This is a genomic window from Pseudomonas sp. MPDS (assembly GCF_013283895.1).
Taxonomy (GTDB): domain Bacteria; phylum Pseudomonadota; class Gammaproteobacteria; order Pseudomonadales; family Pseudomonadaceae; genus Aquipseudomonas; species Aquipseudomonas rhizophila.
Map to the genome: position 1 here is coordinate 3,298,341 of NZ_CP054128.1, position 57,671 is coordinate 3,356,011.

45 protein-coding genes (2 of these 45 cut by a window edge) are annotated in these 57,671 nt (G+C 59.7%); 18 read left to right on the forward strand and 27 right to left on the reverse strand.

Translation table 11 applies throughout. The features are described 5' to 3' along the window. The 4 genes from HQ912_RS14515 to HQ912_RS14530 form a co-directional block, all read left to right on the forward strand. Nucleotides 1-140 carry the 3' end of a hypothetical protein gene (locus tag HQ912_RS14515; protein WP_047229118.1) on the forward strand. The gene continues 202 nt to the left of window position 1, outside the view, so the window shows 140 of its 342 coding nt (coding positions 203-342); its start codon lies off the left edge, out of view; it ends in the stop codon at nt 138-140. A gap of 47 nt (nt 141-187) precedes the next feature. Next, nucleotides 188-1,336 carry a PQQ-dependent sugar dehydrogenase gene (locus HQ912_RS14520; RefSeq protein ID WP_047229117.1) on the forward strand — a complete coding sequence of 383 codons (1,149 nt, stop codon included), beginning with the start codon at nt 188-190 and terminating at the stop codon, nt 1,334-1,336. A 198-nt stretch (nt 1,337-1,534) separates the two neighbouring features. Next, nucleotides 1,535-2,542 carry a threonine ammonia-lyase, biosynthetic gene (ilvA, locus tag HQ912_RS14525; protein WP_080962918.1) on the forward strand — a complete coding sequence of 336 codons (1,008 nt, stop codon included), beginning with the start codon at nt 1,535-1,537 and terminating at the stop codon, nt 2,540-2,542. 381 nt (nt 2,543-2,923) lie between these two features. Next, the gene (locus HQ912_RS14530) at nt 2,924-3,202 is read left to right on the forward strand and encodes a DUF1652 domain-containing protein (protein ID WP_047229116.1); all 279 of its coding nucleotides are present in this window, start codon (nt 2,924-2,926) and stop codon (nt 3,200-3,202) included. 79 nt (nt 3,203-3,281) lie between these two features. On the opposite strand, the gene HQ912_RS14535 is transcribed toward HQ912_RS14530, so the two are convergent. The 10 genes from HQ912_RS14535 to HQ912_RS14580 all read right to left on the reverse strand — a co-directional run bounded on the left by HQ912_RS14535 (nt 3,282) and on the right by HQ912_RS14580 (nt 14,845). After that, on the reverse strand, nt 3,282-4,220 hold the full coding sequence (locus HQ912_RS14535) for a carbohydrate kinase family protein (RefSeq protein WP_047229115.1): 939 nt from the start codon (nt 4,218-4,220) through the stop codon (nt 3,282-3,284). Nucleotides 4,221-4,232: 12 nt separating this feature from the next. Beyond that, a complete protein-coding gene (gene xylB / locus HQ912_RS14540; RefSeq protein WP_160892365.1) occupies nt 4,233-5,720 on the reverse strand; it encodes a xylulokinase in 1,488 nt (495 codons plus the stop codon). Between the two features lie 206 nt (nt 5,721-5,926). Beyond that, nucleotides 5,927-7,408, reverse strand: a complete 1,482-nt coding sequence (locus HQ912_RS14545) for a mannitol dehydrogenase family protein (protein ID WP_173406938.1) — start codon at nt 7,406-7,408, stop codon at nt 5,927-5,929. Nucleotides 7,409-7,423: 15 nt separating this feature from the next. Further along, on the reverse strand, nt 7,424-8,527 hold the full coding sequence (locus HQ912_RS14550; RefSeq protein WP_173406939.1) for an ABC transporter ATP-binding protein: 1,104 nt from the start codon (nt 8,525-8,527) through the stop codon (nt 7,424-7,426). A 39-nt stretch (nt 8,528-8,566) separates the two neighbouring features. After that, a complete protein-coding gene (locus tag HQ912_RS14555; protein ID WP_173406940.1) occupies nt 8,567-9,397 on the reverse strand; it encodes a carbohydrate ABC transporter permease in 831 nt (276 codons plus the stop codon). A gap of 10 nt (nt 9,398-9,407) precedes the next feature. Beyond that, complete coding sequence (locus tag HQ912_RS14560) at nt 9,408-10,340, reverse strand: carbohydrate ABC transporter permease (protein ID WP_047229110.1); 933 nt, start codon at nt 10,338-10,340, stop codon at nt 9,408-9,410. 140 nt (nt 10,341-10,480) lie between these two features. Further along, nucleotides 10,481-11,791 carry an ABC transporter substrate-binding protein gene (locus HQ912_RS14565; RefSeq protein ID WP_047229109.1) on the reverse strand — a complete coding sequence of 437 codons (1,311 nt, stop codon included), beginning with the start codon at nt 11,789-11,791 and terminating at the stop codon, nt 10,481-10,483. A gap of 325 nt (nt 11,792-12,116) precedes the next feature. Beyond that, nucleotides 12,117-13,022, reverse strand: coding sequence for an AraC family transcriptional regulator (locus HQ912_RS14570; RefSeq protein WP_047229108.1), 906 nt, complete (start codon nt 13,020-13,022; stop codon nt 12,117-12,119). A gap of 57 nt (nt 13,023-13,079) precedes the next feature. Continuing rightward, a complete protein-coding gene (locus tag HQ912_RS14575) occupies nt 13,080-14,393 on the reverse strand; it encodes a glycosyltransferase (protein ID WP_173406941.1) in 1,314 nt (437 codons plus the stop codon). Nucleotides 14,394-14,473: 80 nt separating this feature from the next. Beyond that, complete coding sequence (locus tag HQ912_RS14580; RefSeq protein ID WP_047229106.1) at nt 14,474-14,845, reverse strand: response regulator; 372 nt, start codon at nt 14,843-14,845, stop codon at nt 14,474-14,476. A 247-nt stretch (nt 14,846-15,092) separates the two neighbouring features. Here HQ912_RS14580 and HQ912_RS14585 point away from each other — a divergent pair, with 247 nt between their 5' ends. The 5 genes from HQ912_RS14585 to HQ912_RS14605 are packed head-to-tail and all read left to right on the forward strand — an operon-like array spanning nt 15,093 to nt 21,633. Beyond that, nucleotides 15,093-18,578, forward strand: a complete 3,486-nt coding sequence (locus HQ912_RS14585; protein WP_173406942.1) for a response regulator — start codon at nt 15,093-15,095, stop codon at nt 18,576-18,578. Next, nucleotides 18,578-19,393, forward strand: coding sequence for a CheR family methyltransferase (locus HQ912_RS14590; protein WP_047229105.1), 816 nt, complete (start codon nt 18,578-18,580; stop codon nt 19,391-19,393). Before HQ912_RS14585 ends, HQ912_RS14590 begins: the two co-directional genes overlap by 1 nt. Continuing rightward, nucleotides 19,390-19,977 carry a chemotaxis protein CheB gene (locus HQ912_RS14595; protein WP_047229104.1) on the forward strand — a complete coding sequence of 196 codons (588 nt, stop codon included), beginning with the start codon at nt 19,390-19,392 and terminating at the stop codon, nt 19,975-19,977. The genes HQ912_RS14590 and HQ912_RS14595 overlap by 4 nt, the downstream gene beginning before the upstream one ends. 5 nt (nt 19,978-19,982) lie before the next feature. Continuing rightward, entirely contained in the window at nt 19,983-21,263 is a 1,281-nt protein-coding gene (locus tag HQ912_RS14600; RefSeq protein ID WP_047229103.1) for a hybrid sensor histidine kinase/response regulator, read from the forward strand. Beyond that, nucleotides 21,256-21,633 carry a response regulator gene (locus HQ912_RS14605; RefSeq protein WP_047229102.1) on the forward strand — a complete coding sequence of 126 codons (378 nt, stop codon included), beginning with the start codon at nt 21,256-21,258 and terminating at the stop codon, nt 21,631-21,633. The genes HQ912_RS14600 and HQ912_RS14605 overlap by 8 nt, the downstream gene beginning before the upstream one ends. A gap of 103 nt (nt 21,634-21,736) precedes the next feature. On the opposite strand, the gene HQ912_RS14610 is transcribed toward HQ912_RS14605, so the two are convergent. The 8 genes from HQ912_RS14610 to HQ912_RS14645 form a co-directional block, all read right to left on the reverse strand. Continuing rightward, the gene (locus tag HQ912_RS14610; RefSeq protein ID WP_047229101.1) at nt 21,737-23,407 is read right to left on the reverse strand and encodes an ATP-binding protein; all 1,671 of its coding nucleotides are present in this window, start codon (nt 23,405-23,407) and stop codon (nt 21,737-21,739) included. After that, entirely contained in the window at nt 23,404-24,906 is a 1,503-nt protein-coding gene (locus HQ912_RS14615) for an ATPase domain-containing protein (RefSeq protein WP_160892396.1), read from the reverse strand. Before HQ912_RS14615 ends, HQ912_RS14610 begins: the two co-directional genes overlap by 4 nt. 153 nt (nt 24,907-25,059) lie before the next feature. Next, the gene (locus tag HQ912_RS14620; protein WP_173406943.1) at nt 25,060-26,115 is read right to left on the reverse strand and encodes a HEAT repeat domain-containing protein; all 1,056 of its coding nucleotides are present in this window, start codon (nt 26,113-26,115) and stop codon (nt 25,060-25,062) included. A 286-nt stretch (nt 26,116-26,401) separates the two neighbouring features. Continuing rightward, nucleotides 26,402-27,823, reverse strand: a complete 1,422-nt coding sequence (locus HQ912_RS14625) for an efflux transporter outer membrane subunit (RefSeq protein ID WP_047229098.1) — start codon at nt 27,821-27,823, stop codon at nt 26,402-26,404. Beyond that, nucleotides 27,820-30,999, reverse strand: a complete 3,180-nt coding sequence (locus HQ912_RS14630) for an efflux RND transporter permease subunit (RefSeq protein WP_047229097.1) — start codon at nt 30,997-30,999, stop codon at nt 27,820-27,822. The genes HQ912_RS14625 and HQ912_RS14630 overlap by 4 nt, the downstream gene beginning before the upstream one ends. 15 nt (nt 31,000-31,014) lie before the next feature. Then, a complete protein-coding gene (gene mexE / locus HQ912_RS14635; RefSeq protein ID WP_076384609.1) occupies nt 31,015-32,268 on the reverse strand; it encodes a multidrug efflux RND transporter periplasmic adaptor subunit MexE in 1,254 nt (417 codons plus the stop codon). Nucleotides 32,269-32,476: 208 nt separating this feature from the next. After that, nucleotides 32,477-33,241, reverse strand: coding sequence for a substrate-binding periplasmic protein (locus HQ912_RS14640; protein ID WP_107323274.1), 765 nt, complete (start codon nt 33,239-33,241; stop codon nt 32,477-32,479). Nucleotides 33,242-33,405: 164 nt separating this feature from the next. Continuing rightward, nucleotides 33,406-34,281, reverse strand: a complete 876-nt coding sequence (locus HQ912_RS14645) for a LysR family transcriptional regulator (RefSeq protein ID WP_047229095.1) — start codon at nt 34,279-34,281, stop codon at nt 33,406-33,408. 102 nt (nt 34,282-34,383) lie between these two features. On the opposite strand from HQ912_RS14645, the gene HQ912_RS14650 reads away from it, so the two are divergent. The 5 genes from HQ912_RS14650 (at nt 34,384) to HQ912_RS14670 (ending at nt 43,011) form a co-directional block, all read left to right on the forward strand. Next, entirely contained in the window at nt 34,384-34,809 is a 426-nt protein-coding gene (locus tag HQ912_RS14650; protein WP_076384613.1) for a VOC family protein, read from the forward strand. A 232-nt stretch (nt 34,810-35,041) separates the two neighbouring features. Then, entirely contained in the window at nt 35,042-36,757 is a 1,716-nt protein-coding gene (locus HQ912_RS14655) for a type I secretion system permease/ATPase (RefSeq protein WP_047229093.1), read from the forward strand. Between the two features lie 18 nt (nt 36,758-36,775). After that, complete coding sequence (locus HQ912_RS14660; protein ID WP_076384617.1) at nt 36,776-38,095, forward strand: HlyD family type I secretion periplasmic adaptor subunit; 1,320 nt, start codon at nt 36,776-36,778, stop codon at nt 38,093-38,095. Between the two features lies 1 nt (nt 38,096). Beyond that, complete coding sequence (locus HQ912_RS14665) at nt 38,097-39,425, forward strand: TolC family outer membrane protein (protein WP_047229091.1); 1,329 nt, start codon at nt 38,097-38,099, stop codon at nt 39,423-39,425. Nucleotides 39,426-39,534: 109 nt separating this feature from the next. Continuing rightward, the gene (locus HQ912_RS14670) at nt 39,535-43,011 is read left to right on the forward strand and encodes a M10 family metallopeptidase C-terminal domain-containing protein (RefSeq protein ID WP_107322462.1); all 3,477 of its coding nucleotides are present in this window, start codon (nt 39,535-39,537) and stop codon (nt 43,009-43,011) included. A 57-nt stretch (nt 43,012-43,068) separates the two neighbouring features. On the opposite strand, the gene HQ912_RS14675 is transcribed toward HQ912_RS14670, so the two are convergent. From HQ912_RS14675 to HQ912_RS14700, 6 genes are all read right to left on the reverse strand, one after another. After that, nucleotides 43,069-44,061, reverse strand: a complete 993-nt coding sequence (locus HQ912_RS14675; RefSeq protein WP_047226423.1) for a LacI family DNA-binding transcriptional regulator — start codon at nt 44,059-44,061, stop codon at nt 43,069-43,071. 75 nt (nt 44,062-44,136) lie between these two features. Further along, nucleotides 44,137-45,639, reverse strand: coding sequence for a glycoside hydrolase family 32 protein (locus tag HQ912_RS14680; protein WP_173406944.1), 1,503 nt, complete (start codon nt 45,637-45,639; stop codon nt 44,137-44,139). After that, nucleotides 45,636-46,781 (reverse strand): ABC transporter ATP-binding protein, encoded by a 1,146-nt coding sequence (locus HQ912_RS14685; RefSeq protein ID WP_173406945.1) that lies wholly within the window; start codon nt 46,779-46,781, stop codon nt 45,636-45,638. Before HQ912_RS14685 ends, HQ912_RS14680 begins: the two co-directional genes overlap by 4 nt. Before the next feature lie 27 nt (nt 46,782-46,808). Beyond that, nucleotides 46,809-47,651: a carbohydrate ABC transporter permease gene (locus HQ912_RS14690; protein WP_047226425.1), complete on the reverse strand. Its 843-nt coding sequence runs from the start codon at nt 47,649-47,651 to the stop codon at nt 46,809-46,811. Further along, complete coding sequence (locus tag HQ912_RS14695; RefSeq protein ID WP_139050078.1) at nt 47,648-48,610, reverse strand: carbohydrate ABC transporter permease; 963 nt, start codon at nt 48,608-48,610, stop codon at nt 47,648-47,650. Before HQ912_RS14695 ends, HQ912_RS14690 begins: the two co-directional genes overlap by 4 nt. Nucleotides 48,611-48,632: 22 nt before the next feature. Beyond that, nucleotides 48,633-49,907, reverse strand: a complete 1,275-nt coding sequence (locus HQ912_RS14700; protein WP_047226427.1) for an ABC transporter substrate-binding protein — start codon at nt 49,905-49,907, stop codon at nt 48,633-48,635. Between the two features lie 167 nt (nt 49,908-50,074). Here HQ912_RS14700 and HQ912_RS14705 point away from each other — a divergent pair, with 167 nt between their 5' ends. Next, nucleotides 50,075-51,637 carry a carbohydrate porin gene (locus HQ912_RS14705; RefSeq protein WP_139050080.1) on the forward strand — a complete coding sequence of 521 codons (1,563 nt, stop codon included), beginning with the start codon at nt 50,075-50,077 and terminating at the stop codon, nt 51,635-51,637. Nucleotides 51,638-51,854: 217 nt separating this feature from the next. Beyond that, nucleotides 51,855-52,841, forward strand: coding sequence for an MDR family oxidoreductase (locus HQ912_RS14710; RefSeq protein WP_047226429.1), 987 nt, complete (start codon nt 51,855-51,857; stop codon nt 52,839-52,841). A gap of 110 nt (nt 52,842-52,951) precedes the next feature. Here the strand turns inward: HQ912_RS14710 and HQ912_RS14715 are convergent, their stop codons facing one another. Further along, on the reverse strand, nt 52,952-53,662 hold the full coding sequence (locus HQ912_RS14715; RefSeq protein WP_173406946.1) for a hypothetical protein: 711 nt from the start codon (nt 53,660-53,662) through the stop codon (nt 52,952-52,954). A gap of 58 nt (nt 53,663-53,720) precedes the next feature. Continuing rightward, nucleotides 53,721-54,905: an aldo/keto reductase gene (locus tag HQ912_RS14720; RefSeq protein ID WP_047226430.1), complete on the reverse strand. Its 1,185-nt coding sequence runs from the start codon at nt 54,903-54,905 to the stop codon at nt 53,721-53,723. 188 nt (nt 54,906-55,093) lie between these two features. Here HQ912_RS14720 and HQ912_RS14725 point away from each other — a divergent pair, with 188 nt between their 5' ends. Beyond that, a complete protein-coding gene (locus HQ912_RS14725) occupies nt 55,094-56,074 on the forward strand; it encodes an AraC family transcriptional regulator (RefSeq protein WP_160892792.1) in 981 nt (326 codons plus the stop codon). 63 nt (nt 56,075-56,137) lie between these two features. Here the strand turns inward: HQ912_RS14725 and HQ912_RS14730 are convergent, their stop codons facing one another. After that, nucleotides 56,138-56,527, reverse strand: a complete 390-nt coding sequence (locus HQ912_RS14730) for a winged helix-turn-helix transcriptional regulator (protein WP_047226432.1) — start codon at nt 56,525-56,527, stop codon at nt 56,138-56,140. Between the two features lie 102 nt (nt 56,528-56,629). Between HQ912_RS14730 and HQ912_RS14735 the strand changes: the two genes are divergently transcribed. Continuing rightward, nucleotides 56,630-57,671, forward strand: partial view of an NADH:flavin oxidoreductase gene (locus HQ912_RS14735; protein ID WP_173406947.1) — the 5' portion only. It continues 77 nt past the right edge of the window; 1,042 of the gene's 1,119 nt are visible here — the first part of the coding sequence; it begins with the start codon at nt 56,630-56,632; its stop codon lies off the right edge, out of view.

Sequence of the window (57,671 nt, forward strand, 5' to 3'; positions counted from 1 at the left end):
TTCCCGTTCCCCGGCCACCCACGCTGGAAAATGGCGGTATCGGCAACGGGTATCCCCGTTCCGGTCAGCCTGCCGGCTCGCCACGGCCTACCATCAAGCCCAATCCACCGCCGAGGGACACCTCAAACGACATTCGCTGAGTACCGAGCCCTGGCAGTCTTTATTCACACCACAGAAGGAAGTGTGCATGTTGCGTAAAACACTCCTGGCCGCATTCTGCGCCAGCGCTGTACTGACTCTCGCCACGCCGGCGTCTGCTGCGCAAACCCGGCAGCTCAAGAGCGAGGAGGGCACGGTGGAGGTGACCACCGTGGTCAAGGGGCTCGAACACCCCTGGTCCGTGGCTTTCCTGCCTGACCAACAGGGCATGTTGGTGACAGAGCGAGCGGGCAACCTGCGTCGGGTCAGCCCGGATGGCCAGCTCTCGGCACCATTGAACGGCGTACCTGAGGTCTGGGCCAGAGGCCAGGGCGGTTTGCTGGACGTCGTGCTGTCGCCGGACTTCAAGCAGGACCGTACGGTCTACCTGTCTTACGCCGAAGCCGGCGATGACGGCAAGGCAGGCGCCGCCGTGGGCCGTGGGCAATTGTCCGAAGACCTGCAGAGTCTGAAGAACTTCAATGTGATTTTCCGCCAGCAGCCCAAGCTTTCCACCGGGAACCACTTTGGGTCGCGCCTGGTGTTCGACCGGGACGGTTATCTGTTCATCACCCTGGGGGAAAACAACGAGCGGCCCACGGCCCAGGACCTGGACAAGCTCCAGGGCAAGATCGTGCGCATCTACCCCGACGGCAAGGTGCCGGACGATAACCCGTTTGTCGGTCAGGCAAACGTACGCCCCGAGATCTGGTCCTACGGCGTTCGCAACCCTCAAGGGGCGGCGCTCAATCCCTGGAACGGTACGTTGTGGGAGAACGAGCACGGTCCCAGGGGCGGCGATGAGCTGAATATCATCGAACGCAGCAAGAATTACGGCTGGCCGCTGGCGACTCACGGCATCAACTACTCTGGGGCGCCGATCCCGGAAGCCGGCGGCAAGACCGCCGAAGGCACGCTTGGCCCTTTTCATGTATGGGAAGTGTCACCCGGGCTGAGCGGCATGGCGTTCTATGACAGTGACCGCTTCAAGGCCTGGCAACACAGCGTGTTCATCGGTGCGCTGGTGTCCCGGAATCTGATCCGCCTGGAACTGGAGGGTGACAAGGTCGTGCACGAAGAACGCCTGCTGGGTGAGCTTGGCGAGCGCATCCGCGACGTGCGCCAGGGGCCGGATGGTTTCCTGTACGTGCTGACAGATGATGACGATGGGACGCTCTATAAAGTCGGGCTCAAGTGATTCGCAACAGTGCCCATTGACTTGCCAGCCAGCGGCAGGCTAATTTCCAGGCATGACCAGCACCGTATTGCGTAGCCAGCCAAGCATTATTACCGCCATTCCTTATTTGGCGGGCTAGCTGACGACTGCACCCAACCCGCCTCCGAGGCGGGTTTTTTCTTTCTGTCTCCGGAGTTTTGTCCAAACCAGGAGACCGCCATGCCTACCACCCGCCCCGAGCAAGCCCTGCTAGAACATTACGTCAAGAAGATCCTGGCCGCGCCGGTGTACGAACTGGCCGTGCGCACGCCGTTGCAAGCGGCCACCGGACTGTCCGAAGCCTTGGGCAACCGGATCCTGCTCAAGCGTGAAGACCTGCAGCCGACTTTTTCTTTCAAGATCCGTGGCGCCTACAACAAACTGGTGCAACTGACCGCCGAGCAACGGGCTCGCGGTGTCATCACCGCTTCGGCGGGCAATCATGCCCAGGGCGTGGCGCTGGCCGCGCGGGAGCTGGGCATATCGGCCAGCATCGTCATGCCACTCACCACACCGCAGCTCAAGGTGCTGGGCGTGCGCAACCGGGGCGCCGAAGCAGTGCTGCACGGGGAGAGCTTTCCCTTTGCCTTGGAATACGCACTGGAGCTGGCCCGACAGACCGGACGAGAGTTCGTTTCGCCCTTCGATGATCCGGACGTGATCGCCGGGCAGGGCACCGTCGCCATGGAAATCCTGCGTCAGCACCCAGGCAGCCTGGACGCGATTTTTGTCCCGGTCGGTGGCGGGGGGCTGATTGCCGGGGTCGCGGCCTACGTCAAGTACCTGCGCCCGGAGGTTCGCATCGTCGGGGTGGAGTCACAACATTCCGCCTGTCTCCAGGCGGCGCTGGCAGTCGGTGAACGGGTCAGTCTGGCAAGCGTGGGAACCTTTGCCGATGGTGTGGCTGTCGCGCAAATAGGGGCCTACGGCTTCGACATCTGCCGTTTCTGCGTTGATGACGTGATCACCGTCACTGACGACCAATTGTGCGCAGCCATCCGAGACATCTATGACGATACCCGGTCGATAACCGAGCCCTCGGGCGCCTTGGCGGTCGCCGGCATCAAGCAGTACGTCGCCCAAACCGGCGCGCGAGGCCAAACACTGGTGGCAATCGATTCCGGCGCGAATATCAACTTCGATAGCCTGCGCCATGTGGCAGAGCGGGCTGGCGCCGAAGTCATTTGACGTTTTTTACGCGACGTCACACTTTTTTCGAAGCAGCCGACGGGTGCCCACTCACCCCTGCGCAATAGGGTCTAATCTAGCTTGCGACAGGATCACTGGCGATTGCAGTTTGCATGAGGAAAATCCCGCTTCCTTGCAATTTGCACGCGCGCTCTCACAGTCCTGGACGCTAAGTAGTTGATTTGGATCAATCGGGATTTTCTTTAAAGCAGGCATATTTTTTGCGGGATGATTAGGGAGTCGCTGCACGGGCTCATTAATTAGAAAACGCCAAGAACGAACGAACGGCACGGCATTCGTAGTCCCAGTCCGCAGGGAAGAACGGACGAAAATACCGCCGTCGTGAACATAAATTGGCCGCCTCAACAGGAGAGAGTCGCCATGTTTTTATCTGCCCTCGAAATGCGAAACATCATTGAAAGCAGCTTGCTGCCCAAGCGCTCGCAATGCACGTTGTCACCTGATTTGTCGATGACAATCAAGATCTATGACGATCATGAAACCGATCGTGTGGCATTGATCAAAACCGATATCGATGCCAATAAACTCAATGGCTGCCGGGCAATCAACGACCTGATCGCCGAGTTGCGCTCCGAACTCGACCAAAATCACCACACCGGTAATCACTTCCATCAGCAACACCGCATGACCGGGCGCTGATCACGGCCTTGTCTTCCCAGGAATCACCTCCGGGTTCGGTCATTGTCCGAACCCGGTGCCGTGCTTTTTCCCAAACAGCTCAATCCAATTGTTGCCGGTAAGGCAGATCCGGTCCGGTCCGGCCGCATGTCAGCGCAGCTGCGCGCATGGCAAAAGCGAGCATCTCGCTCACCTGCTCACGGGTCAGGGTATGCAGGCCTTCCACCGAATCCAGTTGGTGCTCGGTCAGCCAGGTAATCAACGCCGCCTGGAAAGTGTCTCCTGCGCCCACGGTATCGGCGATCTGCACCGAACATGCCGGCATTGACCAGGAACCGTGCTGGCGGCTGAATACCGTCGCGCCTTGACTGCCACGGGTAAGGAACACCAATTGGCAACGGTGCTCCATCCAACGCTCGATGATGGTCTGTGGCGGTTGGTCGGGATAAAGAAGACTCAGGTCTTCGTCGCTGACTTTGATCAAATCGGCATATTCGACCAGCGTTGCGATTCGCGAGCGCCACAGTTCGATGTCCGGTTGCGGGTTGAGTCGCACGTTCGGATCCAGGCTGACCAGGCGTTTACCGCTCTCGCGTCGCACCAAGGCCAGTAGGGTGTCGGCAATCGGCTGCACCACAAGAGAGAAGGAGCCGACATGCAGCCCCCGTACGTGCTCACCGAGCACCGGTAGGTGGTCCAGGCCTAGTTGCCGGTCCGCGCATCCTTCACCGCGAAAGCTATAGTGGGGCGAACCGTTGGCACCGACCGCCACCATTGCCAGGGTCGTAGGCGCGTCGAAGTCCAGTGCGTACTCGGTGCTGACACCTTCGGCAGCCAGGACCTGATGCAAGCGTCGGCCCAGGTAGTCCGTGGACAGCCCGCCAAACAGTGCCGATTCCACGCCCAGGCGTCGCAACCCGACTGCCACGTTGAACGGCGAGCCGCCCGCGATGGCTTTGAAGTTGACCTGCGACGCCGGACCGCCCATCTCGTTTTCGCTGAAAAAATCAAACAGTGCTTCACCACATACCAAATACATAGTTCTTTTATCTCAAAGGGTTGCGATACGTTCTTGATAGTTGGCATAAGCTTTTTGCGATGCTGCGACCTGCTCGGTAATGGGCCGGGTTTCGCTGGCTGGGTCGAGCTTGACACAGCGCTCGCACAGATCGGCCAGGCTTTGCTGTGAGCCTGAATGGCACCACGCCGCCTGAATCGCCGCACCCAGGGCGGCCGCTTCGCTCTGTTCAGTGCAAATGACCGTGGTATCCATGATGTCGGCGACGATCTGCCGCCAAACCGGGCTTTTCGAGCCCCCACCGATCAAGCGGATGCTCTGGGCCTCGAGCCCGTTGGCGCGCAGCAGGTCCAGGCCATAGCGCAAACCGAAGGTGGTGCCTTCGACCACCGCCCGGCACAGATTGGCCCGGGTCAGGTTGGTGGTGGTCAGACCGAAAAGGCTGCCGGTGGCATGGGGCAGGGCGGGAACCCGCTCGCCGTTGAGAAACGGCAGCATGCACACGCCTTCGGCGCCTATCGGGGCCCTTGCCACCAAGGCGTTGAAGGCGTCGATGTCCAGCTCCAGCAGCTCGCGCATGGCCCCGGTGGCGTTGGTCAGGTTCATGGTGCAGATCAGCGGCAGCCAGCCGCCGCTGGATGAGCAGAAGGTTGCCACCGACGGCTGCGGACTGACCGCAGGTTCGGCGGCATAGGCGTAGACCGTGCCGGAGGAGCCCAGGCTCATGGTGATCACGCCGGGCTGGATGTTGCCGGTGCCGATAGCGCCCATCATGTTGTCGCCACCCCCGCTGGCCACCAGCGCGTCAGGGTTGATGCCCAGGTGCGCGGCAACGGCCGGCAGGATCCGCCCGACCGGCTGATGGGCCTCGATCAGCTCCGGTAAAGCCGATTGCAGCCGGCCGCTGGGATCGATGTGCTCCAGCAACCGCGCGTCCCATTGACGGGTGCGTACGTTGAAATAGCCGGTGCCCGAGGCGTCGCCGTATTCGCTGCAATGGCGGCCGGTGAGCCAGTGATTGAGAAAGTCGTGGGGCAGCAGGATGCTGGCGATGCGTTCGAAAACCTGGGGATGCTGCTCCCGCGTCCAGAGCAGTTTGGAAACCGTGTAGCCCGGCGCGATCACCACGCCGAGGCGTGTGAGACTGCCGTCTTCACCCCCCAGGTAGGCCAAAAGCCGATCGTTTTCCGGCGTCGTCTCGGTGTCGCACCACAGCTTGGCCGGGCGCAAGACCTGGCCCTGGTCGTCAAGCAGCACCAAGCCGTGTTGCTGGCCGGACACGCCGATGCCGAGGATCGCCTGGCCATCGACCCCGGCGGCGGCCAGGGCTTGGTGAGTCGCCTGGGTGAACGCATCGAGCCATTGCTGGGTGTCTTGTTCACGGCGACCGTTGGCCCCGCTGATCATGCTGTGGGCAGCGGCACCCTGGCCGAGCACCTGGCCGCTGAGCGTATCCAGGATCAGTGCCTTGGTGCCTTGGGTGCCGCAGTCGATGCCCAGGAACAGTTGTTGGTTTGCCATAAAAATCCTTGGGTGAGTCAGATCGATATCTGCAAGAAGTCATCGGCCGGTAAACACAACCCCCGTGGCGAGGGAGCTTGCTCCCGCTGGGGCGCGAAGCGGCCCCATCAACCTGACAACTGGGTGTCTCAGGCCGATCCAAGGGGCTGCTGCGCAGCCCAGCGGGAGCAAGCTCCCTCGCCACAGAAGCGGATTGCGTGCGCAGTTTAGTCCGCGTCAGCCAACACTCGCTCAAGCGTCCGCGTGACCCCGTGTTCGCGCAAGCTGTTGCAGCACCACTCGAAGGCTGCCACGAACTCGGGCGAGTGGGGAATGGCCGTACCGAAAATCTCTTCGACCTCCAGCAGGCGCTGGGTCACCAACGCATCGTCGGCCACCAGCGCCTGGCAGAACGCCGCCCGCGGGTCCGGGATCGAATACGTCACGCCGTTCTCATCCACGCCCTTCAGGTACACGGCCCAGGCCGCCACCACCAGCGCCGCGCGACGGGTTTGGCCGCCGTCGGCAATCAAGCGGTTGATCGTCGGCACGGTGAATTTGGGAAACTTCGACGAGCCGTCCGAACACACCCGCTCCAACTGGTCGGCAATTGCCTGGTTGGAAAAACGCTCCACCAGCGTGTTCTTGTAGTCGGTCAGGTCGATCCCTGGCACGGGTGCCAGTTGCGGGGTCACGTCCAGGTCCATGTAGGCACGCATGTAACGCACGAACAGCGGGTCGTTCATGGTTTCGTGGACGAAGCGATAACCCTTGAGAAAACCCAGGTAGGTCAGCGCCAGGTGACTGCCGTTGAGCAATTTGATTTTCATTTCTTCATAGGGCGAGACGTCATCGGTGAACTGCACGCCGACCTTTTCCCAGGCCGGGCGACCGTTGACGAATTTGTCTTCCAGGACCCACTGCACGAAAGGCTCGCAGACCACCGGCCAGGCATCGTCGACCCCATGCTCGTCATGCAGTTGCAGCCGGTGGGCGACGCTGGTCATGGGCGTGATGCGGTCAACCATGGCGTTGGGGAAGCTCACGTGGCGATCGATCCATTGGCCCAGCTCGGCGTCGCGCAACGCGGCGAATGCCAGCAGCGCCTTGCGGGTCACGGCACCGTTGTGCGGCAGGTTATCGCAGGACATCAGGGTGAACGCCGGGGTGCCGGCGGCCCGGCGCTTGGCCAAGGCTGCGCAAAGGAAACCGAAGACGGTTTTCGGCTCGTCAGGATGGGCCAGATCGTGCTGGACCTGCGGCAGGTGGGCCATGAACTCGCCGTTACTGTCGTCGATGCAATAGCCGCCCTCGGTAATGGTCAGCGAGACGATGCGGATTTGCGGGTCGGCCAGTTTGTCGATCAGGGCCTGGGCGCCGTCTTCGGCCAGCAGCATGTCATTGATGGCTCCGATCACCCGGATTTCGGTGTCGTCGGTGTCCCCCAGCTCGTACAGGGTAAACAGGTAGTCCTGGCTGGCCAGGTCATCCCGGACGCGGCGATCTTCGGCCCGCAAGCCCACGCCGCAGATGGCCCAGTCCAGGTCGGTGCCGGTGTTCATCAGCGCATCGGTGTAGTAAGCCTGGTGCGCGCGGTGGAAGCCGCCGACGCCGATGTGGGCGATGCCCTGGCTGATCTCGCTCAAGGAATAAGCGGGCAGGGCGACCTCAGGGCTGAGGTTGTGCAGGTTCTGTCGATTGAGTTTCATCACAAATCTCGGTAATCAGGCGGCGATGCGCAGCGCACGGGTGACCGCCACGCCCTCGGCATCGAATAAGTGGCAGTGTTCAGCGTCCAGGTGCAGGTTCAGTTGCTCACCGAAACGGCTCGCCAGGTCGCCGCGCACCCGCATGGTCAAGGCTTCACCGGAGGCGGTGACGACGTGACAGAAGGTGTCGCTGCCCAGACGTTCGCTGACATCGGCGGTGACTTGCAGCGTGCAATCGCCCGGTTGTGCCAGGTTCAAATGCTCCGGGCGAATCCCCAGGGTCACCGCGCCGCCGACGCTCAGGCTGGCCCCACTCATGGGCAGGCTGATCCGGGTGCCGGCGTCCAGCAGGACCTCACAACCCTGGTTATCCAGCCGTGTGACTTTGCCTTTGAGAAAGCCCATTTTTGGCGTACCGAGGAATCCGGCGACAAACAGGTTGGCCGGCTGGTGATACAGCTCCAGCGGCGAGCCGATCTGTTCGACGCGCCCGCTGTTGAGCACCACCACCTTGTCGGCCAGAGTCATGGCTTCGACCTGATCGTGGGTGACGTAGATCATCGTTGCCTGCAGTTCCTTGTGCAGTCGCGCCAGTTCCAGGCGCATCTGCACCCGCAGGGCGGCGTCGAGGTTGGACAAGGGTTCATCGAACAGGAAGATTTTCGGGTTGCGCACGATGGCCCGGCCAATCGCCACACGCTGGCGCTGGCCGCCGGACAACTGCTTGGGCTTGCGTTCAAGCATCGGCCCCAGTTCGAGGATGCGCGCCGCTTCGTTGACCTTTTTCTCGACCTCGGCCTTGGGCACGCCGGCCAGGTCCAGGGCGAAGGACATGTTCTTGCGCACGCTCATGTGCGGGTACAGCGCGTAGGTCTGGAACACCATCGCCAGGTCGCGCTTGGCCGGACTGACTTCGGTGATGTCCCGGCCGTCCAGTTCGATGGTGCCGTCGCTGACTTCTTCCAGGCCGGCGATCAACCGCAGCAGCGTGGACTTGCCACAACCCGACGGGCCGACAAAGACCACGAACTCACGGTCGTTCACCTCAAGGTCTATGCCCTTGATGATGGAGAAACCTTCGAAGCCTTTTTGCAGATTCTTGATTTTCAGGTTGGCCATGATGATGGGCCTCCACTTCTGATAATGGTGTAAGGCGCGTTATTTCACGGCGCCGAAGGACAAACCGCGTACCAGCTGTTTCTGGCTGATCCAGCCGAAAATCAGGATCGGTGCGCAGGCCAGGGTCGAGACGGCCGACAACTTGGCCCAGAACAAGCCTTCGGGGCTGGAGTAGGACGCGATCAGGGCCGTCAGCGGCGCGGCTTTGGACGAGGTGAGGTTCAGCGACCAGAACGCCTCGTTCCAGCACAGGATCAGCGACAGCAGTACGGTGGAGGCCAGGCCACCCTTGGCGATGGGCAACAGGACGCGAACCATTTCCTGCCACAGCGTGGCGCCATCCAGACGCGCGGCTTCAAGGATGTCGCGGGGAATGTCCTTGAAGTAGGTGTAAATCATCCAGACCACGATCGGCAGGTTGATCAGCGTGTAGATGATGATCAACGCAGTCCGCGTGTCCAGCAGGCCAAAGCTCTTGGCCAGCAGGTAGATCGGCATCAGCACGCCCACCGGTGGCAACATTTTGGTGGAGAGCATCCACAGCAACGTGCCCTTGGTGCGCTGGGTTTCATAGAACGCCATGGAGTAGGCTGCCGGCACCGCAATCAGCAGGCAAAGGGCGGTGGCGCTGAAGGAAATCACCACCGAGTTCCAGGCGAAGCTGAAGTAGTTGCTGCGCTCGTTGATGTGCAGGTAGTTCTCCAGCGTCGGCGCGAAGATGAACTGCGGCGGCGTGGCGAACGCGTCGATTTCGGTCTTGAAGCTGGTCAGCACCATCCAGAAGATCGGGAAGAAGATCAGGATCGCGATGGCCCAGGCCAGCGTCCCCAGCAGCAGGCTTTGCAGGCGACGGGATTGTTGAAGTGTCATGGCTGCGGCCTCAGTTCTTGTCGGTGAGGTTTTTGCCGATCATCCGGACCAGGATGATGGCGGCGATATTGGCAATCACCACGGCAATCAAGCCGCCGGCCGAAGCCATGCCGACGTCGAACTGCACCAGCGCCTGGTTGTAGATCAGGTAGGCGAGGTTGGTCGAGGCGTAGCCGGGGCCGCCGTTGGTCGTGGTGAAAATCTCGGCGAACACCGACAGCAGGAAAATGGTTTCAATCATCAGCACCACCGCAATCGGGCGCGCCAGATGGGGCAGGGTCAGATGCCAGAAAATCGCGATGGGCCCCGCGCCATCCAGGCGGGCGGCTTCTTTCTGTTCCTGATCGAGGGACTGCATGGCCGTCATCAGGATCAGGATCGCGAAGGGCAACCATTGCCAGGACACAATGATGATGATCGACAGCAGCGGGTAATGGGCCAGCCAGTCCACCGGCTGCGCGCCGAACAGTTTCCACACCGAGGCGAGAATTCCCGAGACCGGGTGGAAAATCAGGTTCTTCCAGATCAGCGCGCCCACCGTGGGCATGATGAAGAACGGTGAAATCAGCAATACCCGCACGATGCCCCGGCCGAAAAACTCGCTGGCCTCCAGCAGCGCACTGATCAACACCCCGAACACGATGCTGATCAGCAACACGCTGCCCACCAGCAGCAGAGTGTTGGTCGCCCCGGGGACGAAGCCCGAATCGGTCAGGAAGTAAGTGAAATTCTCCAGCCCGACAAATTCGTTCTCGCCGGGGTAAAGCAGGTTGTAGCGGATCAGCGAGAAGTAGACGGTCATGCCCAGTGGCACGATCATCCACAGCAGCAGCAACCCCACCGAGGGGCTGACCAGAAACCAGCCTGGATTGGCCAAGCGGCTTTTGCGAACCGGTGGGGCAATCTCGCTGTGTGCTTTGGCGGTTGTCGTTGAACTATTCATGGCATTGAACCGATTTGTGCGGGCCTACAAAAATCCATTGTGGGAGCGAGCCTGCTCGCGATAGCGCAGGGTCAGGCAACATAGATGTTGAATGTGCCGGCCTTATCGCGAGCAGGCTCGCTCCCACATTGACGTCGGGGTTACTTGGGATAACCTGCGCGTTTCATCTCGCGTTCCGTGGTGGACTGCGCTGCGGTCAACGCCTGGTCCACGGTCTGCTGGCCGGTCAACGCGCCCGAAAAGAACTTGCCGACCTGGGTGCCGATGGCCTGGAACTCAGGAATGGTCACCAACTGGATACCGATATAGGGCACAGGCTTGAGAGTGGGGGCTTTCGGGTCAGCGACTTTCAACGACTCCAGGGTCACCTTGGCAAACGGCGCGGCCTTCATGTAGTCGTCGCTATAGGTCGAGGTACGTGTGCCTGGCGGTACGTTGGCAACGCCATCGGTCTTGGCGACCAATTGGCTGTATTCCTTGGACGTCGCCCACATGGTAAAGACCTTGGCCGCTTCCTTGGCTTTGGAACTGGCGGGGATGGCCAGCGACCAGGAGTACATCCACGAGGTGCCTTTGTCAGTCGTTTCATGGGGGGCGAAGGTGAATCCGACGTGATCGGCCACCTTGCTTTGGGTCTTATCGGTGACGAACGAACCGGCGACGCTGGCATCGACCCAGATTGCACATTTGCCGCTGTTGAACAGCGCCAGGTTCTCGTTGAAACCGTTGCTGGAAGCGCCCGGCGGGCCGGATTTCTTCATGTTGTCGACGTAGAAGTTCAGGGCATTCTTCCACTCGGGGCCATTGAACTGCGGCTGCCACTTCTCATCGAACCAGCGCGCGCCAAAACCGTTGGCCAGGGTCGTGATCAGCGCCATGTTTTCGCCCCAACCAGCCTTGCCTCGCAGACACAGGCCATATTGCTCCTTGGTCTTGTCAGTGAGTTTTTCCGCGAACTCACCGATCTGGGTCCAGGTCGGGTGTTCGGGCATGGTCAGCCCGGCGTCCTTGAACAGGTCGGTGCGGTAGTAGGTGATCGAGCTTTCGGCATAGAACGGCAGGGCGTAGAGCGTGCCCTTGACCGATAGGCCTTCACGCACGGACGGAAAAATATCATCCAGGGCATAACTGGCCGGCAAATCCTTCATCGGCTCCAGCCAACCCTTGGCCCCCCAGAGTGCGGCTTCGTACATGCCGATGGTCAGCACGTCGAACTGCCCGCCCTGGGTGGCGATGTCGGTGGTCAAGCGCTGGCGCAGGACGTTTTCTTCGAGCACCACCCAATTGAGCTTGATGTCCGGGTGCTCAGCCTCGAAGGTCTTCGAGAGCTTTTGCATGCGGATCATGTCGCTGTTGTTGACGGTGGCAATGGTGAGGGTCTGTGCGCCGAAACTGACGCTGCTGAGGGTCATGCAGGTGGAGACAAGCAGAGCTTTTACCGAAGGTTTCATCGCGCACTCCTTTTCCGCGCCCAAGGGCTGCGGAAGGACAGTTATTGTTTTTGTGTCTTCCGGATGAAGGGAAGAATGTGCGCTGATTACAGCCCTCAATCGCCGGCGAGACAAATCATCCGTCGCACTTGCGCTGATACTTTTTTGCACTGGATGGGATTTGGTCTCAGAAGGGGTTAGCTGTGGCGAGGGGATTTATCCCCGCTGTGTGGGAGCAAGGCTTGCCCGCGATGAGGATGACGCGGTCTTCCGGAGAACCGAGGCGCCTGCATCGCGAGCAAGCTTTGCTCCCACATAATCCCGCCACAGGGATAATCCGGGATTGTCAGCCCTGGTTCTGTTCGGTCAACCGCTGCACCGCCAGCCGCCGGTAATGGGAAGGGGTCATGCCCTTGAGCTGCTGAAAGCGCCGGTTGAAGTTGGATATGTTGTTGAAGCCCGATTCAAAACACACGTCCGTCACCGGTTTGTCGCCGTCGGCCAACAACTCGCAGGACTTGCTGATACGCAGGCGATTGACGAACTCGATGAAACAGCGGCCGGTGGCTTGTTTGAAGACGCGGCTGAAGTACGTCGGTTTCATGCCCAGATGGTCGGCCACTTCTTCCAGGGACAGTTCCCGTGCGTAATGGGCAAAGATGTAATCCACCGCGCGGTTGGTACGGTCAACGCTGTGCTCGTCCGCCGGTTGCGCCGCAGTGGCCCCGGAAAGCAACTGATAGTCATCGGTTGCGGCCAGCAGCTCCATCAGGATGAAAAAATGCCCCAGGCGGCTCATGCCTTGGGAATCGGCGATGCGCTGCATCAGGATCATGGCCTGGCGGATAGTGCGCTTGCAGCGAAATTCGATGCCGTACTGGGCGCGCTCCAGCAACGGCGCGACGGTCTTGAGCTCGGCAAACACCTGATGGCCGCTCTCGAACAGCTCGTCGGTAAAATTCACCAGCATGTCACGCTTGGGCACCACTTCGTCCTCGGCGACCTGGCTGATCCAGTTGTGGGGCAGGTTGGGGCCGGTGAGAAACAGCGATTGCGGGTAAAAGTTGCCGATATAGTCACCGATGAATACCTTGCCGGAACTGGCGACGATCAGGTGCAACTCGTATTCCTTATGGAAATGCCAGCGCACCAGCGGGCACGGGAAACCGTGCTGGCGATAGATGATGGACAGCCCGTTATGGTCGTCCATCAGCTCATAGGAAGGGTCGGTGACTCTTGCAGTTCGGGTCATGGCCTGGCGCTTTTATTGTTATTGCCGCTGGATAATGCCCCCTTCGCCGCACGGGTGCTACCCCGTAACGCTTCCCGCCTGACTGTTGCGGTTCTTCTCCTCAATCCACTGGGACATGTATTGAGTGCTCTTGTGCTGGTGATGACGCAACATGCTGCCGGTGAAGTTATCCCGGCGCCGTTGCTCAAGGTCGGCGCGACAGGCTTCGAGGCAATCAATCAGCGCCTGGGCGTGGACCTGTCGGCGGTAACGGTCCGCCAGCAGCGCCAGGCCGTTATCCCGGGCGCGGCTCCAAAGGCTCTGCTCGCGGTACAACTGCACAGCGGCGTGGGCGATATCTTCGGCGCTTTGGGCAATCGCTCCGGGCCAGGGCATTTCACCGTGCATGGCTTCTGCGCCGATGGGTGTGGTGACATTGGGTGTGCCGCACAGCATGGCATCGATCAGCTTGCCCTTGATGCCGGCACCGAAACGCAACGGAGCCAGACAGACACGCGCCGCCGACATGACCTGTAGCGCGTCTTCGGCCCAGTTCATGATGTGAAACCCTTGGGCCGCGTTGTGCAGCGCCGCAGCCTTGGGCGGGGTATAGGCGCCATACAGGTGCAGCTGTGCATCAGGCAGTTGTTGGCGGATCAATGGCCAGATGGCGTTTTTCATCCAGAGCACGGCGTCCCAGTTCGGCGCGTGGCGGAAATTGCCGATGCTGAGGAAATGCGCCCGGTCTTCGAACGGCACGCGTGCTTCGCGCGGCAGGTCCAGCATCAGTGGGCACCAATGCAAGAGGTTGCGGGGCAGTTTGAAGTGCTCTACCAGCAACTCGATCTCGACTTCGGACACCATCAGGCTCAGGTCGCACCGGTACAGGGCGGCGATTTCCCGCTTGGCCAGGTCGGTGCCGGCCATCAACTCGAACGCTTGAGGCAGGTCCTGCGCAAACAGATCGCTGAAATCCTGGGAAACGTCATCCTTCTTCAACCGATCCTTGAGCCGCTGATGCCGGGCGTGGCGCAGGCTTTGCAAGTCGGACGTCTCCAGCACCCGAAGGGCGCCGGGGCAGTGTTTCTCGACCCGCCAGCCGAACTGTTCTTCCATCATGAACTGGTCGAACAACACGATATCCGGGGCCAGTTCAGCGATGAATGTATCGAAACTGCTGCTGTTGAGCTCGATCGGCACTTCGCCGATCCCCAGCGCGATCAGGTCGGCACGGTTCTCGCCAGGGCCCGCGGGACTGCTGAAGGTGATGTCCCAGCCTTGCCCAAGGAAGGCTTCGAGGATCTGCATGACGTGCCCGCTGGCAGCCGATGAACGCGGCTCGGGCCAGACATAGCCGATAACCAGGACCTTGGTGGCGGTGGGTTGACGCATGAGCGGGTGCTTCCTTGGAACGAATCGACGTGGGCGCTATCAGCGCGGGGCGCCGATAGTGACCAACAATTGCGTCAGGCTCAAGAAAGAATGCCGTTGACCTTGTCGCGCAACTGATCGATGGAAAAAGGCTTGCCAATCACCGCCATGCCTTCAGGCACATCGATGCTTTCGGCGTAACCGCTGGCAAACAGAATGGGTAACTGAGGCCGAGCCGATCGGGCCTGCTTGGCCAGCTCGCGACCGTCCATCACCGGCAGGCCGACATCGGTCATCATCAGGGCGATGGGCTGCGCATCGTTACGCAGATACGCCAAGGCCTGTTCGCAGCCGTCCGCTTCCAGTACCTGGTATTCCAGCTCTTCCAGCACGTCGACAATCAACATACGTACGATGTCGTCGTCTTCGACTACCAGAATGGTCGGCTGGGTATCAGGAGCGGGGTTGTGCATGGTAGACATTCTCAGGGGATTGGGTTGGGGAGGTGTGCCAAAAAACGGCCTTATGCATGAGTAAGTAGCGAGGGGGCACAAGTTCCCTGGGTTGTACAAGAAAGGATCTATAGTACAAGAGCTGACAAGGATCGTCGCTTCCTCAGGCTTTTCGTGGAGTTTGCGCCTTTGCCCCGTCAGAATGTGGATCCAACCGGTATTTTTCGGCAAACTCCACGGTTTTCAACTGTCCACCAAGGCTTATTCCATGACTCCTTCGTCTTCGGTTGACGAGCAAAGTTTTCGCAAGCTCCTGAGCCGCAATATCAGCCTGCCACTGGGCATGGGCGCCCTCAGCGCGGTGTTTTTCATTGTGCTGATCACCTATCTGCTGTCGGTGATCCAATGGGTCGGGCATACCGATCGGGTGATCAATAATGCCAATGAAGCGCTCAAGCTGAGCGTGGATCTGGAAACCGGCATGCGCGGCTACCTCCTGACGGGCGACGAGCATTTCCTCGACCCCTATGAAGTGGCCAAACCGCGCATTGCCGTCGCCCTGGAGACATTGTTGGAATTGACAGCCGACAACCCGATCCAGACCGACCGCCTGCATAAAGTGCAAGCGCTCCAGGTGGAGTGGGCCAACTACGCGCAAAGCATGATCGACCTGCAACGCAGCAGTGGCGATTACCGGGGAGCGGTGAAGGCCGGGCGTGGCAAGCGCTTGACCGATGAAATACGCAAGACCTACGAGGATATCGTCGAATCCGAGCAGCAGCTGCGTGCCGAACGCAACGACCAGGTGCGCACCACCACCCTCTGGAGCATCGCTCTGTACCTGTTGTTCGTGGCCGCCGTCAGCGGCTTGCTGGCCTATGTCGGGCGCCGGGATCTGTTGGGGCTGTCCAACAATTACAGCGCCAGCCTGAAGGTCCAGCAGCAGAGTGCTTTGCATCTGGAAAAACAGGCCTGGCTGCGCAATGGCCAGACGCTACTGGCCGAGCAGGTTCTGGGGCAACTGACGTTGAACCTGCTGGGACGCAACATCCTGCAGTTCTGTGCCCAATACATGGGCGCTGTAGTGGCCGCACTGTATGCGCGGGAAGAAAGCGGCCTGCTCAGGCGCGTCGCCACCTACGGCATGTCCCGAGAGGATGAAGAGCAAAAGCAACAGGTGATCGTTGTCGGCGAAGGCATCGCTGGCCAGGCGGTCCAACAGGCGCGACTCATCCGCCTGGATGACGTGCCCGACGACTACCTGAAAGTCAGTTCGGGGTTGGGCCAGGGTTTGCCCAACAGCGTACTGGTCATGCCCACCAGTGACGATGACCGGATCAACGGCGTTGTCGAACTGGGCTTCCTGCGACCTGTGACCGATCGCGATATCGAACTGCTGGAACTGGTGGCCGGCAATATTGGCACCTCCATCGAAGCGGCCCGTTACCGGCAGCGTTTGCAGGAAGTCCTCGCCGAAACCCAGCAACTGAACGAAGAGCTGCAAGTTCAGCAGGAAGAACTCCGGACCGCCAACGAAGAGCTGGAAGAGCAGTCACGCATCCTCAAGGAGTCCCAGGCGCATCTGGAAGCCCAACAACAGGAACTGGAGCAGACCAACGAGCAACTGGCTGAACAACGCGACGCCATGGACCAGAAGAACAGCGAGCTGAACCTGGCGCAGATCCAGTTGCAGGAACGCGCCGAAGAGTTGCAGCGTTCGAGCAAATACAAGTCCGAGTTCCTGGCGAACATGTCCCATGAACTGCGTACACCGCTCAACAGCTCACTGATCCTGTCCAAACTGCTGGCGGAGAATCCGCAGCAGAACCTCAACGAGGAACAGGTGAAATTTGCCGAGTCGATCTATTCCGCCGGTAACGATCTGCTGAACCTGATCAATGACATTCTCGACATTTCCAAGGTCGAGGCCGGGAAACTGGAAGTGCGTCCGGAGAACACCGGCGTGACGCGCCTGGTGGAAGGCTTGCGTGACATGTTCATGCCCCTGGCGACGGAAAAAGGCCTGAGCTTCGAGGTGCAACTGCTGCCCGACGCCCCGGCCATGCTGTATACCGACCGCCAGCGTCTGGAGCAGGTACTTAAGAACCTGCTGTCCAACGCCATCAAGTTCACCGAGAAAGGCACGGTATGCCTGACGGTGGCCGGTCAGGCCGGGGCGGGCATCGCGTTCATGGTGCGGGACTCAGGAATCGGCATCGCCGCCGATCAGCAACAAAGCATCTTTGAAGCCTTCCGCCAGGCCGATGGCACTACGAATCGCCGGTACGGCGGGACCGGTTTGGGCCTGTCGATTTCCCGTGACCTGGCCACCTTGCTCGGCGGCTCGATTTCTGTCTCCAGCGAACCGGGGCAGGGCAGTGTGTTTACGCTGGTATTGCCAGAACGCTATGTCGAGTCGGGTGAGCCGCTGGTAGAACCGGGGATGTTCACTGCGACCACCACAATGGCGCCACCCGCGCCCCCTGAACCCGTCAGCGCACCGCTGATCGCCCAGGTCGATGTGCCCGTCGCCCCCTTCGCCGATGACCGCGACAAGGCACCGTTCAACACCCGCTGCATTCTGGTGATCGAAGACGAGCCCAGCTTTGCCCGGATCCTGTTCGACCTGGCCCACGAACTCGGTTACCAATGCCTGGTGGCCCAAGGTGCCGATGAAGGCTTCGACCTGGCTTCGCAATTGAGCCCCGATGCAATCCTGCTGGACATGCGCCTGCCGGATCACTCCGGGCTGACGGTATTGCAGCGGCTCAAGGAGCAACCTGGAACCCGGCACATCCCGGTACATGTGATTTCCGTCGAGGATCGCGTAGAAGCCGCGATGCACATGGGCGCCGTCGGCTATGCGGTCAAACCGACTTCTCGCGAAGAACTCAAGGAGGTATTCGCCCGCCTGGAAGCCAAGCTGACCCAGAAGGTCAAGCGGGTGCTGCTGGTGGAGGACGATGATTTGCAACGCGACAGCATCACCCGGCTGATCGGTGACGATGACATCGAGATCACCGCTGTCGGCCTGGCGCAGCAAGCCCTGGACCTGCTGCGAAGCAACGTCTACGACTGCATGATCATCGACCTGAAGCTGCCTGACATGCTGGGCAATGACCTGCTCAAGCGTATGTCCACCGAAGATATCTGCTCATTCCCGCCCGTGATCGTCTACACCGGACGCAACCTGACCCGCGATGAAGAAGCCGAACTGCGCAAGTATTCACGCTCGATCATCATCAAGGGCGCCCGTTCGCCGGAGCGGTTGCTGGACGAAGTGACACTTTTTCTGCACAAAGTCGAATCCCGGTTGTCCCATGAACGGCAGCGGATGCTCAGGACCGCCCGCAGCCGCGACAAGGTTTTCGAGGGCCGTAAAGTGCTGCTGGTGGACGATGATGTGCGCAACATTTTCGCCCTGACCAGTGCCCTGGAGGCCAAGGGGGCGATCGTCGTCATCGGCCGTAACGGCTATGAAGCGATCGAGCGTCTGAACGAAGTCGACGACATCGACCTGGTGCTGATGGATGTGATGATGCCGGAGATGGACGGTTTCGAGGCCACCGCGCTGATCCGCAAGGACCCGCGCTGGCGCAAGCTGCCCATCATTGCCGTGACGGCCAAGGCCATGAAGGATGATCAGGAGCGCTGCCTGGCGGCCGGTTCCAACGATTACCTGGCCAAGCCGATCGATCTGGATCGTCTGTTCTCGCTGATTCGCGTGTGGTTGCCGAATATGGAAAGAATTTAGTGGAACGTAACACTGACATTGAAATCCGTTTGTTGATCGACGCGATCTACCTCAAGTACAGCTACGATTTTCGGGACTATTCCGGCGCCTCCATCAAGCGCCGGGTCCAGCACGCGCTGAGCCAGTTCGAGTGCAAGACCATCTCGGCACTGCAGGAGCGCGTGTTGCACGACCCGGGCATGTTCATGCAACTGCTGCAACTGTTGACGATCCCTGTCAGTGAGATGTTTCGCGACCCGTCGCATTTCCTGGCGATCCGCGAAGAAGTGGTGCCGCTGCTCAAGACCTATCCTTCGATCAAGATCTGGATCGCCGGTTGCAGCACCGGGGAGGAGGTCTATTCCATGGCGATCCTGCTGCGCGAGGAAGGGCTGCTGGACCGCACGCTGATTTATGCCACCGACATCAATCCGCGGTCCCTGGAAAAAGCCAAGCAGGGCATTTTTTCGCTCGAGAACGTACGGGCCTACACCCAGAATTATCAGCGCGCGGGAGGGCGGCGATCATTTGCCGATTACTACACCGCCGCCTACGATTACGCGATGTTCGACAAAACCCTGCGCGAGAACGTGACCTTTGCCGATCACAGCCTGGCGACTGATAGCGTATTCTCAGAAACTCAGTTAATTTCATGTCGTAACGTCTTGATATATTTTAACAAAAAGCTGCAAGATCGCGCGTTCGGATTGTTCCATGAGTCCCTCTGTCACCGTGGTTTCCTGGTACTGGGCAGTAAAGAGACACTGGATTTTTCGTCTTTCGGCAAGCAATTCGAGCCGTTGGTCAAACAGGAACGGATCTATCGCAAGTTATGAATCAGACGATGCACAGATCCAGATCGCCCATTCAAGCCATTGTCGTCGGTGCATCCGCCGGCGGCGTCGAAGCGCTGCTCAAAGTCTTCGGGCAACTGCCAAAGGGCTTCGGCGTACCCATTCTGGTCGTGTTGCATCTGCCCGATGAGCGTGACAGCCAGATGGCCCAGGTCTTCGGCCATCGTCTGGCGATACCGGTGCAGGAAGCTCAGGACAAGCAGAACATTCAACCGGGCACTTTGTATGTAGCCACACCCGGCTATCACCTGTCGGTCGAGGCCGACCGCAGTCTTTCGTTAAGCCTGGAGGAACCGGTGCACCATTCGCGGCCGTCGATAGATGTGCTGTTCGAATCCGCCGCCGACGCCTTCGGTCCGAACCTGCTGGCGGTAGTGCTGACCGGCGCCAACAACGACGGTGCCCAGGGCCTGGCCAAGGTCCGGGAGCTGGGTGGAATCACGGTGGTCCAGGACCCCGGCGAAGCGCAGGTTTCGACCATGCCCGAAGCAGCACTTGCCCTGCAAGAGCCCGACCATATCCTCACTTTGCAAGGCATCGGCCAATTGTTGGCCGCTCTGGAATGAACCACATGCCAAGAGATATTCAAGCCAAACTGCTGATCGTCGACGATCTGCCAGAAAATCTGTTGGCCCTGGAAGCGCTGATCAAACTCGACGGCCGCCAGGTTTTCAAAGCGCTGTCGGCCGATGAGGCGCTGTCCTTGCTGCTGCAACACGACTTTGCCCTGGCCATCATCGATGTACAGATGCCGGGAATGAACGGCTTTGAACTGGCCGAGCTGATGCGCGGCACGGAGAAGACCCGTAGCATTCCTATCATCTTTGTCAGCGCCGCCGGCCGTGAGCGCAACTATGCCTTCACCGGCTATGAAAGTGGCGCGGTGGACTTCCTGCACAAGCCGCTGGACAACCACGCCGTCAAAAGCAAGGTCAATGTGTTCGTCGAGCTGTATCGCCAGAGAAAGGCGATGAAGGAGCAGGTCATTGCATTGCAGGAGAGCCGCCGCGAGCAGGAGGCCTTGTTGCAGCAGTTGCAGGCTACTCGCAGCGAGCTGGAACAGGCGGTTCGCATGCGTGATGACTTCATGTCGATCGTTGCCCACGAGGTCCGTACGCCTCTCAACGGCCTGATTCTCGAGACGCAACTGCGCAAGATGCACCTGGCCCGGGACAACGCCGCCGCCTTCAGCCTGGATAAGGTGCAAGCGATGGTCGAGCGCGACGAGCGCCAGATCAAGAGCCTGATCCGGCTGATCGAGGACATGCTCGACGTGTCGCGGATTCGTACTGGCAAATTGTCCATTCGACCAAGCCGCTTCAACCTGACGACACTGGTTGAAAACCTGCTGCGCAACTTCCAGCCGCAGATCGCGGCGGCCGAATGCACATTGACGTGCTCGACCGAGCCGTCGGTGGAGGGACAATGGGATGAGTTTCGTATCGAACAAGTGGTGTCGAACCTGCTGACCAACGCCTTGCGCTACGGCGGGAAAAGCCCGATCGAGGTGCGCGTCTACAAAACGCCTGACCATGCTTGCGTCGAAGTCCAGGATCACGGTATCGGCATCAGCGAGGAAAACCAGCAGCGCATCTTCCAGCAGTTCGAGCGGGTGTCGTCCAAAGCCGTCGCATCCGGCCTGGGCCTGGGGTTATTCATCTCCGAGCAGATTGTGACCGCCCATGGCGGTACTATTACGGTCAATAGCCGCCTCAATGAAGGGGCGTTGTTTCGCGTCTGCCTGCCTTTGCAGAAAACGGTCCTGGCCAAAACCGTCGAACAGACGCAACCTCTGAGTGACCCTACGGTCGTATCAGCAGCTATTGATCGAACAAAGGCTTCTCATGAGTGAAGATGCGCAAGACGTTGTACTGATCGTCGAGGATGACCCGTCGATCCTGATGGTATTGTCGGCCTACCTGTCGGGCGAGGGGTATCGAGTGCTGCAGGCCGAAAACGGTGAGCAGGCGTTCGAGATCCTCGCCAGCAAGCCCCACCTGGACATGATGATCACCGACTTCCGCCTGCCCGGTGGTATCACCGGCGTGCAGATCGCTGAACCGGCGGTCCGGTTGCGACCCGACCTGAAAGTCATCTTTATCAGCGGTTATGCCCAGGAAGTGCGCGACACCGACAGCCCCATCACCCGCAAGGCGCCGATCCTGGGCAAACCGTTCGACCTGGATGTGTTGCAGGACATGATGCGGACGATGTTGTCCTAGGCCTGTAAAAGCAGGGTGCAGGGCGGGATTTTGTGGGAGCAGGCTTTGCTGCCACAAAATCCTTGATCACGGGCGCACGGTCGGCTGATATCCGGGCATTGCCTCAAACCTTGATCATCTCCCGCACCTTGGCCGTCAACAGGTCAAAGGTGAACGGTTTGGTGATCATCTGCATGCCCGGGTCCAGGAAGCCGCCGCGCACCGCTGCATGCTCAGCATAACCGGTGATGAACAGTACCCGCAGGTCCGGGCGGATCTGCCGGCCGATTTCCGCCAGTTGCCTGCCGTTCATGCCTGGCAGGCCCACGTCACTGATCAGCAGATCGATGCGCTGGCTTGACTGAAGGATCGGCACCGCGCCGTCAGCATCGGCTGCCTCGACGAAGGCATAACCCAGCTCGCTCAGTACGGCGCTGACCAGCACCCGCACCGCCGGGTCGTCCTCGACGATCAGCACGGTCTCACCGTCTTGTGCGTACGGGGCGTGTTGTGTATCGACCCGTGGTTCGTGAACCTCTTCACCGACGAAACGCGGCAGATAGAGGCTCACGGTTGTGCCTTTGCCGACTTCACTGTCAATCGTCACGTGACCACGCGACTGCTTGCTGAACCCATAGATCATCGACAAGCCCAGCCCGGTGCCCTGGCCGATCGGCTTGGTGGTGAAAAACGGGTCGAACGCACGATTGATGACCGCTTCGGGCATTCCGCAACCGGAATCCTGCACACTCAGCACGACGTAATCGCCCGGCTCCAGGTTGGTATAAGCCTGGGTGAAGTCGGCATCCAGGTGTTGATTGAGCGTCTTGACCACCAGTTGCCCACCGTCGGGCATTGCGTCCCGAGCATTGAGTACCAGGTTGAGTAGGGCGCTTTCCAGTTGGTTTGGGTCGGCTTCGGCGATCCAGAGCTGGTCGTCCAGTTCCATGTCCAGCCGGATACTCTCGTTGAGGCTGCGCTGCAGCAGCTCGCCCATGGACAGCACCAGGGTGTTCATCTGCACCGCTTTGGAGTCCAGCGATTGGCGGCGGGAGAAGGCCAGCAAACGATGCGTCAGGCCGGCTGCGCGATTGGCCGATGTCACCCCCAGGTCGATCAGGCTGTCCAGATCCTCGGTGCGGCCTCGGGCCAGGCGCCGGCGCAACAGTTCGAGGCTGCCGATGATCCCGGTGAGCATGTTGTTGAAGTCATGGGCGATCCCCCCCGTGAGTTGCCCGACCGCTTCCATTTTTTGCGACTGGCGCAAGGCCTCTTCGTTGTGGCGCAGTTGGGCCGTGCGTTCTTCCACTTGTTGCTCAAGGGTCTCCAGGGTGGTTTGCAGGCGCAGCTCGCTGTTGCTCAGGTCGATCAGCCGGTCTCGGGCTTCATATTGCCTGCGCCGGCCCCGCAGGGCGGTGGTGACCACGCTGACCAGGGTTATTGGGTGAAAAGGGCGCTCGAGGAACGTTACGTTGCCCAACTGAGTGCCGATACGCGCCGCCGGGTTCTGTTCCGGCCCGCCGTGGTGGGTCAACAATACGATTGGCAAGTCTGACCAGGCCGGTTGCTCTTCGATATGCAACAACAGCGTTTCCAGCTCCGGCCCGACCAGGGCTTCGGAGGAAATCACCAACAGGCCGGCGCCGTGCTCCAGCTCTTCGCACAAGTGGCCCAGATGCTGGCAGATAAGGCCGCCGAAGCCGGCTTCGCGCAGGATCATCAGGGCGATCTGGCTGTCGCGCCCCAGCGGTGCGAGGATCAACGCCCGCTCCGACAGGGGCTCGACCAGCGTCACTGTTGATCATCCTTGAGCAACGGATTATCCGCTCCCATATAGTTCGGCACCCCACGCAATACCCCCTGGAATGCTTCCAGCGGCTCGCCGATGGTCATGCCCTCGCTGCTGATGCGGTATTCGCGAATAGTGGATTCATGGCTACCGGTGCGTTTCTTGATGATGGAGATCGCTCGACGAACTTTGCCCAGCGCTTCGAAATAACGCAACAGAATCACCGTGTCGGCCAGGTAGGTAATGTCCACCGGGGCCTGCATATCGCCCACCAGACCGTGTTGCGCAACGGTCATGAAGGTCGCAGCGCCCCTGCGGTTCAGGTAGAGCAGCAGTTCATGTACGTGCAGCACCAAGGCGTTTTCTTCCGGCATGGCGGCCTGGTAGCCATTGATACTGTCGATCACGACCGTCTTGATGTTACCTTCATCGACGCAACGGCGTACCCGATGGGAGAATTCGCCAGGAGACAATTCAGCGGCGTCCACCTGCTCGATCACCAGGTTGCCGGTCCGTCTCAATGCTTCCAGGTCGATGCCGACGTTTCTCATGCGCTCGAACAGCAAGCCCAACTCTTCATCGAAGATGAACAGCGCGGCTTTTTCGCCACGCTGCACGGCAGCCGCAGCGAAAATCATCGAAATCAGCGACTTGCCGGTGCCGGCCGGACCCAGGATCAAAGTGCTGGAGCCTGTCTCGATGCCACCGCCCAGCAAGGCATCCACGCCATCGAGGCCGCTGGACAGTTGCTGGCGCAGGTATTGTCCACGGTGTTCGGCGGCCACCAGGCGTGGGAAGACATGAATGCCGTCGCCCATGATGGTGAAGTCGTGAAAGCCGCCACGGTATTTCTGCCCGCGATACTTGACCACCCGAATGCGTCGCCGCTCGGCGCCATAATTGGGTGTCAGTTCTTCCAGGCGAATCACCCCATGGGCGACGCTGTGCACGGTCTTGTCCAGGGATTCGGTGGTCAGGTCATCAAGCAGCAGCACCGTGGCGTCGTAGCGCACAAAGTAATGCTTGATCGCCAGGATCTGCCGGCGATAGCGCAGTGAGCTTTGCGCCAGCAGGCGGATCTCCGACAGGCTGTCGAGCACCACCCGGGTCGGCTTGACCCGCTCGACCACCTCGAAAATCTGCCGGGTCGCTTCCCCCAGCTCCAGGTCCGAGGAGTACAGCAGGCTTTGCTGATGCTCGGCGTTGAGCAGGCTCTCAGGAGGGGTCAGCTCGAAGATATGCACGTTCTCGTCGATCGTCCAACCGTGGGACGCCGCGCCTTGGCGCAACTCACGCTCGGTTTCCGACAGGGTGATGTACAAGGAACGCTCGCCGGCCTGGGCACCGGCCAAGAGGAATTGCAACGCGACCGTGGTCTTGCCGGTCCCGGGTTCCCCTTCCAGCAGGAACACATGGCCGCGGGACAAGCCACCGGAAAGGATGTCATCCAGCCCTTCGATACCGGTGGCGGCTTTAGCGCTGATCAACTCGTTAGATGTAGACAAAAAAAGCCCTCTCATGACTAGGGAAGTGGGCAGCAGGCTGGAGTACGCCTGAAAATGAACTGCCTGAACACTTGACCTTTTGCCGTGATCACGGTTCCGCTTTCGTTGACAAAACGAGGTGTACTGCTCAATTTTCTGGCAGCGGGGCAACGCCTACAGGCCTTGCTGCAGCGCCGGATCATCGGGGTTGAGTTGCTCCAGTTGCGCCAACAGGATCTGCACATTCTGCAACTGCCCGGACTCCTTCCAGTAGTTGATCAGCAGCACCCGCGCCCTGCGATCAGCCGGGTAGCGCTGAACGATTTCCTGCAACTGTTTCTGCGCTGCTTCCAGCTCCTGTTCTGCATACAGGGTGGTTGCCAGGTCATAACGGTAATGTCGGTTATCGGGCTCAAGCTCCACGGCTTTTGCCAAACCAAGCAGCGCGTACTCCGACTGGCCATGGTGCAGCAGCCACAGACCCAATGCATGTTGCAGATAAGCCGACTCCGGCTGGGTTTTCAACTGTTGGGCAAGCAATTGACGTGCAGCGTCGGCCTGGCCCTGTTTGTCCAGCACGTCGATTTGCATGACCAGCGCCGGCAGGTTGTTCGATTGCAGGCGCAGGACTTGTTCCAGCGCCAACTGAGCCTTTTTCAGTTCAGCGTTATGCAGATGCAGCCGGGCCAGCTGATAGTGGGACTCGGCGGTTGGTGGACCGTCTTCAAGCATCTGCTCCCACATGCCGATGACAAGCTGCATGGGCCCGAAGTACAAACCAAGCTCATCCGGCGATAGGCCCAGCAACGCGTTCACTGCGGCGAAGCGGACGCTTGGGTCTTGATCTTCGAGCAACGGCCCCAGCAACAGGCTGCGTTGGCCGGTTGGCACCAGCCCGCTGATGCTGCCGATGGCCGCTCGACGCACATCCGGCGACTCGCTGTGCAGGTCCGCGTCCGCCAGTTTCAGGGCTTGGGGGCTTGGGTAGTTCGGTAGCTCGGCGTGCAGCCATACCCGGCGCTTGGGCGACAGGTCCGGGCGACCCAATTGCTGATAGAGCATCCGCGCCGCCCCTGGCTGCCCATTGCGTGCGTGCTCAAGGGCTTCACTGTAGCCACGCTTGATTGCCTCGGGAATTTGCGGCGTGGTGCTGCGTAGCCACATTGCGACTAGACCGATTACCAACAGGACAGACAGGCTGAGCAACAGATAGCGGCGAGGCGAGGGCATGCAGGTAGTCCATAACCAGGAAGCGTGAAATGCCGCAAGCTTCGGTCAGGTGCGGGCTTGAGTCAAACCTTGAAAGAATCTGCAGATAACCCGGTGGGAGCGAGCCTGCTCGCGATAGCGGTATATCGGTTGGCATTTGAGTTGACTGACCCAGCGCCATCGCGAGCAGGCTCGCTCCCACCGGGCGTTTACAGCAGGCAAAAAAAGCCCCGCGTCCAACATGGGAGGCGGGGCGAAAATTTGGTTGGTTGCGGCCAACCAAAGGAGCTCGGTTGAATGAGGTCGGTCAGTTGCTGGCTACGGCTTCCGGTTGCCAGCCGCCGCCCAGGGCCTTGTAGATCGCGACAATGCCGCGATACAGGTCCACTTCGGCCTGGGCCTGAGTGTCCTCGGCGGCCAGGCGCTCACGTTGGGCATCCAACAGGACGAGGAAATCCTCGGTGCCTTCGCGATAGCGGACTTCAGCCAGATCAGCGGCGGCTCGACTCGATTCGCTCTGCCGGATCAGCGAAATCAGGCGTTGCTGGCGCTTGCCGTAGTCGCTGAAGGCATTTTCCGATTCCTCCAGGGCCAGCAGCACTTGCTGTTCGTAGGTCGCCAAGGCGCCGTCCGCCTCAGCGTCGGCACCGCGCAGACGCGCCCGCACACTGCCCAAATCGAAGGCAGCCCAGGTGATGCTTGGCCCCAGCGCCCAGGCATTGGCCGCCGATGAGCCGATCTGCGAACCGCGTCCGGCGGTAAAGCCCAGGAAACCGCTGAGGCTGACCCGTGGGAACAGATCGGCCTTGGCCACGCCAATGCGCGCAGTGGCGGCAGCGAGTTGGCGCTCGGCGCTGAGAATGTCCGGGCGACGTTGCAACAGTTCACCCGGATCGCCAATCGGCAGGGCCTTGGCGATGGCCGGAAGCTGTTTGGGACTCAGGTCCACACTCAGTTTGTCCGGGCGCTCACCCAGCAAGGTAGCGATGCGGTTGCGCTGGCGTACCTGTTCGGCCTGCAACTGCGGCACGCTGGCTTCGACCGAGGCCAGGCGCGCATCGGCACGGACCACGTCGAGCTGATCGCCGACGCCGGCATCACGCAGGCTTTCGGTGATCTTGCGCGACGCCTGCTGGTTCTCGAGGTTTGCCAGGGCGATTTTTTCCCGCAGTTGGGCGCCGCGCAGTTGACCGTAGGCGTCCACCAGTTCGGCGATCATTGTCACCTGCAACTGGTAGAGATCGGCTTCGACCGCCTGCTGATCGGCATCGGTGGCTTCCAGGTTGCGCTGGATGCGTCCGAACAGATCCAGCTCCCAGGCCATGTCCAGGCCAAGGTCATAGCGTTCGGTGCTGACCCGGTCGGTGGTCTGCCCCGGAATCTGGCCTTTGCCCAGGTTGCTGCTGGCGCGGCTGGTGATGGTCGGCATGACGTCATTGCTGGCGTCGTCGCGTATCGCTCGGGCCGCTCGCAAACGGGCGAACGCCACGCGTAACTCGCGGTTGCCCTCCAGGGAACGGGTGACCAGCGCGTTGAGCGTCGGGTCTTCGAACTGCTGCCACCAGATCCCTTCGAAACGGGCACGGTCGAAATTCTTCTGGCCGGCGGCACCGTCGGTGGCGGTGGTGATGTTCGCCGCCTCCGTTTGCGGTGCCTTGTAGTCCGGGCCTACGGCGCAAGCACTCAAGGCCAGTACCAGCAGGCTCGGCACAAACACTTTCAAACTCATTGTTGCGCCTCCAGTTTCAACGCCCGGGCCGCTTTGCGGGCCTCGCTGCGCTCGACGAAGTTGCGGATCAGTACATAGAACACTGGCGTGAGCAGCAGACCGAAGAAGGTCACCCCGAGCATGCCCGAGAACACCGCGACACCCATGGCATGGCGCATTTCAGCACCTGCACCGCTGGAGAAGACCAACGGCACCACGCCCATGATGAACGCGAAGGAGGTCATCAGGATCGGCCGCAGACGCAGGCGGCAGGCCTCCAGCACCGCAGCCAGGGGGTTCATGCCCTCGAGCTGTTTATCCTTGGCGAACTCAACGATCAGAATGGCGTTCTTACAGGCAAGCCCCACCAGTACGATCAATCCGATCTGGGTAAAGATGTTGTTGTCGCCGCCGGAAAGAATTACCCCGGTAATGGCCGACAGCAGGGTCATCGGTACGATCAGGATCACCGCCAGCGGCAAGCTCCAGCTTTCGTACTGTGCCGCCAGCACCAGGAACGCCAGCAGGACACAGAGCGGGAACACGAACAGCGCGGTATTGCCCGAGAGAATCTGCTGGTACGTCAGGTCGGTCCACTCGTAAGTCATGCCGTTGGGCAATTCGTCCTTGAGCAGTTTCTCGATGGCTTTTTCAGCCTGGCCGGAACTGTAGCCCGGGGCAGCGGCACCGTTGATTTCCGCAGTGATGAAGCCGTTGTAGTGCATTACGCGGTCAGGTCCCGAGGTGTCGCTGACCTTGATGAAGGTCGCCAGCGGGATCATCTCGCCACGGTTGTTGCGCACCTTGAGCTGGCCAATCTGGTCCGACTCCAGGCGGAACTGTTGCTCGGCCTGAACGTTGACCTGATAGGTGCGGCCAAAGCGGTTGAAGTCGTTGGCATACAGCGAGCCCAGGTAGATCTGCAGGGTGTCGAAGATGTCACTGACGGCCACGCCGTGGGTCTTGGCTTTTTCACGATCGATGGCGGCATCGACCTGCGGCACGTTCACCGTGTAGCTGGTGAACAGCCCGGCCAGTTCCGGCACGTTGTGGCTCTTGGTGATGATGTTCATGGTTTCTTTGTACAGCTCGTCGTAGCCCAGGTTGCCCCGGTCTTCGATTTGCAGACGGAAACCACCGATCGTGCCCAGGCCCTGTACCGGCGGCGGCGGGAAGATCGCCATGTAGGCTTCCTGGATTTCCGAGTACTGGCCGTTCAAGGCCCCGGCAATGGCCCCGGCAGACATGCTGGGGTCCTTGCGCTCGTCGAAGGGCTTGAGGGTGACGAACACGATGCCGGCGTTCGGACTATTGGTGAAGCCGTTGATCGACAGGCCAGGGAAGGCCACGGCGCTTTCGACGCCCGGCTGCTTGAGGGCCATGTCCGACATACGCTTGATCACGTCTTCGGTGCGGTCCAGGCTCGCGGCATCCGGCAGTTGGGCAAAGGCCACCAGGTATTGCTTGTCCTGGCCGGGTACGAAACCGGTCGGGGTGTTGGAGAACCCGAAGAACGTCAGCACCATCAGGCCTGCGTACACCAGCAGGGCGATGCCGCTGCTGCGGATCACGCGGCCAACTGTGCCCACGTAGCTGTGACTGGCACGGTCGAAGAAGCGGTTGAACGGACGGAACAGCCAGCCACCGAATATCTTGTCCAGGAACCTGGAAAAACGGTCCTTGGGCGCGTCATGACTCTTGAGCAGCACTGCGGCCAGGGCTGGCGACAGGGTCAGGGAGTTGAATGCCGAGATCACCGTGGAAATGGCAATGGTCAAAGCAAACTGCTTATAGAACTGCCCGGTCAAGCCACTGATGAACGCCGCCGGTACGAATACCGCGCACAACACCAGGGCGGTAGCGATGATCGGGCCGGTCACTTCGCCCATGGCGCGTTTGGTGGCTTCCACCGGAGTCAGTCCCAAGCCGATGTTGCGTTCGACGTTCTCCACCACCACGATGGCGTCGTCCACCACGATACCGATCGCCAGTACCAGCCCGAACAGCGAGAGCGCGTTCAGCGAGAAGCCGAACAGATGCATCACGGCAAACGTACCGATAAGCGACACCGGCACGGCCACCAGCGGAATGATCGAGGCGCGCCAGGTCTGCAGGAACAGGATCACCACCAGTACCACGAGGATCAGCGCTTCGAAGAGGGTGTGAACCACCGCCTCGATGGAGCCGCGCACGAAGATCGTCGGGTCATAGACGATGCTGTAATCCATTCCCGCCGGGAAGTTCTGCTTGAGTTCGTCCATCTTGGCGCGAACATCGTTGGAAATCTGGATGGCGTTGGAGCCGGGGCGCTGGAAGATCGGGATCGCCACCGCCGGCTGGTTGTCGAGCAATGAGCGCAGGGCGTATTGACTGGAGCCCAACTCCACTCGTGCGATGTCTTTGAGGCGGGTAATTTCACCGTCCTCGCCGGAACGGATAATGATGTTTTCGAACTCTTCCTCATTCACCAGGCGCCCCTGGGTGTTGATCGAGAGCTGGAATGCCTGGGCATTGGGTGCCGGAGGCGCGCCCAGGGCACCGGCGGCGACCTGACGGTTCTGTTCGCGGATGGCGGTGACCACGTCGGTGGCGGTCAGGTTACGCGAAGCAGTCTTGTTCGGGTCAAGCCAGACCCGCAGGGAATAGTCCCCCATGCCGAATAGCTGCACATCACCCACACCGCCCAGGCGCGCCAGCTCATCCTTGATGTTGAGCAGGGCATAGTTGGACAGGTAAAGCATGTCGTAGCGCTGGTCCGGCGAGGTCAAGTGCACAACCATGGTCAGGTCGGGCGATGCCTTGTCCACCGTGATGCCGATCCGGGTGACTTCTTCCGGCAACTTGGGTTCAGTCCGCGTGACGCGGTTCTGCACCTGCACCTGGGCGTTGTCCAGGTCGGTGCCCAGCGCGAAGGTGATGGTGAGGGTGATCTTGCCATCTGCGGTGGATTGCGAGGACATGTACAGCATGTTCTCGACGCCGGTGATGGCTTGCTCCAGGGGAGCGGCTACGGTTTCGCCGATGACCTTGGGGTTGGCGCCCGGGAAGTTGGCGCGCACGACCACGGTCGGCGGCACGACTTCCGGGTATTCGCTGATCGGCAACTGGAACAGTGAGATGGCGCCGGCGATCAGGATCAGCAGCGAAAGCACCGCTGCGAAGATCGGCCGCGAAATGAAGAACTGGGAAAATTTCATCTTGAGTTCAGTCCCTTAACCGCGTGGGGTCGCTGCGGCCAGTTTGCCTGCCGATCCGGAAGCAGCCTTGGCAGGCGCGACTTGGGGCAGGTTGCTGGCTTCGAGCGCTTTTCGTTGTTGTGCCAGGGCGGCAATGGTTTCTTCGCTGGCCATCGGCACGGTTTCAGGCGTGACTGGTGTACCGGGGCGAGCGCGTTGCAGGCCCTTGACGATGATGGTGTCGTCCTTGCTCAAGCCGTTGCGCACGATGCGCAGGCCTTCGATCTTCGGTCCCAGCTCGACAGCGCGGTAGGCCGGCTTATTGTCGGCGTCCATCACCAGCACGAATTTCTTGCCAAGGTCGGTGCCGACGGCTTCGTCGTTGATCAGCACGGCCGAGTAAGTGCCGCTGCCCACCAGTTTCAGCCGGGCATACAGCCCAGGGGTGTAGGCGCCATCCTTGTTGTCGAACACCGCGCGACCACGAATGGTACCGGTCTGTGGATTGACCTGGTTGTCGATGAAATTCATATGGCCCAGGTGCGGATTACCTTCCTCGTTGGACAGGCCCATGTAGACCGGAGTGGCCTGACCACGCTGGCCTTCGCGGGCGAGGCGGGTGTACTTGAGGAAGACGCGCTCGTCGGCATCGAAGTAGGCGTAGACCTTGTCGGTGGACACCACGCTGGTGAGCGGCGTGACATCGGCGGTCACCAGGTTGCCGGCGGTGATGTCCGCCCGGCTGACGCGACCGCTGATAGGCGAAGTGACCCGGGTGAAGCTCAGGTTCAGTTTGGCCAGGTCCAGTTGTGCCTGGATCGCCGCAGCGGCAGCGCGGGCTTCCTGGGCAGCACTGGTACGCGAATCTGCCAGCTCGGCGGAAATGGCATTGCTCAAGCGCAGGCGCTCGCCACGCTTGGCTTCGTTCTCGCTACGGGTAGCCGTCGCTCGGGCCTGGGACAACTGGGCTTCGAGGCGACGCACTTCAGCCTGGAAGGGACGCGGATCGATCTGGAACAACAGGTCGCCTTTCTTGACCAGAGCGCCTTCGGTGAACGCTACGTTATCGATCTGTCCTGAAACGCGGGGTCGGATCTCAACGGTTTCAGGTGCCTCGAGGCGCCCGGTGAATTCGTCCCACTCGTTGACCGGCTGCTCCAGCACCTTGGCCACACTGACTTTGGCCGCCGGCATGGAAGCCGCCGTATCTGGGGTCTTGCCGCATGCACTCATCACCAGCACCGCCATCAGTGCCAGGGGAAAGCGCAATTTTGAAAGTGAATATTCCATGGATAGCATCCGCCAAGAGTATTGAGATGGGCGGATGATGCGTGGGGAGGCGGTGAGGCACGAATCGAATGAAGCAAAGGTAACTATCATTCGGAATGATATAAGACATCGCCCAGCGCTCTAGCTGAGGGCTTTCGTTAGGCGGCTATCAATTGCGTTGATGTCCCTTCAGGTTGCCAGATGCACCGAATTACCTGCGTGAAGAACGCTACTGCGGCAGATAGCGGTCATGGATGCGCTGGATTTCGCCGCTGGCGCGAAGGCTTTCAACGGCCGCCCGCAGCTTCTTGACCATTTTCGGGGAGCACCGTTTGGAGCAGGCCAGATAGAGATCGGCACTGCTATTGACCGGGCTCATGAGCAGTTCGCGCTTGGACACCTTGGGCCAGATATACCGACTCTCAGGGACGCCGTTGAACCAAGCGTCGATACGTCCCATCAAGAGCATCTGGGCGGGGTTGTCGCCAATGACCAGCGGGTAGATCTGCTCATCGCTGAACCCTTCGGTGCGCAGGATCTCCTGCTGCGCACTTCCCAGGCCGACGCCGATCTTGCGGTAGGTTTGCCGGGCTTCGGCGAAACTGCTCACTTGCCGGTCGAGGGTGAAGAAGGCGCGTTCCATGGGCATGACCGACGCGATCCAGGTAAAGCGATCCTCGCGTTCCGGCGTGCGCGACAGGGGCGCGATCAGGTGATTGCGCTGTTCGCTGACGTGTTTCTGTGAGCGGGCCCAAGGAAGGATATGGAACTGCACGGTATACCCGGCCTTGGTCATGGCCGCTACGGCAACATCGCCGACAATTCCGTGCCCCTTGGGGTCATCGACAAACGTCAACGGCGGCGCGTCCAGAATGTGCAGTTCAATCGTCAAAGGTGCGGCGTAGGCGCTACAGACAATCAGCGTCGGCAGCACCAGGCATAGGCGCGAGAGTGCTTTGGTACGGCCTTCCAATACGCGTTTGATCCGGCTCATGATCGATACTTCAGGCATTGAAAGTGATGCGCCATTCCAAACCCACGGCGCCAGAAACATCATCCTGCGATGTTCACCACGGCTTTTTTATTATTGCCTATCAACGCTGTCGGCCTGACTGCGTGTATCTGAAGGTATAGATCATTCGGTCGACAAAAGCTTTTTTACTCAGAACCGGTACTGGCTTGTTCGGCAATCAGTTGAGCCAAAGTCCGCACCGGTTCGGTGAGGCTTTGTCCCGACCGATGCACCAGTCCGATATCCCGATGGAAGGTGTGCTGACCAAGGTCCAGGGCTCTGACACCCGCCGGCCAGTCATGGGCCGATGTTTGCGGGACCAATGCCACTCCCACACCGTTTTCAACCAGCTTGATGATGGCCTCCAGCTCATCCAGTTCACACACCTCGCGCACGGTGAAATGCATTTGCCGCAGGAAACGATCCACCTGCCGGCCACCGAATGAAGCACGGTCATATCGAATGAATGGAAGGCTGGAAAGGAGTGTCGCCCAATCTTCCCCCGGCACTTCGCGGGCAACGATCAATCGATACGGCTCAAGTGTCAGGGTCGTCCAGCGCAGGTCGCTCTGAAGCGAGAAGGGCGGACGGATGATGGCCGCCATGTCGATTTCGCCAGCGTCCACCAGATTGACCAGCTCCATCGACAGCCCCGGCAGCACCCGAGTACGGCACTGAGGGCATTGCTGATGGAACCTGGCCAAAGCGTCCGGCAAATAGGAACGCTGAACGGACGCAATGGCGCCGATGTTCACCAGGACATTGGTCGCAAGTTCGGCGGTGCCACAGCCCAGATTGTCGTAGAGGCGCAGCAACTCTTGTGCCTGCAAGAGCACTTGGTGCCCCTTGCGGTTGAGGTGCGCCGAGCGTCCTTTCCTGTCGAATATTTCGAAGCCAAGCTGCGCCTCCAGACGCTGGATTTGCGCGCTCACGGCGGCCTGTGTGAGGCCGATCCTGTTCCCGGCCGCAGCGAAAGTGCCTTCCCGTGCGACGGCGAGGAGCGTCTTGAGTTCTTTAATCATTCACAAATATTAATTGTGTTTCTAAGCAATATATATTGATTTTTCCGCCTGTAGCGCCGCTCTACGATGGCCTCACCCAAAAAGCACAAAAAAGGAGTCCTGATGAACCTCTCTCCCTTCCACTTGGCAATCCCGGTTTACGACCTCGCTGGCGCACGCACCTTTTATGGTGAAGTGTTTGGACTGCAAGAGGGGCGCTCCAGCGCCCACTGGGTCGATTTCAACTTTTACGGCCACCAGTTGGTGATCCATGAGCAGCCAAAAACCGCGGCCCAGGAAAGCGTTCACAGCAACCCGGTGGACGGCCATGACGTACCTGTTCCTCATTTCGGCATCATTTTGGGCTGGGAGGAATGGGAAGCACTGGCCGAACGCTTGAAATCCTTCGGTACCCAGTTTGTGATTGAACCCTACATTCGCTTCAAGGGGCAGGTGGGTGAGCAGGCGACGATGTTCCTGTTCGACCCTTGCGGTAACGCGCTTGAATTCAAGGCGTTCAAGGATATGAGCCAGTTGTTCGCAAAGTAGTCCAGCCAGAGGTGGGCAGGCGCAGAGGTGGGGCGACAAAGATGTAAGAACAGGCGATGGCGATCCTTTGAGGGTACCCTTCAGAACCGCACACACATGCCGATACAGCGCGCGTAGATCCTGATTGCGCAAGCGCTTCAGAGGGGGTCGCCCCCAATACTCAAGGCGTATGTGCGCCTGTACCCACTAGGTTTTCGCAGGTCTGCCCATCAGCGGGCCTCAGGTAAGAATCATGTCAGCCCACCCCAGGACCGAGCTGGAAGGTGCCCTTGCCCTATGCAAAGGCAGTTTTCTTTGCGTCGGTTTTTTCAGTTTTTTCGTCAATTTGCTGATGCTGGTTCCATCGTTCTACATGTTGCAGGTGTATGACCGTGCAGTAGGAAGCGCCAGCCAGTCGACTTTATTGATGCTCACGCTGATCATGTTGCTGTTGATGATCACGATGGGCGGCCTGGAGTGGGTTCGTTCGCGGATTATGGTACGAATCAGTACTCGCCTGGACACGCTGCTGGGCCAGCGTCTGTTCGACGCCAGTTTCAAGCGGGCACTCAACACCAACGGCATGAATGCCACCGCCCAGCCGTTGAGCGACCTGAACGCCTTGCGCCAGTTTCTGACCGGTAACGGCTTGTTTGCCTTTTTCGATGCTCCGTGGATTCCGATCTACCTGGCGGTGATGTTCATTTTTCATCCCTGGTACGGGTGGATGGGGGTCGTGAGTGCGGTGATGCTAGGGGCGTTGGCTTTCATCAACGAGAAGCTCACTCATGCACCGTTGCAGGCGGCCAACCGCGAGCAGATCGCGGCTACCACCTTCACTAACAAGAGCCTGCGCAATGCCGAAGTGGTCGAATCCATGGGCATGCTTGCAAGTCTGCGTCAGCACTGGAACGGGCAAATCCATAAGGTCCTGACCTTGCAAAGCCTGGCCAGCGACCGCGCCGCGACCATGATGGCGATGTCCAGGACGTTCCGCCAGATTGTTCAGTCGCTGATGTTGGGCCTGGGCGCCTACTTGACGATCAATCATGAGATTTCGCCCGGACTGATGATAGCCGGGTCCATTTTACTGGGGCGCGCCCTGGCGCCTATCGATCAGTTGATCGGCGTCTGGAAAGGCTTTCTTGGCGCACGCTCGCAATATGCCCGATTACACGAGTTGCTGGTCAAGATCGCCGCCGAGCCTGAGCGCATGTCGTTGCCCGCACCTGAAGGGGCGATTCGCGTCGAGGGGCTTTCAGTGGGGTCCCCGGACAATCGCAAGCCGATTATTCGCGGCGTGGACTTCCAGGTGGCCGCTGGTGAAGTGGTGGGGATCATTGGTCCCAGCGGCGCAGGAAAGTCGACCCTGGCCAGGGCGTTGCTGGGGATCTGGCCAAACCTGGCCGGAACCGTGCGCCTGGACGGTGCAGACATCAGCCAATGGCGTCGGGACGAACTGGGCCAGTACATCGGCTATTTGCCCCAGGACATAGAACTGTTCGAGGGCAGCATCAGCCAGAATATCTCACGCTTCGGCCCGGTGAATGCGCCTGCAGTGGTCGCCGCCGCGCGCATGGCCGGTGTACATGACCTGGTGCTGCAACTGCCCGATGGCTACGACACCTTGATTGGCGCCAATGGCGGTGGACTCTCTGGCGGCCAGCGGCAACGCATCGGGCTGGCCCGCGCCTTGTACGGCGAGCCGCGTCTGGTGGTACTTGACGAGCCGAACTCCAATCTGGATGACGCTGGAGAAAAAATGCTCGCCGAAGCGCTGCAGAAACTGCGGCAGAATCGGGCCACGGTGTTTGTCATTACCCATCGTTCCGGGGTGTTGGCGCAGGTGGACAAACTGCTGGTTCTCAATCACGGCGAGCTGAGTCTGTTCGGGCCGCGCGACAAGGTCCTGGCACGGCTACAGGGCGCGACGCCGACGGCCCACCAGGCTGCCGCGGTTGAATCGTAGGGACGGATGAACAACGTTATGCAAGACACTAAGCACTCATCCGTCGATATGTCCGGGCTGCCAATCGATGACAAACCAGTACGGCGCATCGGCTACTTGATGCTGCTGGTCACCTTTGGCCTGTTTGGCGGCTGGGCTACCCTGGCTCCGCTCGACAGTGCTGCGCTCGCGCCGGGTGTGGTAACCGTCAAGAGCTATCGCAAGACCGTACAACATCTTGAGGGCGGCATTGTGCGCGAACTGCGCGTGCATGACGGTGACCTGGTGAAAGCCGGCGATGTGTTGTTGGTACTCGACAACACCCAGGCGCGTTCGGAAATGGAAGCCATGCGTAGCCAGTTGATCGCCGCGCTCGAACTCCAGGCCCGATTGGTGGCTGAACGTGATGCGCTGCCCGAGCCACCGCTCGTGCCTACGCTGGATCCCAATGATCCCCGAGTGCGCGAGGCTCGCGACAGTGAAGGGCGGATCTTCCAGACCCGACGGACCTCGTTGCTGGGCGAAATCGGCTTGCTGGAGAAGTCCATCGGACAAATCGAAGAACAGATCCGCGGATTCAAGGCCGTCATCGCCAGCAAACAGATGCTCGCCGTTTCCTATGAAGAAGAGATTGTCGACTTGCGTGCATTGCTCGCCGAAGGCTACGTGGACAAGCAGCGTCTGCGCGAGCAAGAGCGAAGTCTTTCTCGGCTGCAGGCCGAAATTGCTGAAAGCCGCTCCGAAAGCGCGCGAGCGCGGGTTCATATCGACGAGGCGCGGTTGAAGATACTGCAACTGAAAAAGACTTTTGCCACCGAGGTCGCAGGTCTGCTGGGCGATGCGCAGACCAAGGTCTATGAATTGCGCGAGCGGCTGGCCACCCTGCAGGACCGCGACCAACGCACCGATATCCTCGCGCCCGAGTCGGGAATGGTCATGGGTATGACCGTACACACGCTGGGCGCAGTGGTCAGTCCAGGCACTGCGCTGTTGGACATCGTCCCGGCCAACGAAGAACTGATTGTTGAAGCACAGCTGTCACCGATGGACATCGACCGTGTCGCACTGGGCAAACTGGCGGACATTCGCTTCAGTGCGTTCAAGAGCAGCACCACGCCAGTCATCGAAGGGCAACTGGTGCAGATATCAGCTGATCGCCTGATCAACAAGGACACCGGTGCCGCTTATTACCTGGCACGCGTGGCCCTGACCGACAAGGGGCGTCAGGCCCTGGGCGATCTCACTCTGGTACCGGGAATGCCGGTCGAAGTGCTGATTAATACGGGCGCGCGGACGCTGTTGCAGTATTTGATGCAGCCGGCCAGCAATGCGTTTGCCCGTTCGTTGATCGAGGATTGACATGAAGCTTCTGATCGCGATGAGTCTGGCCCTCGTGCCACTTGGCGCTCTCGCTGACGACAGCTCGGCGCTCCCTTACACAGATCTGTTGCAACTGCATCAGGAAGCCCAAGTGGCTGACCCGCGTATTTTACGGGCACAAGCGATGGTCCGTAGTGGTGAGGGCAGCGAGCGGGCGGCCTTTGGTCAACTGCTGCCACAGCTCAATGCCAGCGGCAGTGTTAACCGCAGTCGGCGCGACGACGATTTGAATCGTATCCAATACAACGGCAAACGCCTGGCGATGATGCTCAATCAGGTTATTTACGATCCGCAGGTCTGGCGCAGCTACCAAAAGTACATAGAGCTGGCCCGCCAGAGCGAGTACGAGTCCGATGACACTCAAGTGCAGGCCAGCATTGATTTGTCCGAGCGCTACTTCGCGGTTCTCGCGGCGGAGGACGAATTGGCCCTGGTACGCAGCGAGCTGGACGCGACCGAGCGCAACCTCAAACGGACCCACGCGCTGTATGCACGCAAAATGGCGATGGTGACTGATGTACTTGACCTTGAGGCGCGTGTGGATGCGCTCAGGGCGGATGAGATCGAAGCCAGCAATGAGGTCGAGGTGAGTCGTCAAGCCATGTCCGAACTGGTGGGGCGTGATATCCGTGAGCCGCTCAAACGCATGGCTGGCAATCCAGCCTTCAGTTTACCTGCGCAAGCGCAGGACCATTGGGTGCAGACGGCACTGGACAGTAACCCGGCACTGCTTGCCCGCGAGCACAGTATCCGCGCCGCCGAGGCCGCTATCGGTGAAGCCAGGGCGGGACATCTGCCACGGTTGGGGCTGAACTTGACCGCGCAACGCAGTGATATCGGCTATGAAGGCGCGTTGGCGCCTCGTTCGGACAATCTCGTCGCCTCTCTGGACTTGCAGGTGCCGCTCTATAGCGGCGGCTCCACCCGTGCCCGAGTATCAAGCTCCGAAAACGATAAGGAAGTCGCCGAGCAAGAGCTGGAAGCCTTGCGGCGTCAGGTCATCACGCAAACCCGAACGGCCTATCTTGGCGTGACAACCGGGCTCAGCCGAATCAAGGCAACACAACGCGCCTTGGAATCCGCCGAAAAATCACGGATAGGCACCGAGAAGGCCTTCGGATACGGCGTCAAGAATGCCGTCGATGTGCTGGACAGTATCAAGGAAGAGTTTCGCGCACGGCGCGACTTCAATCAGTCCCAATACAAGTTCGTGACCAGTTTGCTGGTGCTGCATCGCTGGAGCGGCAGATTGGGGGAGGAGGATATCCGCAGGGTCAACGAATGGCTCGTTGCACCGTCATCTCACTGAAGACAAAAATAGTGGCAAGATGATGTTAAATCCACTCATTCTAATGCAAAATATCCCTCTGTAATGGCCGCACCCAGGAAAGGCCACAGACTGCCCAAGGAAGCTTCACATGCCCCATCCCGTTGGTTACTCGTTTGTTTCGTCCGCAAAGCTGACCGGCAATGCGCAGGTCAATAGCTTGCTTTATGGCACCTATTGGATGGGCAACTCGTGGAGCACCGGCACGTTTACCACGCCCCTGACGTATAGCTTCGTCACGGCGGACTCACGTTTCGCCATCAATTACAGCAGTGATAGTGAATATGAGTCCATCTATCTCCTGACGTCAGCGCAGCAAAACGCCATCGTCAGCGCGCTCGGCACCTGGAGTTCGGTCGCCAACCTCAAATTCACACGGGTCAGCGAGTCCTCCACCAACGTCGGTGATCTGCGCTTCGGCGGCTATCTGGATATGGACGAAGACACCGCTGCCTGGGGCTATTTTCCCGCTCACACACCCAGTGCCGGTGATGTCTGGATCGGGCCAGTGACGAACGACCCGACTCCGGTCAAAGGTACGTACGACTATCTGACTTTTATGCATGAGATCGGCCATGCTCTGGGCCTCAAGCACCCGTTCTCGCAAAGCCTGTCAAACCCCACGGTACTGGCGCCTCAGTTCGATGATGTCCGCTATACCATCATGAGTTACGACAGTGCTTATTCCTATGAGCCAACCACGCCCATGCTGCTGGACATTGCCGCCATCCAGAGTCTCTATGGGGCCAACACTCAGTGGCAGACCGGCAACAACACATACAGTTGGGCGGCAGACCAATCGGTTTTCGAAACGATTTGGGACGCAGGCGGCAATGACACTATCGATGCCACCAATCAGCTCGCAGCGGTGCGCATCAATCTGAATGAAGGCCAGTTCAGCAAAATAGGGCAAGCGTTCATCGACCTAGACACCCAGGCGGCGTTCAACGACGGGCTGGCGATCGCCTATGGCGCAAAAATTGAAAACGCAGTCGGCTCGGCCAATGACGACACGCTCATTGGTAACGCACTAAACAACCTGCTGAATGGCCGTGCCGGCAAGGACTTGATGATCGGCGGGGCGGGTAACGATACTTACGTCGTCGACAACAGCGGTGACGTGGTTCAGGAAAGCAGTGCCCTCAATAGCGGAATCGACAGCGTTGTTTCATCAATCAACTACATTCTTGGCAGCAACCTTGAGAACCTGACACTGAGCGGCACCGGCAACCTCGACGGTACCGGCAACGCGCTGAACAACCGCATCACCGGTAACGCTGGCGCCAACACCCTTTCAGGAGGGGCGGGCAGCGACACCCTGGATGGTGGCAGTGGTATCGACACGCTGATCGGTGGCACTGGCAACGACACCTACGTGGTCGATAACATCAGTGACCTGATCAGCGAAACCAGCACCCTGGTCAGCGAAGTGGATACGGTGCGTTCCTCGGTGAACTGGACCCTGGGCAGCAATCTGGAAAACCTCACGCTGATCGGGTCAGCCTCACTCAATGGCACCGGCAACACGCTGGGCAACGTACTGGTCGGTAACGCCGGCAGCAACCTGCTGAACGGCGGCGGGGGGATCGACACGCTGATCGGTGGTACCGGCAATGACACCTACGTGGTCGACAACCTCAGGGACATTGTTCGTGAGACCAGCACCCTGGCCAGTGAAATCGATACGGTGCGCTCCTCGGTGAGCTGGACCCTGGGCGCTAATCTGGAAAACCTTGCCCTGACCGGCGCTGCTCACCTCAGCGGCACCGGTAATGCCCTGCGTAACGTCCTGACGGGTAATGCGGGCAATAACGTGCTCAACGCAGGAGCAGGCAACGACACACTGGACGGTGGCAGTGGTATCGACACGCTGATCGGCGGCACCGGCAATGACACCTACGTGGTCGACAACCTCAGGGACATCGTTCGTGAGACCAGCACCCTGGCCCGTGAAATCGATACGGTGCGCTCCTCGGTGAGCTGGTCTCTGGGGGCCAATCTGGAAAACCTCGCCCTGATAGGCACTGCCCACCTCAGTGGCTCCGGCAACGCCCTGAACAACGTGCTGATGGGCAACGTCGGCAACAATCTGCTGAACGGTGGCACTGGTATCGACACGCTGATCGGCGGCACCGGCAACGACACCTACGTGGTCGACAACCTCAGGGATGTCGTCCGCGAAACCAGCACGCTAGCCAGTGAAATCGATACCGTGCGCTCCTCGGTGAGCTGGACCCTGGGCGCCAATCTGGAAAACCTCGCCCTGATAGGCACTGCTCACCTCAGTGGCACCGGCAATGCCCTGCGCAATGTGCTGATCGGCAATGCAGGCAACAATGTGCTGAACGGTGGCGCAGGAAACGACACACTGGACGGTGGCAGGGGCATCGACACGCTGATCGGTGGCACCGGCAACGACACCTACGTGGTCGACAACCTCAGGGATGTCGTCCGCGAAACCAGCACCCTGGCCAGCGAAATCGATACCGTACGCTCCTCGGTGAGCTGGTCCCTGGGTGCCAACCTGGAAAACCTCACCCTGATCGGCAGTACCCACCTCAATGGCACCGGCAACACATTGGGTAACGTGCTGATTGGCAACGTCGGCAACAATGTGCTGAACGGTGGAGCAGGTAACGACACCCTGGACGGTGGCAGTGGTATCGACACGCTGATCGGTGGCACGGGCAAGGACACTTACGTGGTCGACAACCTCAGGGACATCGTCCGCGAAACCAGCACAACGGTTAGCGAGATTGATACCGTGCGCTCCTCGGTGAGCTGGTCCCTGGGTGCCAACCTGGAAAACCTCACCCTGATCGGCAGCACCCACCTCAATGGCAACGGCAACACATTGGGTAACGTGCTGATTGGCAACGTTGGCAACAATGTGCTGAACGGCGGAGCAGGTAACGACACCCTGGACGGTGGCAGCGGTATCGACACGCTGATCGGCGGCACCGGCAATGACACTTATGTGGTCGACAACCTCAGGGACATCGTCATCGAAACCAGCACCACGGTTAGCGAGATCGATACCGTGCGCTCCTCGGTGAGTTGGAGCCTGGGTGCTAACCTGGAAAACCTCACCCTGGTCGGCAGCACCCACCTCAATGGTACCGGCAACGCCCTGGGCAACGTGCTGAACGGCAACACCGGCAACAACGTGCTGAACGGTGGAGCTGGCAACGATAAACTCAACGGCGGCGCAGGCGATGACACGCTGATCGGCGGCATTGGCAGTGACACGCTCACTGGCGGCACTGGAGCCGATCGATTTGTTTTCAGTGCGTTGGATGAACTGGGTAAGGGAAGCGCTCGCGACGTCATTACCGACTTCAGCAGCATTCTGGGCGATAAGATTGACCTATCGAAACTGGCTGCCGATTTCCTGACCATGCCAATCAACGGGTTCAGCTTCATCGACTCGAACGACTTCACGAGCGCGGGGCAATTGCGCTTCGTCGATCAGGTGCTTTACGGCAACATCAACGACAATCTGGATGCGGATTTCGAAATCCAGCTACTGGGCGTCAATACCTTCAGTGCCAACGATCTGATTGCTTGATAAAGCAGTGTCCGGACGCTTTGAGACAGCTCAGAGCGTGCCCAATACAGACTCGGCTTACAGCGACGCCCTGACTACCAATGGGCAATCTACCGGCTGGGCGCCCGACACCTCGAGGTTCTCGATCAGGTGCCGGGCAGCCCTGCGACCGATCTCGTAGTACGGCAGTTGGACCGTGGTCAGTGGCGGAATGAACAGCTCGGCGATGCCGATCATGTTGTCATAGCCGAGCACCGCAACATCGCTGGGAATCTTCAGGCCACGGCCCAACAACAACTGATAGGCACAGAAGGCGATACGGTCGTTGCCGCAGATCAGAATGTCGAACTGCGGTCGCCCCTCGATGATGTGCCGGTCGAGAATGGCTGCGGTTTCACCGTAGGCATCGTGATCGGAAAGGTCGTATTGCAGAAGTGCTTCCGGCGCCAGCCCAAAGGCCTGGCAGGCACGTTGCAACCCTTCTTGTCGCAGGCTCCAGGCAAGGCTCTGTTTTGGCAGATTGATACACAGAGGGCGCCGATAGCCTTGGCTCAAGGCGTGATGCACCGCTCGATGCTGCCCCGTTTCATCGTCGGGCACATAGCTGACCAGGCGAGTGTCATCGGCCAGGCAATTGGCGAGTACCAGGGGTTTGCTTTTCAGGCGCTCGGGGATGCTCACCTGGCGCAATCCCATGGCACTGAAGATCAACCCGTCGGGACGGTGCGACATCATCAGGTCGATGTTCTGCTCGGTGGGCGGGTTGCTCAACAGGTTGAGGATAAACACATTCCAACCGGCTTGCTGCGCGGTCTGCTCGATGGACAGCAGCAGCTCGACTGCGAAAGGTGTGGTCGCGGTATCCAGTGCGAACACACCGATGGTTCGCGCCTGGAGATTGTCCCCGCGCATCCTGCGCGCCGAAAGGCTCGGTACGAATTGCAGTTCGTCAATGGCGCGACGCACCCGCTGAAGGGTTTCGGGGCTCAGTTTTTCCGGATTGTTGAGCGCTCGAGAAACCGTCATCAGGGACACGCCGGCCAGCTGTGCAACGTCTTTCACTGAAGTCATGCGAGGTGCGGCCAGTCAGGTTGACGCCGAATCATGACACAGGCTCCGGGCTTGTCGCGACTCGAATGACATTGCTCATAGCCATGCGGAAGCCAGCGGCCATGCATTACCAATGGAGACGCGTCCGCCAGCCCCGCTTGCCAATAGTTTTACCCCCAGGCTGTCGGGCCGCGGATAGACGCGGCTGCTGAGGCTGAAGCGGCCGTCTTGCTCAAACACCTCGATGGACGAACGATCCAGAAACACCCGCAGGTGCAAGGACTTCTGGGCGTGGTCTATCGCCACGCTGCGCTGACCGCTCACCTGCGCGCCCGAACGACTGCGATCCAGTACCAGGCGCTGCAGCGAAGCGTCGTAATAGAGCAGGGTTTGTTCGTCGCCCTCAGCACTGCAACGCAAGGCGATACCCAGGTGACCTTCGGCACAGCCGAGCAAATCCAGATGCACATGGAGCTCGAGCCTGTCGCCATTGACCTGTGGCACCCATTCGTAGCCCGGTCCAACCCACGCAGAGGTGTGCGGCAGCGGTGCCTTGCGTAAAGCGGTCAGTTCCCGGGCCGGAAACACCCTGAGGCGGTCGGCATGCAACTGCAGTTCCCGGGGTAGGCCGAGCATGCCGCACCAGTGATGGGCCTGGCTCGGCATCGGACTTTCCCACATGTCGAGCCACGCCCACACCAGGCGCCGACCGTCAGCAGCCACCAGCGTTTGCGCAGCATAGAAGTCATGGCCGTTATCCAGCTCGATAAACGGGTCGCCGCTGAAGTGCCATTGGCTGTCGAGTTGCCCCACGCGATAACCGGTCTGGTACTTGTTGAGCCGCTCGTAACCCTCGGGGCGCATGCCCTGGGGGGAGTACAGCAGCACGTCGCGCCCATCGAGGCGAAACAGGTCCGGGCACTCCCACATATAGCCATCGCCCTCGTTGCCGCGGGCTACATAGTCAAGGAACTCCCAGGCGCGCAGATCGATGGAGCGGTACAAGGGGAGTAAAGGCGTATCGCCCAGGCGTGCGCCGGCAATCAGGTACCAATAGTCGTTGTCCTTCCAGACCTTGGGATCACGAAAATGCATGATCGTGTCTTGCGGTGCGGTCTCGATGACGACACCCTGCTTGACGAACCGGACGCCGTCGACGCTGGTGGCAAGACACTGGACCTGGCGAATCTGGCGTTCGTCACCCACTTCCCCCAGCCAGGTGTGCCCGGTGTAGATCAACGCCAACGTGTCGCCACACACCACCGCACTGCCGGAAAAACACCCGTCGCGGTCAAAGTCATCGCCTGGCGCCAGTGCGATGGGCAGGTGCTGCCAATGGACCAGGTCAGCACTCTTGGCATGCCCCCAATACATCGGGCCCCATTTCGCGTCGAAGGGGTGATGTTGATAAAACACGTGATACTCGCCGCGAAAGTACACCACTCCGTTAGGGTCGTTCATCCAGCCTGCGGGCGGGGCAAGATGATAGTCGGGGCGATAGTCATCGGTGACGCGAGACAGGCCGGCGCTCAGCGCCTGTTGTGCAAGCTCAAGGGTCGCGGACATTGGAGCGTTCATGGGATTCACACACACGGTCATAGGGCGCCTGCTCGTACCGAGCGCTGGGCAATGTCATCCAACGGGGTTTCGAGGGATTGTGGGTGGCGCCTCAAGGCCGTGCCGTCGGCATCGAACAGGTGCAGATTGTCGATCTCTACCTGCAGTTCGACCCGATCACCCACTCGCCACCCGGCGTGGACCTCACAGCGACAGATCATCGGCTCATCCTGACCGGTATCGAGGTGCACATAGGTTTCGCTGCCCAGGTATTCGACCCCGATCACGGCGATGCCGGCTGTGCCCTGTGCCGCCTTGAGTGCTACATGTTCCGGTCGAATCCCCAGGCTCAGTTGGCTGTTCGCCGCCAGGCTTGAGCTGTCAAAGGGCAGGGTGGTCCTGCCCAATACCAGGCTTTCCACCAGGCTGCTTGCGCCTGGCGTATGCAGGAACGCTGCAAGAAAGTTCATCCTTGGCGAGCCGAGGAAACCGGCGACAAAACGAGTCGCCGGGCGTTCGTAGAGTTCTCGTGGCGAGCCAACCTGCTCGATACGTCCGCCATTGAGCACGACAATCTTGTCGGCCAGGGTCATCGCTTCAACCTGATCGTGGGTCACGTAGATCATGGTCGTGCCCAGTCGGGCATGCAGCCTGGCGATTTCATTGCGCATTTGCACGCGCAAAGAGGCGTCCAGATTGGACAGCGGCTCATCGAACAACAAGATGTCCGGTTCCCGTGCCATAGCCCTGCCCATGGCCACCCGCTGACGTTGGCCACCCGATAATTCCTTGGGTTTGCGTTGCAGCAGTTTGTCCAACTGCAGGATTTGCGCGGTTTTCAGCACGCGCTCGCGCAGGCTGGTTTTTTCGGTCTTGGCCAACTTGAGACCAAAACTGATGTTGTCGTAGACGTTCATGTGCGGGTAGAGGGCATAGGACTGAAACACCATGCCGACGCCACGCTCGCGCGGCTCCAGGTCATTGACCCGGCGCCCGTCGATCAACAGGTCGCCGGCGCAGATGGAATCCAGCCCGGCGATCAGTCGCAACAGGGTGGATTTTCCGCAGCCCGAGGGGCCGACGAACACCACGAATTCACCGGCGGCGATTTCCAGGCTGACGTCGCGAAGAATGCGCATGCCGCCCAATTGTTTGTTCACGTTGTCTAGCTTCAACTTGATCACGATGCTGTTCCTTGTCTTTGTTGGGCATCAACCCTTTAACGCACCGGTAGTGAGACCGGAAACGATTCGGCGCTGGAAGATCAGCACCAGAATCACCAGTGGGACGGTGACCAGCACCGAAGCGGCCATCAACAGCCCCCAAGGCAACTCATGGGAGCTGCCGCCGGAAATCAGGGCGATGGCTACCGGCACCGTGCGCTGCGTGTCGGTGAGGGTGAAGGTCAGGGCAAACAGGAACTCGTTCCACGCAGCAATGAAAGCCAGCAGGCCGGTGGTGACCAGCGCAGGCCAGAGCAGCGGCAATAACACGCGGGTCAGGGTGACCCAGGGCGAAGCACCGTCCATGATCGCCGCCTCCTCCAGCTCATGGGGCAGTTGGCCCATGAACGTGGTCAGCACCCAGACGGTGAAGGGCAGGGTGAAGATCGTGTAGCTCAGGATCAGCGCCCAGGGCGTGTTGTACAGGCCCAGGGCACGGATCACCTCGAACAGCCCTGACAGCACCGCGACCTGGGGAAACATCGACACGCCCAGAACCATTATCAACACCGCGCCGCGTCCACGAAACTTCACCCGGCCCAAGGCATAGGCGGCGGTCAGGCTGAGGAACAGCGCCAGCGCGACCACACTCAGGGCAACCACCAGCGAGTTACCGATTGCCCGCAGGAACGAGGCCTGGTGGAGCACGGCGGCATAGTTGGAGAAGTCGGGGTTGTCGACCCAGTAGCTCACCTGGAACAAGGCACTGGACGGCTTCAGCGACGTCACGATGGCGTAGTAGAAAGGGAACACCGCATACAGCAGCAAAATCGCGATCAGGCACCAGAATCCGACGCGCAACAGCGCTTTTTTCAGTAGGCGCGGGCTCATGAGCGAACCTCCATTTGACGGCGTCCGAGGTACAGATAAATCATGGCGATGACTGCGACGACCAGAAACAACAAGGTCGAGGCCGCGCTGCCGTAGCCGACGTCCTGGAACTCCATCAGATGCTGGCGGGCGTACACCGACATGCTCATGGTGCTCGACGAGTTGGAGGTCAGCACATAGATGACGTCAAACACCCGCAACGAATCGAGGATGCGGAAAATCGCCGCCACCAGCAGCGCAGGCATCAGCAGCGGCAGGGTGACTCGCCAGAACACCTTCAGCGGGTGAATGCCATCGACGCGGGCGGCTTCGTAGCAATCGCCCGGCAACATCTGCAAGGCCGCCAGCATCAGCAGCGTGACGAACGGGACGGTCTTCCAGACGTCGACGATGATCACGGCCCACATCGACAAGTCGGCGTCTGCCGTCCAGGCCAGGGGCGCGTCAATCAGGCCGGCGCCCAGCATCAGATGATTGATGATGCCGAACTGGTCGTTGAGCATCCAAGACCAGATTTTCGCCGAGACAATGGTGGGGATCGCCCAGGGAATCAGAATCAATGCCCGCACCAAGGCGCGCCCGGTGAACTTGACGTTCAGCAGCAGCGCCACCAACAGCCCCAGCACCATTTCCAACCCCACTGAGACCACAGTGAAATGCAAGGTGTTGCGCACCGCGTTCCACCATTGTGGATCGACCAGGATGCCCGACCAACCGGTGCTGCTGTGCAGCAGATAATTGCTCAGGCCGATAAAACTTGCGTCACCGGTGTCCGCCAGGCTGGCGTCGGTCAGGCTGAACCAGAATGTACGCAGCAGCGGCCAGGCCGCCACCAGGGCCAGGCACAGTAGCATCGGAGTCAGGAACAGCCAGGCGGCGCGAACCCGGCGGCGTTGTACCGGCGTTTCCAGGGCGGGCAGCAGCTCGTCACCGGACGCCAGGGTAGTGGAGACAGACATGGTGAATTTCCTTCCTTGTGGCTTACCAGTTCCGGCGCTTGATGCGTGTCAGTTCGCTTTCCAGCTCCGCCAGCGCCTGATCGACCGGCACCTCGCCGGCCAGCACACCATGCACTTGATCGAAGAAGGCATTGGAGACACGTGGATAGCGATCGGCGGTAATCGAGGCGGGGCGCATGACCCCATCCTTGAGAATGCTGCGCAGTTGACTGTAATAAGGCATCGCCGCGAGCAGCTCGGGGTCTTGATAAAGTGACTCGATCACCGGGTTATAGGCGCCGACCAGGGCACGATGTTTCTGCTGCTGAGCACTGCTCAGGTAGCTCACCAGCTGCGCGGCAAGCTTTGGATTGGCGCTGTAACGCGACACCGCCAGGCCCCAGCCACCCAGGGTGGAGGCGTGGGTGCCCGTCTCGCCACCGCGGGGCAGGGGCGCCACGCCGACCTTGTCTTTTACGACACTGTCCGGGCTTTGTACCAGGGCCCAGACATACGGCCAGTTACGCATGAACAGCGCATTGCCCGACTGGAATACACCTCGTCCTTCTTCCTCGGTGTAGTTGAGTACGCCACGTGGGGAGATGTCTCCTACCCAGCTCTTGGCCAACGTCAGCGCGGTTCTTGCGGCAGGACTGTTGACCACGATGTCACCCTGAGGGTTGACCAACCCACCTTGCGGCTGGCTGCTGATCCACTCCAGTGCATTACACGTCAGGCCTTCATAGGCGCGGCCCTGAAAGACGTACCCCCAGGCATTGGCGTTCCCGGCGCTACGCTCAGCCTGTTGGACTTCCCGCGCGATTGCAGTCATTTGCTCCCAGGTCTGCGGCACCTGTTTGTGGTACTTCTCAAGCAAGTCCTTGCGGTAATAGAGCAGGCCCGAATCAGTGAACCAGGGCATCGTCACCAGCCGGCCGTTCACCGTGGCGTTATCCACCTGGGCCTGGAAGTAGCCCTCGGTCGCGTTGGCAGGGAGCACCTCGCGCAGGTCCATCAGATGGTTGGCCAGCATCCCCGGCCATACCATATCGATTTGAATGATGTCGATGTCGCTGGATCGGGCACTCAGGATTTGTTGGTAGAACGACAACCTTTCGGTGGCCGAGTTAGGCGTGGAAACCACTTCGACGCTGTTGCCGGTCTGCTTCGACCACGCCTCGACAGCCTCCTTGCACAGCTGCAATTCAGCACCTACGGCACCGCAGGAGATCGTCAGATTGGCGGCAGTCGAGAGGGATGGAAGCCCGACACAAAGGCCGAGCAGCGCAGCAGGAAGGAGCGATTTGAGCTGTTTCATAAAGCCCTCTTTATTTTTGTTTTTAGAAAAGTTAACGTTAACATCGCCAAATGTAGCAGCGTATTAGCGATGAGGCACCCTTTTTTTCACGGTTTTTGACAATTCAAAAGCCGAAGAAAAAAGACCATTGCGGGAACAAAAAATAAAAACAAAACAGGGAAATCCACATGCAGAAAGCATCAAGCTGGCTTCTCGCAGGCGTGCTCGGCACCGCGGCGGCCACCTCTCACGCTGCGACGCTGGAAGAACGCATGGCTGCGTTCGAGGCCCGTGCCAGCGCCGCGGAAAAACGCGCCGCGGCTGCCGAACAGCAAACCCAGGCCCTGGCCAGGGAACTGCAACAACTCAAACTCGCCGCTCCCGCGCTCCAACCGGTGGCATCCACTGCAAACGTTGCCACGCCGACGCTGGACACGCGGCTGGCAAAACTCGAAGCCCGGCAACAAAGCCTGGAAAAACAAGACAGTGGCGCATCCCTCACGGACGGATTCAGCTTCAAGGGGTACGCCCGCTCGGGGTTGCTGGTCAATGACGGTCTGGGTGGTGGTCGTGGCGGCCCTTATACCACCCCGGCCGGTTCCGTCGGCGGTGCCGTGGGGCGACTCGGGAACGAGGACGACACCTATATGCGGATCGACCTGTCGAAAGAGCAATACGCGCAGAACGGCACCCGCTCAAAATTCACCGTGTCCATTGCCGATGGCGTAGAAAGCTCCAATGACTGGACGGCCGACGAAAGCAACCTGAACGTGCGCCAGGTGTTTACCGAACTGGATCACATCGCGGCGTTCAAGGGGAACTCGGTGTTTGAGAATTCCACTCTCTGGGCAGGCAAGCGGTTTGACCGGGACAATTTCGATATCCACTGGTTGGACTCGGACGTCGTCTACCTGGCTGGCACCGGCGGTGGCATCTATGACGTGCAGATGAACAAAAACTGGCGCTCGAATTACTCGTTGATCGGGCGAAATTACGGGGAGTTCAGTGACGGCGGCGTCAATGCCGATGTTGAAAGCTACATCCTGACCTCCAACCAGTTCTTCGACAATGGGCAGTGGCAGTGGATGTTCAACGCCATTGGCGCTAAAGAAAACGACATCGGCACCCGCAACAATGAGGCGGGCCTGACACCTGCGGACTCCGGCCTGCACAGCATGGTGGCCAATCACCAGAAGAACTTTTTCGGCAGGGAAGGCTTCTTCAAAACGGCGTTGCTCTATGGGCAAGGCCTGGGGGCAGAGGTCAAGAACATCGGCTCGGACGGCGAACTGATCGACGACGCACGTGCTCTGCGTCTGGCGCTCTATGGTGAGACGCCCATCGCCCCCGGCTGGCGCATCGGTCCCAGTTTACTGGCCGAACAGAGCAAGGACCGGTACGTCAAGGGCGACGACTACCGCTGGATGACACTGAACGTGCGCCTGGCCAATGAAATCAACAGCAATTTCGAGATGGCCTACGAGATGAGCTGGCAAACCATGGACCTCGATCCCAAGGGCTACATGGAACGCAATGCAGTCGACGGCAACTTCTGGAAGTTCACGGTCGCCCCGACCTTCAAACCTGATTTTGGAGACCTTCTCACACGCCCCGAACTGCGCGTGTTCGCCAGCGTCATGAACTGGTCCTCGGATCTGGACAGATACAGCGCCTCCGATTCCTTCGGCAAGTCTGACTTCAACGCAGGCGGCGTGTGGCAATACGGCATACAGATGGAAACCTGGTTCTAAATGGGAGGGCATCCTCTTCGCAAGCAGAGGATGCCGCTCAACCCTCCATCAGCGCCAACCGGATGCAATTCATGCGATGCTTTGCTCCGGAGCGAATGCTGGATGCAGGCATCCGTATGTCGCTGCAGCTCGATGTTCAAAAGGCACACTGACCAGTTTGCCTGATGCATCTACAAGCGGTGGCGGATAACCCGCTCATCCGAACCGGAGAAAAACAATGACATTCAAGGCTCTGCTCACCACCAAACCCGGCGATGCAATCGCGACACACCTGGTCGACTTCAAGGACGAGGACCTGATGCCAGGCGACGTGACCGTAGTGATCGAGTACTCGACCGTCAACTACAAGGATGCCTTGGCCCTGAGCGGCCGTTCGCCGGTCATTCGCCAGTTTCCGCTGATCCCAGGCATTGATTTCGCCGGTATCGTCGAGACCTCCAGCAATCCCGGTTTCGCGGCCGGCGACCGAGTGCTGGTCAACGGTTGGGGGCTGAGCCAGACCCACCATGGTGGCTTCGCGCAGAAAGCACGGGTGAGTGGCGACTGGCTGGTGAAGGTCCCAGAGGCATTTTCAACCCAGCAAGCCATGGCCATCGGCACTGCGGGCTACACGGCAATGCTCAGCGTGCTGGCGTTGGAGCATGGCGGCCTGAGCCCCGAGCGCGGCGATATCCTGGTGACTGGCGCCAGCGGCGGTGCCGGCTCGGTGGCAATTGCGCTGTTGTCGGGCCTGGGGTATCGCGTGATCGCCTCGACCGGGCGGCAAGAGGAAGCCGACTACCTGCACGAGCTCGGTGCGGCACAGGTCATCGATCGTCGGACCCTGTCCGAGGCAGGCGCCCCGATCGGCAAGGAACGCTGGGCGGGCGTTATCGATTCTGTCGGTAGTCATACCCTGGTCAATGCGTTGGCTCAGACCCAATACCGGGGAGTTGTGGCCGCCTTCGGTTTGGCCCAGGGGGCAGATCTGCCAGGGTCGGTGCTGCCGTTCATCCTGCGTAACGTAACCCTGGCCGGTATCGACTCTGTCAATGCGCCCCAGAGTGCCCGCGTGCAAGCATGGTCACGACTGGCGCGTGACCTTGACGTGGACAAGCTTGCCCGCACCACCCAAGTCGTGGGCCTGGCGGAAGTTCCGGCAATCGCCGGTCGGGTGCTGGAAGGGAAGGTTCGCGGGCGCACCGTCGTGGATGTGAACGCCTGATTCTTTCGGCGAGCCGATTCCCATGAAGGCATGTCGCGGCCAGGCTCGTGCTGGCCCCGACGACAAAATCGAATACGAACTTGGAGAACATGCACAGAGACTCTTTATTTTTAAGTCGGAGGACTGAGCGTAGGAAGTTTTCTTGCGCCTGCTGCAGAGTTTAACCAGAGCAGAATTGCGGCGAGAGAGGCGGCTAGTACCAGCGTAAGCCACATGATGACCAGCAGGGTGAATGTGACGGTATTGTTTAACTCACGGAAAATGCCGAAGGCAAAAGCGGTGTACCAAGACACACCCGAAACTGCACCGGATGCGAGAAATAAGGCGGCTCTGCTGCGGGAGACTCCAAAGAGCAGGGGGCGACTCAAGTCGCGTAGGGCTGCTGGCAACACAAATGCGTGGATGATTATTCCATTGATGGTCAGGACGATCACCACAATGACCTTCGCCCAGAGTTTGGGGTTTTCCAACTTTTCCGGCGACTCCATCGCGTAAAGGGCCAGGAAACCAAAGCCTGAAAGCCACAGGAGGCATAACCCAGCAGTGACCGCGTCGCTGATGAAGTGAAAGGTGCGGCCGATTTCAACGGGGAGGCTGCCCCTGCGCATCCACCGCAAGATCCAGAGGTCCAGCATCGTCGCCCCGCCAAGACCGAAGCACATACCGAGCAGGTGTATACCTACCAGAAGTGTCAGAACGTTCAGCTGTGGGAGTGGATCAGGCAACGGAACGCTAAGCGCAAGTGTGTCCGCGAGTAAATGACCACTGCTGGAGAGCGCAAGCAGGCCGCCGAAAAACATAAGAGACGTTCGCATCTTCATTTATTACGACCTTAGGCTAATGTTCTTATTCAGCAGGTAGCACGGGCGTGGCCCCTCCTCAGGAAGGAACCGGTGCTTGAGCATCGATCAAGCTCTGGCTCTTGAGCTCCTCCCAGAAGGCTGCCGGTATACCGACCTTCATCGCTTGTACATTGGAAACTACCTGCCCCGGCGAACGCGCCCCCGGGATGATCGCGGACACTTGCGGATGTGCCGCCGCGAATTGCAGGGCGGCAGTATGAATGTCGATACCATGTCGGCTGGCAATCGCCATGATCCGCGCGCGTTTTTCTACCGCTCCGGCAGGTAGATCCAGGCTGAAGTTATATCGGCTGCGCCCTCCCAGAAATCCATCATTCAGAGGTGTTCCCACCACGACACTGGTGCCCTTACTTCTCAATGCCGGAAAGGTGTTGCGCAACGCATCGCTGTGGTCGAGGAGGGAGTACTGGCAGGCAAGCAACACGATGTCGGGCGTCGGGTCATTACTGGTCAGGGCCTGAACCACGGCGTTCGGTGTATTGACGCCGAAGCCCCATGCCTTGATGAGCCCTTCATTACGCATCTTTTCAAGCTCAACCATCGCCCCTGTGCGGGCAATTTGATACGCCGCTTCCCATCCGCTCTCCAGCTCAGTGTTATCTGGCGAGAGGTCATGGATAAAGACGATATCGATACGGGGTAACCCCAGACGCTGCAGGCTGTCTTCCACGGAGCGGCGCGTGCCTGCTGCGGTGTAGTCATATCGATAGTTGAAGGGCGCCGGCGACTTCCAGATAGCATGGTCCGCACGTAGGCCACCAGCGGCCGTCAATACGCGTCCGACCTTGGTAGAGACCACATAATCGTCTGGATTTTTGTCGTGCAGGAAGCGGCCTAGACGATATTCACTCAAGCCAAACCCGTAGAACGGCGACGTGTCGTAAAGCCTTACACCCGCCTCCCAAGCAGCCTGCAGAACCAAAGCCGCCTGCTCGTCGCTGATCGGCGCAAAGATATTGCCAATCTGCGTCCCGCCCATACCAAAGCGTTGAGGCGTCATGTATCTCATGGCAAGCGAGGGCAAATTGAGGGGCAGGTCTGTGCGCACGAGCCGCCCTTGCGTAGGCATCACGCTTCCGCGTTCTGTCAGCGAAGAGGGCGCTGGGGCTGTAGCCAGCGAACTTGCGACACTCGATGCTGGCAGCAAAGCGGCTGCAACAGCACCCGCCGCCGAATAGGTAAGAAAATCTCGTCTGTCCATCCAGCATTCCTTTCACGACTGAGGGTTCACGGGCTCATCGAAGCCAGCATTCGTAATAGAAATTAGAACAACGAGGGTTGGCCGGGTGACCCTAATGCGCCGTATCTTTTGCACAATCCTGCCGATGCACTTGTGCTGGTCACGCACTCTCAGCAAACTCGAGCATTCCGTATATAGGGGCGCATGTGATGACGAGCGGTTCCTTCTCGCAGTTCCGTTTCAGCCATGTGCATTCGCCAAGCGTGCACGAACCCGCTCAGCCCAACGAACGCCTCCAGGCACTCAGGCGGCTTATCGAAAAAGTCACTCTGCAGATTGGGTTGAACGAGGTTTGCACAACGTCGATTCCAGGCTTGGCCTTTTATCGAGTGGCCGAACTAGGTACGCCCAAGTACTGCATTTATGAGCCTTGCGTGGCCATCATTCTGCAGGGCGCAAAGGAGATCGCGTTCGGCGAGCAAGCCTGTGAGTTTGAGCAAGGGGCGTTTTTTGTCACTTCGGTCGATATACCCACACTGGCTCGCGTTACCGCGGCTACCGAGCAAATCCCTTATTTATCAATTGTGTTGAAGCTCGATTTTGCCATGCTCAACGAGGTGATCCTGACCCTGGAACCGCCAAAGCAGGAAATGACTACTGAGGCGCGGGGCTTCGTATCCGGTGTGGCGACGAGTGAGATGCTCGATGCGTTCGCTCGACTCTCCACGCTGATCGACCGGCCGCTTGAAGCAGGCTTGATGTCCGGCCTTATCAAGCGGGAAATATACGGTAGGCTGCTGCTCAGTGAGGCGGGGAATTTGTTGCGCAGCGTCACTCGCGAGGGTTACAGAGACAAGGGCATCGTGAGAGCCATTGAATGGCTAAAATATCACTACGACAAGCCGCTGCACGTAGCCGACCTCGCCGAACGATCAGGAATGGCCAGCTCTACCCTGCATCACCGGTTTCGCAAGCTGACAGGCACCAGCCCCATCCAGTATCAAAAATCGTTACGACTGCAAGCCGCGCGCAGCCTGATGTTGACCGATAGGCTCGATGTGAACACGGCCGCCTTGCGGGTCGGCTATGAAAGTGTCGCTCAATTCAGTCGCGAATATGCCCGGCGTTTCGGAGCACCACCCTCGAGAGACATCAAGCACGCACGGGAGAATGGTGGGCGGCTCGACTAATTAAGCGACCCAATCACCAACTTGATCAGGCGGTTGCAGATAAACCTAGAGTCAATTAGGCACTTAATGTGGCGTTGGTAGGTTTACCTGCGCAGCCTCGTCAAACTTCAACCGGGCCGCTTCAACTTCAGGCAATTTGTCGAGCGTCCATTTATGCAATTCGCGAAATGGCTGCTGCAGTGTTCGACCCAGTTGGGTGATCTCATACTGGACTGCCACGGGCGAGAACGAAATGACCTTGCGCGAGACGAGACCATTTCGCTCCAGCCGCCGCAGGCACTGTGTCAGTGCCTTCTGAGTGACGCCCTCCAGGCGACGCTTGATGGCATTAAAACGGTGCGGGCCATCATCCAGCACCGCCAGAACCATCATTGACCACTTATCTGCGATCTGGTCGAACAGCGCCCGGCTTGGGCACTCCGACGAAAAACATTGCGGCTTTAATTCCAGCATCGAAGTTTCCTCATGTATACCTAGGCGACTCTAAGTGCCTAATTGACATCTGGTTTACAAAATATACTTATATGGCTTCCAAAAGCAAACGGAGTCCATCCAATGTCAAACCCTGATACCAGCATCTTATTTCGTCCTTTTTCCATCCGATCGCTTGAACTGAAAAACCGGATTGTCATGTCGCCGATGACCAGACAATTTTCGCCGGAGGGCATCCCCGGTGACGGGAGCGCTGCCTACTACCGGCGGCGGGCCGAGGGGCGGGTCGGGTTGATCTTGTCAGAAGGGACCGTCGTTGATCGTCCCGCTTCACGTAACGGTTCCGGCATTCCTTTTTTCCACGGTGAAGCAGCGTTAGCTGGATGGAAGAACGTGATTGATTCTGTTCACAACGCGGGTGGCCGTATGGGGCCGCAACTCTGGCACACCGGTGCTGTGCGTGACGTCAGCGGCTGGGAGCCTGATGCGCCGGTTGAAAGCCCATCAGGCCTCGATTCGCCAAACGACCCGCGCGGTGTGGCAATGAGCGAAGAGGATATTGCGGACACGGTTGCTGCTTTTGCCAAGGCAGCGGCGGATGCCAAACGCCTGGGTTTCGACACAGTCGAGATCCATGGGGCTCATGGTTATTTGATCGATCAGTTCTTCTGGGCCGGCACCAATCAGCGCACCGATCGTTATGGCGGACTGACGATCAAAGAGCGCTCGCGCTTTGCCGCTGAGATAGTGTCTGCCGTTCGTCATGCCGTTGGGCCCGAATTCCCTATCATCATGCGCGTCAGCCAGTGGAAACAGCAGGACTTTGGAGTGCGCCTCGCCGAGACCCCAGCATTAATGGAAGCGTGGCTGCTACCGTTGGTTGAGGCAGGTGTTGATGTTCTGCACTGTTCGCAGCGACGTTTCTGGGATCCTGAGTTTCCCGAAATTGATGGTGAGAACGGGCTGAACTGCGCGGGCTGGGCGAAGAAAGTCACTGGAGCGACAACCATTAGCGTTGGCTCGGTCGGGCTGGACAATGACGTTACTCACGCATTCGCCGGCCAGGACTCAACCCCTGCGAGCCTGGATCGGCTCGTCGAGCGTATGGAGCGCGAAGAGTTTGATCTGATCGCCGTAGGACGTGTTCTGCTGAGTGACAAGGATT

Bases quoted from the DNA above. Each gene is read 5' to 3' on its own strand.
- HQ912_RS14520 (WP_047229117.1), top strand. From the start codon at position 188: ATGTTGCGTAAAACACTCCTGGCCGCATTCTGCGCCAGCGCTGTACTG.
- ilvA (WP_080962918.1), top strand. From the start codon at position 1,535: ATGCCTACCACCCGCCCCGAGCAAGCCCTGCTAGAACATTACGTCAAG.
- HQ912_RS14530 (WP_047229116.1), top strand. From the start codon at position 2,924: ATGTTTTTATCTGCCCTCGAAATGCGAAACATCATTGAAAGCAGCTTG.
- HQ912_RS14535 (WP_047229115.1), bottom strand. From the start codon at position 4,220: ATGTATTTGGTATGTGGTGAAGCACTGTTTGATTTTTTCAGCGAAAAC.
- xylB (WP_160892365.1), bottom strand. From the start codon at position 5,720: ATGGCAAACCAACAACTGTTCCTGGGCATCGACTGCGGCACCCAAGGC.
- HQ912_RS14545 (WP_173406938.1), bottom strand. From the start codon at position 7,408: ATGAAACTCAATCGACAGAACCTGCACAACCTCAGCCCTGAGGTCGCC.
- HQ912_RS14550 (WP_173406939.1), bottom strand. From the start codon at position 8,527: ATGGCCAACCTGAAAATCAAGAATCTGCAAAAAGGCTTCGAAGGTTTC.
- HQ912_RS14555 (WP_173406940.1), bottom strand. From the start codon at position 9,397: ATGACACTTCAACAATCCCGTCGCCTGCAAAGCCTGCTGCTGGGGACG.
- HQ912_RS14560 (WP_047229110.1), bottom strand. From the start codon at position 10,340: ATGAATAGTTCAACGACAACCGCCAAAGCACACAGCGAGATTGCCCCA.
- HQ912_RS14565 (WP_047229109.1), bottom strand. From the start codon at position 11,791: ATGAAACCTTCGGTAAAAGCTCTGCTTGTCTCCACCTGCATGACCCTC.
- HQ912_RS14570 (WP_047229108.1), bottom strand. From the start codon at position 13,022: ATGACCCGAACTGCAAGAGTCACCGACCCTTCCTATGAGCTGATGGAC.
- HQ912_RS14575 (WP_173406941.1), bottom strand. From the start codon at position 14,393: ATGCGTCAACCCACCGCCACCAAGGTCCTGGTTATCGGCTATGTCTGG.
- HQ912_RS14580 (WP_047229106.1), bottom strand. From the start codon at position 14,845: ATGCACAACCCCGCTCCTGATACCCAGCCGACCATTCTGGTAGTCGAA.
- HQ912_RS14585 (WP_173406942.1), top strand. From the start codon at position 15,093: ATGACTCCTTCGTCTTCGGTTGACGAGCAAAGTTTTCGCAAGCTCCTG.
- HQ912_RS14595 (WP_047229104.1), top strand. From the start codon at position 19,390: ATGAATCAGACGATGCACAGATCCAGATCGCCCATTCAAGCCATTGTC.
- HQ912_RS14600 (WP_047229103.1), top strand. From the start codon at position 19,983: ATGCCAAGAGATATTCAAGCCAAACTGCTGATCGTCGACGATCTGCCA.
- HQ912_RS14605 (WP_047229102.1), top strand. From the start codon at position 21,256: ATGAGTGAAGATGCGCAAGACGTTGTACTGATCGTCGAGGATGACCCG.
- HQ912_RS14620 (WP_173406943.1), bottom strand. From the start codon at position 26,115: ATGCCCTCGCCTCGCCGCTATCTGTTGCTCAGCCTGTCTGTCCTGTTG.
- HQ912_RS14625 (WP_047229098.1), bottom strand. From the start codon at position 27,823: ATGAGTTTGAAAGTGTTTGTGCCGAGCCTGCTGGTACTGGCCTTGAGT.
- HQ912_RS14630 (WP_047229097.1), bottom strand. From the start codon at position 30,999: ATGAAATTTTCCCAGTTCTTCATTTCGCGGCCGATCTTCGCAGCGGTG.
- mexE (WP_076384609.1), bottom strand. From the start codon at position 32,268: ATGGAATATTCACTTTCAAAATTGCGCTTTCCCCTGGCACTGATGGCG.
- HQ912_RS14640 (WP_107323274.1), bottom strand. From the start codon at position 33,241: ATGAGCCGGATCAAACGCGTATTGGAAGGCCGTACCAAAGCACTCTCG.
- HQ912_RS14645 (WP_047229095.1), bottom strand. From the start codon at position 34,281: ATGATTAAAGAACTCAAGACGCTCCTCGCCGTCGCACGGGAAGGCACT.
- HQ912_RS14650 (WP_076384613.1), top strand. From the start codon at position 34,384: ATGAACCTCTCTCCCTTCCACTTGGCAATCCCGGTTTACGACCTCGCT.
- HQ912_RS14655 (WP_047229093.1), top strand. From the start codon at position 35,042: ATGTCAGCCCACCCCAGGACCGAGCTGGAAGGTGCCCTTGCCCTATGC.
- HQ912_RS14660 (WP_076384617.1), top strand. From the start codon at position 36,776: ATGCAAGACACTAAGCACTCATCCGTCGATATGTCCGGGCTGCCAATC.
- HQ912_RS14665 (WP_047229091.1), top strand. From the start codon at position 38,097: ATGAAGCTTCTGATCGCGATGAGTCTGGCCCTCGTGCCACTTGGCGCT.
- HQ912_RS14670 (WP_107322462.1), top strand. From the start codon at position 39,535: ATGCCCCATCCCGTTGGTTACTCGTTTGTTTCGTCCGCAAAGCTGACC.
- HQ912_RS14675 (WP_047226423.1), bottom strand. From the start codon at position 44,061: ATGACTTCAGTGAAAGACGTTGCACAGCTGGCCGGCGTGTCCCTGATG.
- HQ912_RS14680 (WP_173406944.1), bottom strand. From the start codon at position 45,639: ATGACCGTGTGTGTGAATCCCATGAACGCTCCAATGTCCGCGACCCTT.
- HQ912_RS14690 (WP_047226425.1), bottom strand. From the start codon at position 47,651: ATGAGCCCGCGCCTACTGAAAAAAGCGCTGTTGCGCGTCGGATTCTGG.
- HQ912_RS14695 (WP_139050078.1), bottom strand. From the start codon at position 48,610: ATGTCTGTCTCCACTACCCTGGCGTCCGGTGACGAGCTGCTGCCCGCC.
- HQ912_RS14700 (WP_047226427.1), bottom strand. From the start codon at position 49,907: ATGAAACAGCTCAAATCGCTCCTTCCTGCTGCGCTGCTCGGCCTTTGT.
- HQ912_RS14705 (WP_139050080.1), top strand. From the start codon at position 50,075: ATGCAGAAAGCATCAAGCTGGCTTCTCGCAGGCGTGCTCGGCACCGCG.
- HQ912_RS14710 (WP_047226429.1), top strand. From the start codon at position 51,855: ATGACATTCAAGGCTCTGCTCACCACCAAACCCGGCGATGCAATCGCG.
- HQ912_RS14715 (WP_173406946.1), bottom strand. From the start codon at position 53,662: ATGAAGATGCGAACGTCTCTTATGTTTTTCGGCGGCCTGCTTGCGCTC.
- HQ912_RS14720 (WP_047226430.1), bottom strand. From the start codon at position 54,905: ATGGACAGACGAGATTTTCTTACCTATTCGGCGGCGGGTGCTGTTGCA.
- HQ912_RS14725 (WP_160892792.1), top strand. From the start codon at position 55,094: ATGACGAGCGGTTCCTTCTCGCAGTTCCGTTTCAGCCATGTGCATTCG.
- HQ912_RS14730 (WP_047226432.1), bottom strand. From the start codon at position 56,527: ATGCTGGAATTAAAGCCGCAATGTTTTTCGTCGGAGTGCCCAAGCCGG.